This is a genomic window from Blastococcus sp. CT_GayMR16, from assembly GCF_004570875.1.
Lineage (GTDB): Bacteria > Actinomycetota > Actinomycetes > Mycobacteriales > Geodermatophilaceae > Blastococcus_B.
Map to the genome: position 1 here is coordinate 57,047 of NZ_SPQK01000017.1, position 52,916 is coordinate 109,962.

Consider the following 52,916-nt stretch of genomic DNA (forward strand, 5'->3'; position numbering starts at 1 on the left):
TCCACGTCAAGCTGATCAGCGAGCGGGGCTCGGGGCTGCTGCTCGGCGCCCAGGTCGTGGGGGGACCGGGCAGCGGCAAGCGGATCGACGTGTTCGCGACCGCCATCTGGGCGGGGATGACGGCCGAGGAGCTGTCGGGGTCCGACCTGTCCTACGCCCCGCCGTTCTCGCCCACCTACGACCCGGTCGTCGTCGCTGCCCGGGTGGCGAGCCGCGTCGAGCACGGCTGACCCGCGTGCCAGGCACGGAGCCGGCCCCCACCGAGACCGAGGTCCGGCAGGCCGACTGGTACGGCGAGGATCTCTCCGGTCAGGAGCACACCCGGGTGGGATTCGTCGGCGTGGACCTCACCGAGGCCACCGACGAGGGCGCTGTCTTCACCGAGTGCACGTTCCGCGACTGCCGGTTCAACCTCTCGCAGCACACCGACGCCGCGTTCCTGAACTGCACCTTCACCGGCTGCTCGTTCTTCGACGCCACCTTCACCGACTGCAAGTTCGTCGGCTCGATGTTCGACCGGTGCACCTTCGACCTGATGACGGTCGAGCGGGGCGACTGGTCGTTCGTCGGACTCCGGGGGGCCGACCTGACGCGGGCCACGCTCACCGGCGCCCGGATGCGGGAGGCCGATCTGACCGGTGTGCGCGGCTCGGGCGCCACCCTGCGGGGCCTGGACCTCTCCGCCTCCTGGTTCCACGACGCCGACCTGAGCGGCGCCGACCTGCGCGGTTCGGACCTCTCGGCGGTGGACCCCCGCAACGTCGACCTCGCCGGCGCGCAGGTCGACGTCACTCAGGCGGTCGTGCTGGTGACCACCCTGGGGCTGCGCGTCCGCCCCGACGCCCCGCCGTGAGTGCCCCGGCGCGATACTGACGACGAGCACGGCAGATTTCCAACCGAGGAGCCCCGCATGCCCATCGCGACCCCCGAGGTCTACGCCGACATGATCCGCCGGGCCAAGGAGGGCGGGTTCGCCTACCCGGCGATCAACTGCACCTCCTCGGAGACGGTGAATGCCGCGCTGCGCGGATTCGCCGACGCCGGGAGCGACGGGATCATCCAGTTCTCCACCGGCGGCGCAGAGTTCGCCTCCGGCACGAAGGTCAAGGACATGGTGACCGGCGCGGTCGCGCTGGCGGAGTTCGCGCACGTCGTCGCCGAGAAGTACCCGGTCAACGTCGCGCTGCACACCGACCACTGTCCGAAGGACAAGCTCGACAGCTACGTCCGCCCGCTGATCGCGCTGTCGCAGGACCGCGTGAACGCCGGTCAGGAGCCGCTGTTCCAGTCGCACATGTGGGACGGCTCGGCGATCGACCTCGAGGAGAACCTGCAGATCGCCGAGGAGCTGCTGGCGAAGACCGCGGCGGCCAAGATCGTGCTCGAGGTCGAGATCGGTGTCGTCGGCGGCGAGGAGGACGGCGTCGCGCACGACATCAACGAGAAGCTCTACACCGCCGAGGGTGACTTCGTGGCCACCGCCCGCGCCCTCGGACTGGGGGAGCGCGGCGTCTACCTGCTCGCCGCGACCTTCGGGAACGTGCACGGCGTCTACAAGCCGGGCAACGTCAAGCTGCGCCCGGAGATCCTGAAGCAGGGTCAGGACGTCGTCGCGAAGGAGCTCGGGACGACCGACGACAAGCCGTTCAACCTGGTGTTCCACGGCGGCTCGGGTTCGTCGCAGGCGGAGATCCGCGAGGCGCTGTCCTATGGCGTCGTGAAGATGAACGTCGACACCGACACCCAGTACGCGTTCACCCGTCCGGTCGCCGGCCACATGTTCGGCAACTACGACGGCGTCCTGAAGGTCGACGGCGAGGTCGGCAACAAGAAGGCCTACGACCCGCGCAGCTACCTCAAGGCCGCCGAGACGGGCATGGCCGCCCGCGTCGTCGAGGCGTGCGAGGACCTGCTGTCGGCCGGTCAGTCGACGGCCGGCTGATGACGCACTCCCACGGCAACCTGCTGGGCGAGCCGCCGGCCACCCTGCTCCCGCCGAACCCGGAGGCCGACGCGGAACTCGCGGCCGGGAACCCGCCGGCCGAGGTCGCGGCGCACCACCCGACCGTCAGTGCGGCGTGGGCGGCGCTGGCTGAGGAGGCCCTGAACCGTCCCGAGCGTGGGCTGAGCGACACCATCGAGGGCTACGCCTACGCCCGCACCGGCTACCACCGCGGACTGGACTCGCTGCGCCGCAACGGCTGGAAGGGCTTCGGTCCGGTGCCGTGGTCGCACGAGCCCAACCGGGGCTTCCTCCGGTGCGTCACCGAGCTGGCGAAGGCCGCCGAGGCGATCGGCGAGACCGACGAGCAGGCACGCTGCATCCAGCTGCTCCGCGACTGTGACCCCTCGCTGGCGCCCTGACATCGAAACCTGTGGGGTGCAGGAAGTGCGGAGGCGCCTGTGATCCGCCGCAGGAAGTCCCGTCGGCCGTGGGGTCGGCGGGATTCTCTGCACCCGATCTACATGTGCTCGTTTCGAACGCCGCCGGGGTGATCATTAACAACGGTGCATGGCGCCGTCCGGGCGCCCGCACGGTTGGAAGTGCCGTCATGGTCACGCTGCTGTGGATCCTTGCCGTAGTCCTGGTGATCGCGGGCATCTTCGCGATCTTCCGCGGACAGATGCTCTGGGGGATCGTGCTCATCATCGTGGGTCTGCTCGTCGGCCCGGGAGGCGTGAGCGTCTTCAACTGAGTGGCCGCCCGGGACGGCGCACCGCTCGCGCGGTGCGCTCCCCCGGGCGGAGCCGTCAGCGCTCGCCCAGCTCCGAGTGCAGGTCCGTCAGTGCCGAGGTCAGGGCGCTGAACTCCTCCCCGCCGGCCATCAGCCGCATCAGGTCCGAGGCGTCGACGTCCTCCCTGGTGAGCTTGCCGGCCACCTGGCCGTGAGCCAGGAGCAGGAAGCGGTCACCCACGAGGTGGGCGTAGCGCGGATTGTTCGTCACGAGCAGTACCGCCAGGCCCTGGCTGCGGGCCGCCACGATCGCCTGCAGCAGCAGCGTCTGCTGCCCGACGGTCAGGGGCGCCGTCGGCTCGTCGACGACCAGCGCGCGGACGCCGAAGTGCCGCGCGCGGGCGATCGCCAGGCTCTGCCGGGCGCCGGCCTGCAGCGTGCTCGCCGGCTGGTCGGGATCGAGCCCGGTCACCCCGACCCGGGCCATCGCCTGGACCGTGATCTCCCGGGCGCGGTCGACGTCGAGCCGCCGCAGCGGCCACACCCCGCGAGTGGGCTCGGCGCCGAGGAAGAAGTTCCGCCAGATCGACAGCAGCGGGGCGACGGCGAGGTCCTGCCAGACGGTGGCGATCCCGGCCGCCCGGGCCTGTTGTGGGGACCGGAAGTGGACCGGCTCCCCGGTCATCAGCAGCTGGCCCTCGTCGTGCCGGCGCAGCCCGGAGAGTACGGCCACGAGCGTGGACTTCCCCGAGCCGTTCTCCCCGAGCACGCAGGTGATCTGGCCGGCCGGCACGGTGGCGCTGACCCGGGACAGCGCGTGCACGCTGCCGTAGCGGACGCTCAGTCGCTGGAGCTCGAGGGCCGGTACGGCGGACTGCTCGACGGGCCCCGTCATGACCGGGGCACCGCCTTCAGGCGGTAGCGCACGACGGCGTTGGCCAGCAATGCCACCAGCAGGAGCACGCCGAGGAACGCCTGGAACCAGGGCGGGTCCCAGCCGGCCAGCGCGATGCCTTGCCGGGCCACGGCGTAGAGCAGCGCCCCGATCGCCGCACCGACGGCCGAGCCGTAGCCGCCGGTGAGCAGGCACCCTCCGATGACGGCCACGACGATGAAGTCCACCGCCGTCGCCAGGCCCGGCGCACCGACCTGCACGCCGTCCAGCCGGACGAGTCCGAGGGTGCCGATCAGCCATCCGGCCGCAGCCGTCAGGCAGAAGAGGGTGAGCGTCGTCCGCCGGACGGGTACGCCCAGTTGCCGCGCGGCCCGGCGGGCACCCCCGCTGGCGAAGACGGCGTTGCCGAACCGGGTGCGCCACAGCGCCCACGAGGCCAGGGCGGTGAGCCCGAGCCACCAGAGCAGCGACACCCGGAAGCGGCCGTCCCCCAGGTGCACCGTCGCGCCGAACACGGCGTCGGCGGCGGCCCAGCCGGGGGCCTCGTCGACGCCGGTCACCCGCACCGACCCGGCGAGTGCCGACACGCCGGCCTGCGACGTCCCCTGGAGAACGAGGAAGGTCGCCAGCGTCACGAGGAAGCTGGGCAGGCCGGTGTTCACCACGAGGAACCCGTTGACCAGGCCCACCAGCAGGGACGCGCCGAAGGAGACCAGCAGGGCCGGCCAGGTGTCCCAGCCGGCCTGCTCGATCAGCAGCGCGGTCACCAGGGAGCTCGCCACGGCCAGGACGCCGATGGAGAGGTCGAACTGGCCGGCGATCAGGAGCAGGGCGACCGCGACGCCGCCGATGCCCAGCAGCGCGGCCGCATCGAGGACGCTGGCCAGGCCGCCCGAGGTGAGCAGTTCGGGCGCCTGCACGCCGAAGACGGCGACGACCACCAGGAGGCCGACCAGGGCGGGCAGGCTCGGCCGGGCCAGTGCCCGCGTCAGCAGCCGGCGGCCGCGCGGCATCTCGGCAGGCGCCGCGCCCAGCGTGGGCAGGCGATCGCTGATCACCGGCAGGGCCCGTGGGGCAGCCCTGACCCGGTCGGGGCGCAGGACGTCGGCAGCGGGGCCTCCTCGACAAGCGGGATGCGGTCCAGTGTCCACGACGCCGCCGGCCCCCCGCAGAGGCCCGCCGCGAGCCGGCGAGGCGTCAGGGCTGGAGCAGCCAGCGCATCCGGTGGTCGGCGTACCAGGTCCAGCGGTTCACCGGACGCGGGTAGGCAACGCCGTCGCGCACGATCCGCGCGGGGTCCGAGGCCACCTGGAGGGCACGGCCGCTGGTCTGCCGGGTGGGCCGTAGCGGCTGCATCATCACGGTCACGCCGATCGTGTCGACCGCCCGCCAGTCCGGGCGCACGTCGATGCGGGTGATCTCGCCGTCGGCGACCTTGATGTCGTCGTGGTGGGCCTGCAGGCCCAGCCGGCGGCTCAGGGCGCGGCGCCCGTCACCGGCGGCCTCGATCCGGCCGTGGTGCAGGAGGACGCCGCCGTGGTCGTCCCGGACCAGCCCGAGCTCACGCTGCTCACCGGTGCCGACGCCGATGTCCCGGGCGAGCGCCACGGAGTCCTTGTCGCCGGTGGGCTCCCACGCGACCGGTACCTGTGCGCTGCGCTCGGCCTTCAACAGCACGGTGAGGACGGCGGCGAGCGCGGGCACCGGACCCCGGACGGCGATCGAATCGGCGGTGGCGGCGTCGGCGACGTCCTCCGGTCGGGGGGCCCTGCCCGGCTCCAGACGGCGGAGATCCAGCTCGACGGAGGCCATGCGGATACCCTGCCATTTGCCAGCCGGGAACCTCCGGTGCCGATCTGTGAGGAGAACCAGGACCCGATGCCGGCTGTCGTGCTGATCGGTGCCCAGTGGGGCGACGAGGGCAAGGGAAAGGCCACCGACTTGCTCGGCGGTCGCGTGCCCTACGTCGTCCGCTACCAGGGCGGCAACAACGCCGGGCACACGGTGATCACGCCGGACGGCGAGAAGTACGCCCTGCACCTCATCCCGTCCGGGATCCTCACCCCCGGGTGCACGCCGGTGATCGGCAACGGGGTGGTCATCGACCCCGAGGTGCTCATCGGCGAGCTCGCGGGCCTCGACGAGCGGGGGGTGGACACCTCGCGCCTGGTGATCTCCTCGGACGCGCACTTGATCATGCCGCACCACCGGGCCCTGGATAAGGTCACCGAGCGGTTCCTGGGCTCGCGCAAGATCGGCACCACCGGCCGTGGCATCGGCCCGGCCTACGGCGACAAGGTCGCCCGTGTGGGCATCCGCGTGCAGGACCTGCTCGACCTGTCGATCCTGCGGCAGAAGCTCGAGGGGACCCTGCAGGAGAAGAACCAGATCCTGGTCAAGGTCTACAACCGCAAGGCGATCGACGTCGACGAGGTCGTCGAGGAGTACGCGGCGTACGCGGAGCAGTTGAAGCACCGCATCGTCGACACCCGGCTGCTGCTCGGCAAGGCTCTGGACGCCGGCGAGTGGGTACTGCTCGAGGGGTCCCAGGGCACGCTGCTCGACGTCGACCACGGCACCTATCCGTTCGTGACGTCGTCGAACCCGACCGCGGGCGGGGCAGCCGTCGGATCGGGCATCGGGCCCACCCGCATCGAGCGCGTCGTCGGCATCCTCAAGGCGTACACGACCCGGGTCGGCTCCGGGCCGTTCCCGACCGAGCTGTTCGACGCCAACGGCGAGTACCTCCGCAAGCAGGGCGGCGAGGTCGGTGTGACCACCGGTCGCGATCGCCGCTGCGGCTGGTTCGACGCCGTCATCGCGCGGTACGCCAGCCGGGTCAACGGGATCACCGACTACTTCCTCACCAAGCTCGACGTCCTGTCCGGCCTGGAGACGGTGCCGATCTGCGTCGCCTACGACGTCGACGGCGTCCGGCACGAGGAGATGCCGATGACGCAGACCGACTTCCACCACGCGACGCCGGTCTACGAAGAGATGCCCGGCTGGTTCGAGGACATCCGGCACTGCCGCACGTTCGACGAGCTGCCGCCCAACGCGCAGGCCTACGTGCGGCGGCTGGAGGAGCTCGCCGGTGCGCGGATCAGCGTGATCGGCGTCGGCCCCGGCCGCGACGAGAACGTGGTCATCAACGATCTGATCGGTTGAGACCTCCGACGGTGCGGGGCGGCCGCGCCTCCTCGACTCAAGCTCGCCCGATGCTCCGTCGCGCAGTTGTTCTCGGGTTGCTCGGCCTGCTCACCGGCTGCACGGCTGTGGTTGACGGCTCGGGATCGTCGGCAGTTGCGACAAGTGCAGCCGGGGAACCCTGGAGCGAAGAGCCGATCGACACCCTGGTCGTGGGTGAGGCGCCCGAATTCCCGACGGCGCTGGACCACTGGGCTCTGCAGGACGCTTGGTCGACCCAGCTCCGGGCATTCGAAGGCGACGAGTGGACGACGGCATCCGGGCCGGACTACGAGTCCTTCCCGGCCACCATGAATGGGTGTGACGAGCAGCGGTTTCTCGTTCGATGGCGCGTGGTCGTGGACGCTGTTGACGTAGAGGCGGCTGCCAGCGACGTCCTGGGCGATGCCTGGAAGCAGGTGTCCGGCAACGAGGGCTGGATGGATCTCGACGGCTGCTATTCGCCAAGCTTCCGCTTGGCAGCAGACACCGTCGACGGGTCGTCGCTGGTGGACGTGGCTGTCGAGGTTCAGCAGTACTGGCCCGCCGTCTGACCCCCCGGACTCACTCCGTGTCCCCAAGGCTGATTTCTACCGCGGCTTTCGAGACCATCAGACCGGGTGCGTGCCTCATTCACACGAGGGTGGCGATCCTCAACTCCGCGACGGCCTGGGCGGCGTGGTCGGGGGAGTCGGTGATCAGGCCGTCGACGCCCAGGGCGAGCAGCTGGCGGGCCTCGCCGAGCGCGTCGCCGAGCCCGCCAGGGGCGTCGCCGCGGCGCAGGCGCTCCGGTAGGAACGCGTTCTCCGCCCGCAGCGTCCAGCAGAACACCGACAGGGCGGCCCGGTGCGCCTCGTCGATGAGCATCGAGGTGCTGCCGGACGGCGTGCCGTCCTTGCCGAGGATGCGGTCGCGGCTGGGTCCGATGGCCTGGGCGTAGGTCGAGATCTCGCGGAGTCCGGACCGGCTCACCATCCGGTCGCCCGTGCCGTGGTCGTCGACCAGCTGGACCATCTCGGGGCCGCTCTCGCCGAGGCGGGCGCGGAGGTCACGCAGGACCGCCGGCTCGAAGGACTGCAGCATCACCGGCCCGGAGGCGTCGGTGGCGTCGAGCCGGCGCAGCTCCGCGGCGACCAGCTCGGCCATCGGCAGGCCGTGCTCGGTGGACCAGTTCGCGTGCTTCAGCTCGGCCAGCACCCGGATCGGCCGGTCGTCGGTGGAGCGGGTGCGGACCAGCGAGATCACCTCGCCGAGCGTGAGGATGCCGAAGTGCCCGTCGTAGGCGCTGTTCAGGGGCCGGAGCTCGGGCATCCGCTCGACGGCGCGCAGCGTGCGCAGCTCGGCGAGCGTGAAGTCCTCGGCGAACCAGCCGGTCCAGACCTGGTCGTCCACCTCCTTGGTGGTGCGACGGTCGGCGTATTCCGCGCGGCCGGCGACGTCCGTCGACAGGCTGAGCTCGTTCTCGTGGCGGACGACGAGGACGCCGTCCCGGCTGACCACCACGTCCGGCTCGATCAGTTCGGCACCGAGGTCGATCGCCAGCTGGTAGCTGGCGGCCGTGTGCTCCGGGCGGTACGCCGGGGCGCCCCGGTGGCCGATGACCACGGGCTGGGCAAGGCGGGTCGCTGGTCGCACGGCCAGCGACTCCATCGCACGCATGTCCCTCACCACACATGAATCGGATGGCCGGACGGCGAACTGAAGCGAACGTGTTGCCAACAATTCGAAAGACACGACGCTGAACTGGGCGCGACCATGCAGCCGTGACTGATCTCTCAGAGCTGGGATGGACGCTCGGCCGCGCCGCCGAGCTGCCCGCCGGATCCGTCCCCGCGCGGGTATCGCGCGTGGACCGGGGCCGCCTGAGCGTCCTGACGGCCGAGGGGGAGAGCCGGGTGCACCCGGCCGCCGCGCTGTACGACGAGTCCGGTCTGTCCGGCCCGGCCGTGGGTGACTGGGTCGCGGTGCGCGGCGAACTCGCGGTCGCCGTCCTCACCCGGACGAGTGCCTTCGTCCGTACCGGTGCCGGCCGGACGTCGGCGGCGCAGGTGATCGCGGCCAACCTGGACACCGTCCTGGTCGTCGACTCGCTGTCCGCGGATGCGCGCCTGCGGCGGGTCGAGCGCTATCTGGCCGTCGCCTGGAGCAGCGGCGCGACGCCGGTCGTCGTCCTCACGAAGGCCGACCTCTGCGACGACGTCGCGGCGGCGGCGGAGCAGGTCCGCGAGGACGCCTTCGGCGTCGATGTGCTGCCGGTCAGCTCGGTCACCGGCGCGGGCCTGGACGCCGTGCGCGACCTCCTCCCACCCGGCCGGACGGGAGCCATGGTGGGCCCGTCGGGCGTCGGGAAGTCGAGCCTGGTGAACGCGCTGGCCGGGGGGACCATCGCCGAGATCGGCGGGATCCGGGCGAGCGACGGCCGCGGCCGGCACACGACGACAGCGCGCGAGCTGCACCTGCTGCCGGGCGGCGGGCTGCTGGTCGACACCCCCGGCATGCGCGAGCTGGCGCTCTACGACGACGGCGAGGGCGTGGACACCGCCTACGCCGACGTCGCGCTGCTGGCGGCCGACTGCCGGTTCCGCGACTGCCAGCACCGCACCGAGCCGGGCTGCGCGGTCGCCTCCGCCATCGACGGCGGCCGGCTGGACCCCGCCCGGTACAGCGCGTGGCGCAAGCTGCAGGCCGAGGCACATCGTCAGCTGCTGCGCGTCGACGCCCGCGCCCGGGCCGCGGAGAAGGCGCGGATGCGCTCGTTCCACCGGGCGATCCGGGAGCAGCCCAACCGGCTGCGGTGACCGTCCCCTAGATTCGGTCTTCGTGCGCGTGCTGGTGATCGGCTCCGGTGCCCGGGAGCACGCCCTGTGCGTGGCTCTCTCCTCCGACCCTGCGGTGAGTGCGCTCGCCTGCGCGCCCGGCAATGCCGGCACCCGCGCGGTCGCCGAACCGCTCGCGGTCGACGCCGCGGACCCCGATGCGGTCGCCCGCGTCGCCGCCGACTGGGGCGCCGAGCTCGTGGTGATCGGCCCCGAGGTGCCGCTGGTCGCCGGTGCCGCCGACGCCGTCCGGGATGCCGGCATCCCCTGCTTCGGGCCGTCGGCCGAGGCCGCCCAGCTCGAGGGCAGCAAGTCCTTCGCCAAGCACGTGATGGCTGCCGCGGGCGTGCCGACCGCGCGGTCGTGGCCGGTCGGCGGTCCGGCGGAGCTGGAGACCGCGCTGGACGAGGCGGGTGCCCCCTACGTCGTGAAGGACGACGGCCTGGCCGCGGGCAAGGGCGTGCTCGTCACCGACGACCGGGCGGCCGCGGTCGCGCACGGCTCCCGGGTGCTCGACGCCGGCGGTGCGGTGCTGGTCGAGGAGTACCTCGACGGGCCCGAGGTGTCGCTGTTCGCCGTCACCGACGGGACGACGGTGCTGCCGCTGTTGCCCGCCCAGGACCACAAGCGCCGGGACGACGGCGACGGCGGCCCCAACACCGGCGGGATGGGTGCCTACGCGCCGCTGCCCTGGGCACCCCCCGGACTGGTCGACGAGGTGCTGGTCACCGTGCTGCAGCCGACCGTCGACGAGATGGCCCGTCGCGGCGAGACGTTCAGCGGCCTGCTCTACGCCGGTCTCGCCCTCACGTCCCGCGGGCTGCGGGTGGTCGAGTTCAACGCGCGCTTCGGCGACCCGGAGACCCAGGTCGTGCTGCCGCTGCTGGAGACGCCGCTGGCCGGCCTGCTGCACGCAGCGGCCACCGGGACGCTCGCCGAGCACCCGCCGCTGCGGTGGCGCGACGGTGCGGCGGTGACCGTCGTCGTCGCGGCGCCCGGCTATCCCGAGGCGCCGCGCACCGGTTCGCCGATCACCGGTGCCGACGGCGAGGGCGTGCTGCACGCCGGTACCGCGTTGTCGGCGGACGGGCATGTGATCTCCGCGGGTGGCCGCGTGCTCGCCGTGACCGGGATCGGTGCCGACCTCGCCGCCGCCCGGCAGCAGGCCTACGAGCGGGTGGCCGCGGTCCGGCTCGCCGACGCGCACTGGCGGACCGACATCGCGCTCGCCGCCGTCGAGGGCCGGATCGTCGTCGGCTAGCCGGCGGTGACCGCCGGCCGGGCCCGCTCGGGGCGCGGTTCCGGCGGTCGCGGACCGTCGTGCCGGCGGCTCAGGTAGGTGCCCGCGACGTTCGCGCACGCCACGATCGGGACGGCGATCAGGGCGCCGAAGATGCCGGCGATGAGCAGGCCGGCGGCGATCGCCAGGACGATGGCCAGCGGATGCACCCGCACCGCCCGGCCCAGCAGCAGCGGCTGCAGGATGTGCCCTTCGACCTGCATGACCAGCACGACGATGGCGAGCGCGATGAGCGCGGTGATCGGTCCCTGGGAGACGAGCGCGACCAGCACCGCCACCGAGCCGGCGAGGAACGAGCCGAGGATCGGGATGAACGCCCCGAGGAACACCAGTGCGGCCAGCGGGATGACCAGCGGCACCCCCAGGATCGCCAGGCCGATGCCGATGCCGATCGCGTCGATCAGCGCGACGGCGGCCGTCGCGCGGACGTAGGAGACGAGCGTGCGCCAGGCGCGACGGGCCGCCTCGTCGATGTAGGCGCGGGAGTCGCCCGGGAAGAGGCCGACCAGCCACAGCCAGATCGAACGCCCGTCCTTGAGGAAGAAGAACAGCGTGAACAGCGCCAGGAAGAACCCGGCGATGACCTCACCGACCGTGGCCGCCGTCGTGAGGGCGCCGGAGGCGATGGAGTCCTGGTTGTCGACCAGGGTCTGCTGGAACTGACCGACCGCGTCCTCGAGCTGGTTCCGCGTGATCGGGAACGTGCGCACGACGAAGCTCTGGACCTGCCCGATGCCCTCGCTGACCTGGCCGGCGAGGTCGGAGAAGCCGGCGGAGAACCGCTCGACGACGAGCGTGATGATCCCGGCGACCACACCGAGGCCGACGATGAGCATCGTGAACGCGGACAGCGACCGTGGCCAGCCGTGCCGGACGAGGTAGGCCGCGCCCGGCTGCAGCAATGCTGCGAGCAGCAGCGCGACGATCACCGGGACGACGACGACCGCGACGTACGCCGCGGCGTAGAGCAGCACGTAGAAGCCGGCGATCACGACGATGAACCGCCACGAGTAGGCCGCCGCCGTCCGCAGCCCGTTCGGGACCCCGGCCTCCGGCGGGCCGTCGCGCCCACTCGTCGTCATCAGCCGGCGGGAGCGCTCCCCGGGCCGGTGCGGGCGACCGCCCTGGGGCGGCCCGCTGACCCCGCCGGACGCGACGGCTCCGTCGACGTCCGGGGCGCCGGGTTCGGGGCTGCCCAGCGGGGGAGTCGTGGCGCCGCCGTCCGGGTCGTCGTCCGGGGGGATCTCGACGAAGTCGATCGGCTCCGGGTCGTCGTCGTGGACGAGGATGGCGCGGTCGTCGTCGCGCTCCGGCCACGCGTGCGGGTCGTGCTCGCGGGCGGCTCGGATGCGTTCCCGCGCCCGTTCGGTGAGGACGCTGGCCCGTCGCAGCATCGTCGATCCTCCCCTCGGGCCCGGGGGCCGTCCATGATCACGCTAGCCCTGCGGGAGGATGTACCTCGTGGTGCGACGAGCTGAGCTGTGTCAGGTGGTACCCGCATGATCGAGCGCTACACGCTCCCGGAGATGGGGCGGGTGTGGAGCGACCAGCACAAGTACGAGTTGTGGTGCCGGGTCGAGACGCTGGTCCTCGAGGCGCACGCCGCCGCCGGGCGCGTGCCCGCCGACGTCGTGGAGCCGGTCCGCAACGCCCCGCCGCCGACCCCCGAGCGGGTCGCTGAGATCGAGGAGACGACGCAGCACGACGTCATCGCCTTCCTCACCGCGTGGGCGGACAACACGACGCCGCGCTCGGCCGCGGCCTACGTGCACCACGGCATGACGTCGTCGGACCTGCTGGACACCGCGCTCGCGGTGCAGCTGACCGATGCCACGGACGTCCTGCTGGCGAAGGCCGACCGGCTGGTCGCCGCGCTCCGGGACCACGGTCTGGCGCACCGGAACACGATCAAGGTGGGCCGCACGCACGGCGTCCACGCCGAGCCCGACGTGTGGGGGCACCGCGTCGCCGACCTCGCCTTCGCGATGGCCCGGTCGCGGGACCGGCTGCGCGAGGCGCGCTCGCGGGTCGGGGTCGTCGCGATCTCCGGCGCCGTCGGCACGTACTCGCTGATCGACCCCTCGGTCGAGGTCTTCGTCGCCGAGAAGCTGGACCTGCGCCCCGCCGACGCCTCCACCCAGGTGGTCATCCGCGACTCGATCAGCGAATGGGTTTCGGCGCTGGCGATCATCGCGACGGTCTGCGAGGCGATCGCGCTCGAGGTGCGGCACGGCCAGCGCACCGAGGTGCGGGAGCTGTCGGAGGCGTTCGGCGCGGGCCAGAAGGGCTCCAGCGCGATGCCGCACAAGAAGAACCCGATCCGCTCCGAGCGGATCGCGGGGCTGGCGCGGGCCGTGCGCGCGGCGATCGTGCCGATCATGGAGGGCATCCCGCTGTGGCACGAGCGCGACATCTCGCACTCCTCGACCGAGCGGGTGTTCCTCCCCGACGCCGCGATCACGACCGACTACCTGCTGAACCTGACCGCCGGGCTGGTGGAGACCCTGGTCGTCGACGCCGACCGGATGCGGACCAACCTCGAGTCCACCGGCGGGCTCATCTACACGTCGTCGGTGCTGTTGGAGCTGGTCGAGGGCGGGCTGTCCCGTGAGGACGCGTACTCGCTCGTGCAGTCCGCGGCGATGGAGACGTGGCAGGCCGGCACCCCGTTCCGGGAGACGCTGCGCGTGAAGGCGGAGGCCTCGGGCGTGCCCCTGGACGAGGTGCGGCTGGACGAGATCTGCCGGCCCGAGCAGTACGTGGCCAACCTCGGGCCGCTGTTCGACCGGCTGGCCGCGCTGACGTGATCGATCTCCCGCTCGTCGCCCGGGGGAAGGTGCGCGAGATCTACGACGCGGGTCCTGACCGGCTGTTGCTGGTGGCGTCGGACCGGATCTCCGCCTACGACCACGTGCTGCCGACGCCGATCCCCGACAAGGGGCGCGTCCTCACCCAGCTCTCGGTGTGGTGGTTCGACCAGCTCACCCCGGTGCTGTCCTCGTTCGGGGCCTCGCACCACCTGATCTCGGCGTCCGACGTGCCGGCCTCGGCCGCGGGACGGGGAATGCTCGTGCGTCGGCTGGAGATGCTGCCGGTCGAGTGCGTGGCCCGCGGCTACCTGTCGGGGTCGGGGACTCATCTGTACGCGAGGACCGGTTCGATCCGGGACGTCGTCCTGCCGGCGGGACTGGTCGAGGGGTCGCGGCTGCCGACGCCGGTGTTCACCCCGTCGACGAAGGCCGAGGTGGGAGAGCACGACGAGGCGATCGACTTCGCCTCCGTGGTCTACGCGGTGGGCGCCGCCCGGGCCGAGGAACTGCGGGACCTGACCCTGGCGCTGTACTCGCGGGCGGCGGAGATCGCGCTCGAGGCCGGGATCATCCTGGCCGACACCAAGTTCGAGTTCGGGCTGGCCGCGGACGGCGGGCTGGTGCTCGGCGACGAGGTGCTCACCCCGGACTCCTCGCGCTTCTGGCCGGCCGCGACCTGGTCGCCGGGCGCCGTCCAGCCGTCCTACGACAAGCAGTACGTGCGCGACTGGCTGACGTCGACCGGCTGGGACCGGGTCTCCCCGCCACCCGAGCTGCCGTCGGACGTCGTCGAGGCGACCCGCGAGCGCTACGTCACCGCCTACGAACAGCTCACCGGCCAGAGCTTTCCGTAGTCCTGCTGCGGCGCCGGGAGGGGTTTTCCCGGCGCATCCGCGCGCGCACACTGCGCCGGTCGGGGGCCACGGAGGGCGCGCGGACGTGAGGAGCGGTGAGTTGAGCGGACGAGGACGCAAGCAGCAGAACCGGGGCAAGTCGCATCGGTCGCAGCCCCCGTCGAAGAAGGGCGCCGGGTCCAGCCGGTCAGCCACGGCGGGCGCCGGGTCGAGTGCCACCTCGACGACCGGGGCCGGCTCGGCGCGGCAGCAGCACCCGGTTCGCGCCACGGCCGGCTCCCGCCCGGAGCGGACGGATCCCGTCGCCGGCGGCCGGTCACGCCCCGCGCCGCGTGCGGCCGCCCCCGGCCGGACGGCGAGCCGGCAGCCGCGGGACGGGCGGCGGCGCAGGCAGCGGCTGACCGTCGTCATCGGGGCTGTGGCACTCGGCGGTGCCGCCATCGGCGGAGTCATCGCCGGCATGGCGGGAGGGGAGACGCCCCCGGCCCAGGAGGCCGGCGAGGCGAGCGGGTCCGCGGTGACGTCGTCCGCCGCTCCGGTGAAGCCGACCGCCTCCGCGTCGCCCTCCGCCGTGCCCGCGATGACGATGAGCTGCCCGACCGGTGGCGGCGCCTCGACGCTCTTCGGGCACGAGATCGCCGTGCCCGAGCCGTACACCGTCACCATCACCTACGGGGACGGCGACGAGTACACCAACGACAGCGACCAGCTCGGTGCAATCTTCTCGCACACGTACACGGAGCCGGGCTCGTACGAGGTCAATGCCGTGCTGACCGATCCGACGGGGACGACGGCGAGCGCCGGCTGCACCTACACCTGGGGTCCCTAGGGGCAGATCTCGCCGGGGGAAGGAAGGGCTCTCCGGCGTCCCGGTACCCTCGGCGGTGTGTCCCGGGTGGTCGTCGATGTGGTCCTCAAGCCGGAGATCTCCGACCCCCAGGGGCAGGCGGTGCTGGGCGCACTGGGGCGCCTCGGTCACGGCAGCATCGCCAGCGTCCGGCAGGGCAAGCACTTCGTGCTCGAGGTCGACGGCACCCCCGACGAGGCGGAGCTGAAGCAGATCGGCGAGACGCTGCTGGCCAACCCCGTCATCGAGGACGTCGAGCTGCACCTCTCCACCGACTGAACGGACGCACTTCCTTGCGCATCGGTGTTCTGACCTTCCCGGGCTCCCTGGACGACGTCGACGCCGCCCGCGCGGTGCGCCTGGCTGGGGGTGAACCGGTCGCCCTGTGGCACGCCGACCACGACCTCAAGGACGTCGACGCCGTGATCCTCCCCGGCGGCTTCTCCTACGGCGACTACCTGCGGGCCGGCGCCATCGCCGCGCGGGCCCCCCTGATGCAGGACGTCGTCGCGCGGGCGAACGACGGCATGCCCGTGCTCGGCATCTGCAACGGCTTCCAGGTGCTCTGCGAGGCCGGACTGCTGCCCGGCGCCCTGACCCGCAACAGCCACCTGCACTTCCGCAACCGCGACCAGGTGCTCACCGTCGAGCGGTCCGACACCGCCTGGACCGGCGACTACGCGACGGGTCAGCGCATCGTGATCCCGGTCAAGAACGGTGAAGGCCGGTACGTGGCGGCCGACGCCGACCTCGACCGCCTCGAGGGCGAGGGCCGCGTGGTGTTCCGCTACACCGACGGCAACCCGAACGGCAGCAGCCGTGACATCGCCGGGGTGACCAGCGAGAACGGCCGGGTCGTCGGCCTCATGCCGCACCCCGAGCACGCGGTCGAGGACCTCACCGGCCCGAGCACCGACGGCCTCGGCTTCTTCACCAGCGTCCTGAAGGCCGCGGTGGCAGCGTGATCGACACGGTGGAGCTCGCGGCGAAGAGCCCGGACGACGAGCAGCCCTGGGCCGAGCTGGGTCTCAAGTCCGACGAGTACGACCGGATCAAGAGCATCCTCGGCCGCCGCCCGACCACGGCCGAGCTCGCCATGTACTCGGTCATGTGGAGCGAGCACTGCTCCTACAAGAGCTCCAAGGTGCACCTCAGGCAGTTCGGCGACCTCCCGCACAGCGACGCCCTGCTGGTCGGCATCGGCGAGAACGCCGGCGTCGTCGACGTCGGCGACGGCTACGCGGTCACGTTCAAGGTCGAGTCGCACAACCACCCGAGCTACGTCGAGCCGTACCAGGGCGCGGCCACGGGCGTCGGCGGCATCGTGCGCGACATCCTCACCATGGGCGCCCGCCCGATCGCGGTCATGGACTCGCTCCGCTTCGGCCGCGCCGATGCCCCCGACACCGCCCGCGTGCTGCCCGGCGTGGTGGCCGGCGTCGGCGGCTACGGCAACTGCCTGGGCCTGCCCAACATCGGCGGGGAACTCCTCTTCGACGACTGCTACGCCGGGAACCCGCTGGTCAACGCGCTGTGCGTCGGCGTCATGCGGCACGAGGATGTCCGCCTGGCCAAGGCCGAGGGCCTCGGCAACAAGGTCATCCTCTTCGGTGCCCGCACCGGCGGAGACGGCATCGGCGGCGTGAGCGTGCTGGCCAGCGAGACCTTCGACGAGCACGGCCCGGCCAAGCGCCCCAGCGTGCAGGTCGGCGACCCGTTCACCGAGAAGCTGCTCATCGAGGCGTGCCTGGAAATCTTCGCGGCCGACCTCGTCACCGGCATTCAGGACCTCGGCGGCGCCGGCCTCTCCTGCGCGACGTCGGAGCTGGCCAGTGCCGGCACCGGCGGCATGCACGTCGACCTCGACACCGTCCCGTTGCGCGACTCGACGCTCACCCCGGCCGAGATCCTGATGAGCGAGTCGCAGGAGCGCATGTGCGCGATCGTCGAGCCGGCCAAGGTCGATGCGTTCCTCGCCGTCTGTCGGAAATGGGACGTCCTCGCCACCGTCATCGGTGAGGTCACCGACGGCGACCGGCTCACCGTCGACTGGCACGGCGAGCGGATCGTCGACGTCCCGCCGCGCACGGTCGCCCACGAGGGCCCGGTCTACGAGCGGCCGATGACCCGCCCGGCCGATCTCGACGCACTCCAGGCCGACGACGCGGCCCGCCTCCCGCGGCCGTCGACCGGCGCGGAGCTCCAGGCGCACTGGCTCGCCGTCGTCAGCAGTCCGGACGGCGCCGACAAGACGTGGGTCACCGAGCAGTACGACCGCTACGTCCGCGGCAACACCGTGCTCGCCCAGCCGGAGGACGCCGGCGTCGTCCGCATCGACGAGCAGAGCCACCGCGGGATCGCGCTCGCCCTCGACGGGAACGCCCGCTACGCCCGCCTCGACCCCTACGCCGGCGCCCAGCTCAACCTCGCCGAGGCCTACCGCAACGTCGCCGTCTCGGGCGCGAAGCCGCTGGCCGTCACCAACTGCCTGAACTTCGGCTCCCCGGAGGAGCCGGAGGTCATGTGGCAGTTCGCCGAGGCCGTGCGTGGCCTGGCCGACGGCTGCCGCGAGCTCGGTCTGCCGGTCACCGGCGGCAACGTCAGCCTCTACAACCAGACCGGCGACGTCCCGATCAACCCGACGCCGGTCATCGGCGTGCTCGGCGTGCACGAGGACGTCCGCCGCCGCATCCCCGGCGGCTGGCGGGCCGACGGCGAGACGGTGCTGCTGCTCGGCGAGACCCGCGCCGAGTTCGGTGGCTCGGCCTGGGCGTCGGTCGTGCACGGTCACCTCGGCGGGAAGCCGCCGGTGGTCGACCTGGCCGCCGAACGGCGACTGGGGGAGTTGCTCGCGGGCCTACCCGGTCTGGTCAGCTCCGCGCACGACCTCGCCGACGGGGGGCTCGCGCAGACCCTCGCGGAGTCGGCGCTGCGCTACGGCGTCGGCGCGCGGCTGCACCTGGACGGCGACCTGTTCACCGCGCTGTTCAGCGAGTCGGCCGCCCGTGCCGTCGTCACGACGGGCGACTCTGACGCCGTCCGGACGGCCGCGGCAGCGGCCGGCGTCCCGGTCACCGAACTGGGGACGACGGGCGGCGACACCCTGACCGTCGACGGCCTGCTCGAGCTCGGCATCACCGAACTCCGGGCCGCCTGGTCGGCCACCCTGCCGGCCCTCTTCGGTGCTCCCGAGATCGCGGTCGGTTCCGTCCCGGCGGGCACCGTTCCGACCAGCTGATGGCTGCGCAGCCGATCCCGGCCGACGAGCTGCGCGCGGTCCTCGAACCCGTCCGGGAATGGCTCGCGGGCCAGGCGGAACAGCCGCCGCGGTCCGTCGTCGGCGCGGCGGTGAAGACCTCAGCCCGATGGCTGGCCCAGCAGGTGCCCGGCCGGTCGGTCGAGCTGCGGATCCCGCCGCACGTCGCCGTCCAGTTCATCGAGGGGCCGCGGCACACGCGCGGTACCCCGCCGAACGTGATCGAGACCGACGCGGCGACCTGGCTCCGGCTGGCATCAGGCCAGGTGACCTGGGCGGACGCCGTGGCCGAGGGCCGGGTGGTGGCCAGCGGAAACCGCGCCGACCTGAGCGGCCACCTGCCGCTGCGCCCGCTGACCCGCTGAGGGGCCTTCATGGCCATGAAGGCCCCTCAGGGTCAGCCGGTGAAGAGCGAGCTCGCCGTCTTCACGGTCTGGTACAGCCCGTAGACCAGTGGGACGCCGACCAGGGTCCACGCGAACGCGATGAGCGCCGCGGGGGTGGAGGACGGCTGTTGCGTGCCGGTGGAGGCAGGAGAGCTCATCGGACGGCGCTCGCTTCCTGAGTGGCGGTGGAGGGGGCGGACTTCGGCTCGTGCCACTTCGAGGCGACCGGCTTCACCAGCAGGTTCGCGACGAAGCCGACGGCCAGCAGGCCGACCATGATGAACAGCGCCGGCCGGTAGTCGCCGGCGACCAGCTCACCTGGGGTGCCCCGGGTGTCGAGCACGGTGTTGACGATCAGCGGCCCGGCCACACCGGCGGCCGACCACGCGGTCAGCAGCCGGCCGTGGATGGCCCCCACCTGGTAGGTGCCGAAGAGGTCACGCAGGTAGGCCGGGATGGTGGCGAACCCGCCGCCGTAGAACGAGATGATGACCGCGGCGAGGAGGACGAAGATCCAGGTCGCCGAGCTGCCGATCGTCGCGAGCAGCACGTACAGGATGAGGCCGACCCCGAGATACACCATGTAGATCGGCTTGCGGCCGATGTAGTCCGACGTGGACGACCACACGAACCGGCCGCCCATGTTGAACAGCGACAGCAGGCCGACGAAGCCCGCGGCGGCGGTCAGTGCGACCTGGGAGGTGTCCCCGTCGCGGAAGAAGTCCTGGATCATCGGACTGGCCTGTTCGAGGATCCCGATGCCGGCTGTGACGTTGCAGAACAGCACGATCCACAGCAGCCAGAACTGCGGTGTCTTGATCGCGTTGCCCGCCGAGACGTTGTCGGTGGTGACCAGCGACTTCTTCTTCACCATCGAGGGGTCGAAACCGTCGGGCCTCCAGCCCTCCGCCGGGACCCGCACGATGAACGCGCCGAACAGCATGAAGACCAGGTAGACCAGGCCGAGGGTCAGGAAGAGCAGGGAGACCGCGCTGCCGCTGGGCACGGTGCCGGCCGTGCCGTCGTAGGCGGGGTCGTAGAGGTCCATCAGCTGGCGCGACAGCGGCGAGGCGATGAGCGCGCCACCACCGAAGCCCATGATGGCCATTCCGGTGGCCAGACCGGGGCGGTCGGGGAACCACTTGATCAGCGTGGAGACCGGCGAGATGTAGCCGATGCCCAGCCCGATGCCGCCGATGACGCCGTAGCCGAGGTAGACCAGCCACAGCTGCTCGGTCGCGATGCCGAGGGAACCGACGAGGAAGCCGCTGGACCAGAAGCAGGCGGCGGTGAACATCGCGGCGCGAGGACCGTTGCGGTCGACCCACGTGCCGAACGCCGCCGCGGAGAGACCCAACATCACGATCGCGATCGAGAAGATGATCCCGATCGCGGTGAGGCTGGTGTCGAAGTGGGCGACCAGAGCGGTCTTGTAGACGCTGGTCGCGTAGGCCTGGCCGATGCACAGGTGGACGGCGAGGGCCGCCGGCGGGATCAGCCAGCGGTTGAACCCGGGCCGGGCGACGATGCGCTCGCGGGCCAGGAAGCTGGGTACTGCCACGGACACCTCCGAGAAGGAACGGTGCGCCCGGCCGGACGCAACCCGGTCGCCCGCTGTGATGTGCGTCGCGACCGGTCGGACGGTACGACGCCGTCCGTATCGCCGCGCGCCGAAGCTGCGATCGAGACCCCCGCGTGATCGGCACCTCCGCGGGGCGGAAGGCGATCCGGCCGGTGGCTGGGCGCCCACATAGGCTCGGACGCATGCCATACGAGGTGAAGGGCGTCGTCGCCCGAAGCAAGGGTGCGCCGGTCACGATCGAGACGATTCTCGTTCCCGACCCCGGGCCCGGCGAGGCGGTCGTCGACGTCCAGGCCTGCGGGGTCTGCCACACCGACCTGCACTACCGCGAGGGCGGCATCAACGACGAGTTCCCCTTCCTGCTCGGCCACGAGGCCGCCGGCGTGGTCTCGGCGGTGGGCGAGGGCGTCACGAACGTGGCGGTCGGCGACTACGTGATCCTCAACTGGCGCGCCGTCTGCGGGCAGTGCCGTGCCTGCGCCAAGGGCAAGCCCTGGTACTGCTTCGCCACCCACAACGCCGCGCAGAAGATGACCCTGGCCGACGGCACCGAGCTGTCCCCGGCGCTGGGCATCGGTGCGTTCGCGGAGAAGACCCTGGTCCACTCCGGGCAGTGCACGAAGGTCGACCCGGCCGCCCCGCCCGCGTCCGCCGGTCTGCTCGGCTGCGGCGTCATGGCCGGCATCGGCGCCGCCATCAACACCGGCGGTGTGGGCCGCGGCGACACGGTGGCCGTCTTCGGCTGCGGCGGGGTCGGCGATGCCGCGATCGCCGGATCCCGGCTGGCCGGCGCCTCGAAGATCATCGCCGTCGACATCGACGACCGGAAGCTCGAGTGGGCCCGCGGCATGGGCGCGACGCACACGGTCAACTCGAAGGAGACCGACGCGGTCGAGGCGATCAGGGCGCTCACCGACGGCTTCGGGGTGGACGTCGCCATCGACGCCGTGGGCCACCCCGCGGTGTACGAGCAGGCCTTCTACGCCCGCGACCTGGCCGGCACGGTCGTGCTCGTCGGCGTCCCGAACCCGACGATGCGGATCGAGCTGCCGCTGATCGAGGTGTTCGGCCGCGGCGGCGCGCTGAAGTCCTCCTGGTACGGCGACTGCCTGCCCAGCCGCGACTTCCCGATGCTCATCGACCTGTACCTGCAGGGCCGGTTCGACCTGGACGCCTTCGTCAGCGAGACCATCGGTCTGGACGACGTCGAGGCGGCGTTCGAGAAGATGCACCACGGCGACGTGCTGCGTTCGGTGGTGGTCTTCTGATGGCCGCGAGAACGACGGGCGAGCGAGCATCGCTCCAGGCTGGGGGCACCTCCCGCTTGCGGGGGACAGCGACCGAGGAGCGGAACGAGTCCGGAGTCGAGCAATGAGCGCGGCCCGAATCGACAAGGCCGTCGTCAGCGGCGTCTTCAGCCTCGACGGCCAGGACTTCGACGTCGACAACAACGTCTGGCTGGTCGGCGACGACGACGAGGTGCTCGTCATCGACGCCCCGCACGACGCCGCCCCGATCGTCGACGCGATCGCCGGACGCCGGGTCACCGCGATCGTGCTCACGCACGGGCACAACGACCACATCACCGCCGCGGTCGCCCTGCGCGAGGCCACCGGTGCCCCGATCTGGTTCAACCCGCAGGACCGGATGCTCTGGGACGTGGTGCATCCCGACGCTGCCCCTGACGAGGACCTGACCGAGGGCACCCGCTTCGACGTCGCGGGGACGACGCTGGTCGCGGTCAGCACCCCGGGTCACTCGCCGGGCAGCACCTGCCTCCACGCCGCCGACCTCGGCACCGTCTTCACCGGCGACACCCTCTTCTGCGGCGGGCCGGGCGCGACCGGCCGCTCCTACAGCGACGAGCCGACGATCCTGGAGTCGATCCGCACCCGGTTGCTCACGCTGCCGGGCGACACCGTCGTCCGGACCGGACACGGCGACGACACGACCATCGCCGCGGAGGTGCCGAACGCCGGCTGAGTCACTGCCCGGCGGTGTCGTCCCCTTCCGGACGTCGCTCCTCGGCCTGCGCGCTCGTGCGCTCGAGGCGCTGGCGGATCGCCGCGACGTTGAGCGCCAGATCTTCGAGCGCTTCGACGGCCCGCGTCCCGAGCGCGAACGTCAGGTTCTCGCGCCGCTCCTCAGCACTCGGCTCGCGGTTGCGCCGCGGGGCCTCGCGCGTCGCGTCCGCCCACGGCCCCTCGTCGTCGCGCGGGTTGTCGAACAGCTGGCGCAGCATGCGCTGCGCCATCTCGAGGAAGTCCCCCGGGTCGGGCCGGTTGGTCGCCATCCCATTCTCCTGTCGCTCGGTGCGAGCACGACGATCGGCACGGAGCGGCCGACGCCGGGTGGGTTCGACGTGAACGCACCGCCCCCCGTCGGAGTTCCGTCCCTGCCGCCCGCGACCTGAGCGTCGCACGCCGGCCGACGTCGCGGGAAACGCCGACGGCCATCGCCGCGACACGCGGCACCGTGACCGGGGACACCCCGTCGGGTAGGGGCGGGTGGCGCGACGCCGGTAGTCTCGGGGGGTGCCCCGCGGTGATGGACGCCTGACGCACGACCTCGATCCCTCGTCTCCCGGACCTCAGGACGCGTGTGGCGTCTTCGGTGTCTGGGCGCCGGGCGAGGAAGTGTCGAAGCTGACCTATTTCGGTCTGTACGCCCTCCAGCACCGCGGTCAGGAGGCGGCCGGGATCGCGGTGTCCGACGGCACCTCCGTCGTCGTCTACAAGGACCTCGGGCTGGTCAGCCAGGTCTTCGACGAGGCGACGCTCGGCAGCCTGCGCGGGTTCCTCGCGGTCGGCCACACCCGGTACTCCACGACCGGCGCCTCCACGTGGGAGAACGCCCAGCCGACGTTCCGCACCACCGAGGCCGGCACCGGCCTGGCGCTGTGCCACAACGGCAACCTCGTCAACACCGGTGAGCTGGCCGCGAAGGCCGCCGACGCCGGCGTCCCCGGGGCGTTCGTCGCCACCAACGACTCCGACCTGGTCACCGCCCTGATCGCGGCCCGCCCGGACCTGTCGGTCGAGGCGGCCGCCATGGAGGTGCTGCCACAGCTACGCGGCGCCTTCAGCTTCACGTTCATGGACGAGGACACCCTCTACGCCGCACGCGACCCGCAGGGTGTCCGCCCGCTGGTGCTCGGCCGGCTGGAGCGCGGCTGGGTCGTCGCCAGCGAGACCGCGGCGCTGGACATCGTGGGCGCCTCCGTCGTCCGCGAGGTCGAGCCGGGCGAGCTCATCGCGATCGACGAGAACGGTCTGCGCAGCCAGCACTTCGCGCCCGCCGACCCCAAGGGCTGCGTCTTCGAGTACGTCTACCTCGCCCGTCCCGACACGACGATCTCCGGCCGCGGCGTGCACGCCGCCCGCGTCGAGATCGGCCGCCGGCTGGCCAAGGAGCACCCGGTCGAGGCCGACCTGGTCATCCCGGTGCCCGAGTCCGGCACCCCCGCCGCGGTGGGCTACGCCGAGGCCTCGGGGATCCCCTACGGGCTGGGCCTGGTCAAGAACTCCTACGTCGGGCGCACGTTCATCCAGCCGAGCCAGACGATCCGGCAGCTGGGCATCCGGCTGAAGCTGAACCCGCTGCGCGACGTCATCCGCGGCAAGCGCCTGGTCGTGGTCGACGACTCGATCGTGCGTGGCAACACCCAGCGCGCGCTGATCCGGATGCTGCGCGAGGCCGGGGCGGTGGAGGTGCACGTCCGGATCGCCTCACCGCCGGTGAAGTGGCCCTGCTTCTACGGGATCGACTTCGCCAGCCGGGCCGAGCTCGTGGCCAACGGGCTGGAGGTCGACGGGGTCCGCGCCTCGATCAACGCCGACTCCCTCGGCTACGTGTCCGAGCACGGACTGATCGCGTCGACCGAGCAGCCGGCCAACCGGCTGTGCACCGCGTGCTTCACCGGCCAGTACCCGATCCCGCTCGGGGAGTCCGAGGTCCTGGGCAAGCACGTGCTGGAGGGGATCGGCCGGACGCCGCTCCCGATGGCCATGCCGACGGAGCGGGCGGTCACCGGCTGGACCGGTCAGCAGGCGGGCAGCGCGAGCGTCCCGGGCGGGGCCGAGGACGCACTCACCCGACCATGACCGAGCAGTTCACGTACGCGGCTTCTGGCGTCGACATCGACGCGGGAGAGCGCGCCGTCACGCTGATGAAGGCCGCCGTCGAGCGCACCAACCGGCCCGAGGTCGTCGGGGGCCTCGGCGGCTTCGCCGGGTTGTTCGCCCTGGACACCACCAAGTACTCCAAGCCCCTGCTGGCGTCCTCGACCGACGGCGTCGGCACGAAGATCGCCCTGGCCCGGCAGCTGGACCGCCACGACACCGTCGGCATCGACCTGGTGGCGATGGTCGTCGACGACCTGGTCGCCTGCGGTGCCGAGCCGCTGTTCCTCCAGGACTACGTCGCCTGCGGCAAGGTCGTTCCCGAGCGGATCGCCGCGATCGTCACCGGCATCGCAGCCGGGTGCACCCTGGCCGGCGCCGCGCTGGTCGGCGGCGAGACCGCCGAGCACGGCGACCTGATGGACGCCGACGAGTACGACCTCGCCGCGACCGCGGTGGGGGTGGTGGAGGCCGACGCCGTCCTGGGCCCGGAGCGGGTCACCGAGGGCGACGTGGTCATCGCCATGGCGTCGTCCGGGTTCCACTCCAACGGCTACTCGCTGGTCCGCCGGGTCGTGAGCGCCGCGGGGCTGGACCTGTTCGCGACGCCGGCCGGGCTGGACCGGCCGCTGGGCGAGGAACTGCTCGAGCCCACCCGCATCTACGCCCGCGACTGCCTGGCCCTGGTCGAGACGCTCGGGGTGGACCGGGTGCACGCCTTCGCCCACATCACCGGCGGCGGACTGGCCGGCAACACCGCGCGGGTGGTCCCCGCCGGCCTGGTTGGCGTGCTCGACCGCAGCACGTGGGCGCTCCCCGCCGCGGTGCGCCTGATGGAGGAGCACGGGGTGCCGCACGAGGAGTCCGAGCGGGCCTTCAACTGCGGTGTCGGCATGATCGCCGCGGTCTCCGCGGACTCGGCCGACGCCGCGCTCGCGCAGCTCGCTTCGGCGGGGGTCCCGGCCTGGGTCGCGGGCAGCATCGGACGCCGCACGGACGAGAACGCGCCCGCCGCGCACCTGGTGGGCACCTACCGCTAGGACGGCGCACGACGGCACCGCTGCCCCTTAGGGACAGCGGTGCCGTCGGTTCAGCGTCGGATCAGGACGGCGGCGTCAACGGGGGCTGGCCGCCCAGTCGTCGTCCGCGTCGTCGTCCGCCCATTTGTCGGCGTACTCGTCGTCGTCGTCATCGTCGTCGGTCGCCCGTGCGGGGGCGGTGTACGACGTCGGTGCACCGGTGAGTTCCTTCTGCAGAGCAGACAGGTCGGTGTTGGGTGAGCTGTACTTGAGCTCACGGGCCACGCGTGTCTGCTTGGCCTTCGCTCGGCCGCGCCCCATCGGCTCGACCCCCTCGCTGCGGAGTGACGGGAAACCAGCCCGTGGGCTGGACGGCCCGCGTGGCGACCCCGACTGAGTGGCAATGTCTCGGACAACCTTACGACACGGATCCGCGACGGGCACACGTCCCTCCCCCGACGGGGCGGCGTGGTGTCAGCGAGGCAGCCGGATGGTGGCCAGCCGGCCCACTGCGCTGACCCGCTCCTCGGCCAGCCGGTCGGCGGCGATGGCGGGGGAGACCCCCTCGTCGTCCGCGGCCCGGAAGACCCGCAGCGCGACGTCGAAGATGCCGCTGGCCTTCGACTGCGCCCGCGGGAAGGAGAACCCGTGCCGCTCGTCCTCGACCTGGATGACGCCGCCGGCGTTCACCAGGTAGTCGGGGGCGTAGAGGATTCCCCGCCGGAGGAGCTGCTCGGCGACCGCGGGGGTGGCCAGCTGGTTGTTGGCGCCGCCGCACACGATGCTGCTGGTCAGCGCGGCCACGGTCTGCTCATCGAGCGCGCCGCCGAGGGCGCAGGGTGCGTAGACGTCGTGCGGCATGGCGAGCAGCTCGGCGGTGTCCGCGGCCGCCTTCACCTGCGGGTAGCGGGCCTGCAGCCGGGCGACCGCGGCCGGGTCGACGTCGGTCACGAGGACATCGGCGCCGTCGTCCACCAGGTGCCCGACCAGCCACGAGCCCACCTTGCCGACGCCGGCGACCGCGACGGTGCGGCCGGACAGGGTGGGGGAGCCCCAGGTGTGCTGGGCGGCGGCGCGCATGCCCTGGAAGACGCCGTAGGCGGTCAGGACCGAGGAGTCGCCGCAGCCGCCGTAGGCCTCCGACCGGCCGTGGGCGAACCGGGTCTCCCGGGCCACGACGTCGAGGTCGGCGTTGTAGGTGCCGACGTCGCAGGCGGTGAGGTAGCGCCCGCCCAGGGCCTCGACGAACCGGCCGTAGGCGCGCAGCAGGGCCTCGGTCTTGTCGGTGTTCGGATCGCCGATGATCACGGCCTTGCCGCCGCCGAGATCCAGTCCGGCGAGGCTGTTCTTGTACGTCATCGCGCGCGACAGCCGCAGGGCGTCGGCGACGGCCGCGTCCTCGCTCGCGTACGGGTAGAACCGGGTGCCGCCGAGGGCCGGGCCGAGCGCCGTCGAATGGACGGCGACGATGGCCCGCAGCCCCGATTGCGCGTCGCGACAGAACACGACCTGCTCGTGATCAGAGCTGAGGATTTCCACGTCCCGAGCCTAGAACGCTGCCAAGATGTCGCCCGTCCGGTGGGCGCGTGGCGGGTCCAGCCGCGGCCGTGCTGCCCTGCGGGCATGATCCGGGTCGAACACCCAAGCGGAACGCGGTGCTGCGCCCGCGAGCACAGGAGGACTCTCGATGGCCGGACCCAAGCGACTGCTGGCACTCGCCGTGGCCACGCCGCTCTTCCTGGCGGCTGCCTGCACGACCGACAGCAGCTCGGACGGCGGCGACTCCGGCAACGGCAGCAGCGGCAGCAGCGGTGACCTCAGCTTCGCCGTGATCACCCACGGCTCGGCCGGCGACGCGTTCTGGGACGTCGTGCAGAACGGGGCCGAGCAGGCCGGGGAGGACCTCGGCATCTCCGTCGACTACCAGAGCGACGGCGATCCGCAGCGGCAGGCGCAGCTCATCGACGCGGCGGTCAACCAGGGCGTCGACGGCATCGTCGTCTCGATGGCCAACCCCGACGCCTTGCAGGACTCCGTCGAGGCCGCCGTCGACGCCGGTATCCCGGTCGTGACGATCAACTCCGGAGGGGACCGGTCCGCGGAGTTCGGGGCCATCGGCCACGTCGGCCAGGACGAGGCGATCGCGGGCCAGGGTGCCGGCCAGGAGCTCGCGGCCGAGGGCGCCACGAAGGTGCTCTGCGTCGTGCACGAGGCCGGCAACATCGGCCTGGAGCAGCGCTGTTCCGGGGCGTCGGAGGGCCTCGGCACCGACGTGACCTCGCTGCAGGTCGACATCAACGACCTCCAGGGCGCGCAGTCGACGATCGCCTCGCAGCTGCAGAGCGACCCGGCCATCGACGCCGTCCTCACGCTGAACTCCGCCGTCGCCGCGGTGGCGGTCACCGCGGCCGAGGACGCCGGCTCCGATGCCCGCGTGGCCACCTTCGACCTCAACCAGGACGTCATCAGCGGCATCCAGGACGGGTCGATCGCCTTCGCCGTCGACCAGCAGCAGTACGAGCAGGGCTACCTGCCGATCGTGATGCTCCAGCTGTACGCGAAGAACCTGAACACCGTCGGCGGCGGTCAGCCGGTCCTCACGGGCCCGGGGATCGTCGACTCCGACAACGTCGACGAGATCGCCGACCTGGCCTCGGCCGGTACGCGCTGAGCGTCACGGGCACCGGCGCGCAGGCCGGTACGGAGGAGCGGGCGGCCGACGAGCGGCTGACGGCGCGGGGTCCCCTGCGCCGGCTGCTCGTCACCCCCGAGCTGGGCGCCCTGGTCGGCGCGGTCGTCGTCTTCGCGTTCTTCGCCGTCCAGTCGCCGGTCTTCCGCTCCGCGCGGGGCATCGCCAACTGGATGGACCCGGCCTCGACGCTGGGGATCATGGCGGTCGCCGTGGCGCTGCTGATGATCGGCGGCCACTTCGACCTGTCAGCCGGTGTGCTCACCGGGACGACGGCGCTGACGGTCGGCATCGTCGCCGTCGAGTTCCGGCAGAACCTCTGGGTCGCCATCGGGGTGTCGCTGCTGATCGCCCTGGCCGTCGGCTTCTTCAACGGCTGGCTGGTGACCCGCACCGGCCTGCCGAGCTTCATCATCACGCTGGGCACGTTCCTCATGCTCCAGGGCCTGAACGTGGGCCTCACCAAGCTCTTCACGAACACGGTCACCGTCGGCGGCATCGACGACGTCCCCGGGTACGCCGCCGCGGAGTGGATCTTCGCCTCCCGGCTGAGCATCGCGGGCACCGAGTTCCGCGTCGCCATCCTGTGGTGGCTGCTGTTCACCGCGCTGGCCACCTGGGTCCTGCTGCGCACCCGGTTCGGCAACTGGGTGTTCGCCACCGGGGGCGACGAGGTGGCCGCCCGCAACGTCGGCGTCCCGGCCCGCCGGACGACGATCACCCTGTTCATGACGACGGCGGCGGCGGCCTGGTTCGTCGGCACCACGCTCGCGGTGCGGCTGACGTCCGTTCAGGCCAACACCGGCGTCGGCCAGGAGCTCATCTACATCGTGGCCGCCGTCATCGGGGGCTGCCTGCTCACCGGCGGGTTCGGCTCGGCGATCGGGGCGTCGCTGGGTGCGCTCATCTTCGGCATGACCCAGCTCGGCATCCCGTACCTGCACTGGGACGCCGACTGGTTCTACTTCTTCCTCGGCGCCATGCTGCTGCTCGCCGTTTTGGCCAACCGGCTGGTCCGCCGCTACGCCGAGGCGGCCCGGCGATGACCGGCGGGGGAGCGGTAGCACCACTGTTGGATCTCCGGGACGTCGGCAAGGACTACGGCACCGTGGTCGCCCTCGACGGCATCACCACGACCGTGCGGGCGGGCGAGGTCACCTGCGTGCTCGGCGACAACGGGGCGGGCAAGTCGACCCTGATCAAGATCCTCGCCGGGGTGCACCAGCCGACGCGCGGCGAGGTGCTGCTCGACGGGACGCCGATCAGGTTCGGCGCGCCCCGCGAGGCGCTCGACGCCGGCATCGCGACCGTCTACCAGGACCTCGCGATGATCCCGTTGATGGCGATCTGGCGGAACTTCTTCCTGGGCGCCGAGCCGACCCGCGGCCGGGGTCCCTTCCGCCGCTTCGACGCCGGGCAGGCCCGGCAGGTGACCCGCGGAGCCCTCGCCGAGATGGGCATCGACATCCGTGATCCCGACCAGCCGGTCGGCACGCTGTCGGGTGGCGAGCGGCAGTCGGTGGCGATCGCCCGGGCGGTGCACTTCGGCGCTCGGGTGCTGATCCTCGACGAGCCGACATCGGCGCTCGGCGTCAAGCAGGCCGGGGTCGTGCTCCGCTACGTCGCGCAGGCCCGTGACCGCGGGGTGGGCGTCGTGCTCATCACGCACAACCCGCACCACGCCTATCCGGTGGGCGACCGCTTCCTGGTCCTCAACCGGGGGCGCAGCCTGGGCAGTTTCGCCAAGGCAGACGTCAGCCGCGACGAGCTGACCCGCCTGATGGCCGGTGGCGCCGAGCTCGACCAGCTCGCGCACGAGCTCGAACGCCCCACCGCCTGACCGACCGAGGTCCCTCGCACGGGGGATCGGTGTCCAAGCGTGTCGGCGCGAATGTCGACATGTCTCTGCGTAGGGGAATGGTCACCTTACGAATCCAGAATGGTGTGTCGGCTGTGCCGCGTGTTGCCTTTGTGACTGGCGGTGACAGTGCGACGGTTCCGGGGCTTCATCCACCGCAGCGCAACCTCTTCCCCAGGGAGCGAGCACATGTCCGATCGCCGTCCTTCCGGACCGGCGACACCGCGCCGCCCCGGTTCCCGCCGGCCGGCCGCGGGCCGCCCGTTCCGCACCGTGCGGTCCGTGCTGGTCGGTGTCCTGACCGGTGCGATCCTCGTGGCCTCCGCGATCCCCGCCTCCGCAGCCCCTGCGCCGCCGCCGAACCCCACGGACACCCAGATCGGTGCCGCTCGTTCCGAGCAGGACGCCGCGGCCGCCGAGGTGGGCCGCATCGCCGGGCTGGTCGCCACCGCCGAGGCCGAGCTCGAGCGGGTCGGCGTCCTGGCCGAGGCCGCGGGCACCGCGTACATGCTCGCCGAGGAGGCGCTGCTGCAGGCGCAGGAGCGGGCCGCCCAGACGGCCGCCGAACTGCAGGCCGCCGCGGCTGCCGTCGGCGCCGCAGAGGCGCGGATCGCCACGTTCTCCCACGACAGCTACATAAACGGTCCGGCGCTGAGCGCGACGGCTGCGCTGCTGGACTCCAGCGGCCCGGGCGAGCTGATCCAGCGTGCAGCGCTGCTCTCCTACGTCGCCGACAACCAGATCGACGTCCTGGGAGCGCTCGAGGTGGCCAAGGTCGCGCAGGCGAACGCCGACTCCTCCGCCCGCGCGGCCCGTGACGAGATGGCCGTCGCCGAGGAGGCCGCCCAGGCGGCCAAGGAGCGGGCCGACGGCCAGCTGGCGGTACAGCAGGGCGCCTACGAGCAGGTCGCTTCCCAGAAGGCCGCCTACGACCAGCAGCTGCAGGCCGCCCAGATCCACCTGCTGGAGCTGCAGGGTGCCCGCAATGCCTACGACCAGTGGGTCGCCCAGCGGGCCGCGGAGGAGGCGGCGGCACGGGCCGCCGCCGAGAAGGCCGCCCGGGACGCGGCGAACGCTCGGAACAACGCCGCCAGCGGTGGCGGTGGCGGAGGAGGCGGTGGTGGCGGAGGCGGCGACTACGTCCAGCCCGCGTACGGCCGCGTCTCCAGCTGCTACGGGGCCCGGTGGGGCGTCACCCACTACGGCGTCGACATCGCCGCACCGGTCGGTACTCCCATCTACGCCGCGACGTCCGGGGTGGTGAAGCGGGCCGGGGCCGCCACCGGGTTCGGCCTGGCGGTCTACATCCTCGGGGACGACGGCGCGGTCACCGTCTACGGCCACATCAACGACTACTTCGTCACCGCCGGCGAGCGCGTCTCCGCCGGTGAGCAGATCGCCGAGGTAGGCAACCGCGGACAGTCGACCGGACCGCACCTGCACTTCGAGGTGCACACCGGCGGTCAGCTCTACAGCAACCAGATCAACCCCGTGCCGTGGCTCAACAACCGCGGCGTGTACATCGGGGGCTGCGGCGGCTGAGAGGCCCCCTGCAGGGACCCCGCGCGAGCTCTAGGGGGCAGGGGGTCCTTTTTCAGCTGGTCGGCGCGGCCGATCCGCTGGGGGTTTCGAGGCCGCACTCGGTCGCGAGGTAGGTCTGCACGTTCGTCGCCGAGGTCGACAGCGAGCCGATGATCTCGGTCGTGCGCTGCTGCAGTGCGCTGGCCGACGCCGGGTCGTTGACGTTCACCTCTGCGAAGGCCTGGGCGAACTGCTCGATGCCGTCGGCGAGTGCGGTCCAGTCCGAGGAGATCTCGCTCGGCGGATCGATGGCGCGCACCTTGTCGGCCGCCTCCTGCAGCGCCGGCGCCAGGGCCGCGGGGTCGCTGCCCTGACCGCTGAAGGCGGGTTCGACGTCGTTGAGCGCGTCCGCGGCCTGGGTGCAGAACTCCGAGGCCGCCGCGTCCGCGGTGGTCTCGGAGGCGCTGGAGCTGGTCGCGCTGGAGGCCGACGACTGGTTGTCGTCGTCGCCGGAGCCACCGCAGGCGGTGAGCAGGACGACGGCGGCGGCCACGGAGAGCCCGTTACGGCAGACGGTGAGGGATCGACGCATGCCCCGAGGTTAGTGGTGGATGCGCGAGGGCGAATCGGCACGGCTACCGTGCCGGTCGTGACAGCGCCCGTCGACCCGCGCGCCACCTGGGGCCTCCCGGCGCCGGGGCAGATGGCGCGGACGGTCGAGCTCGACCCGCTGGTCACCCGCGTCCTCGCCCCGAACCCCTCGCCCATGAGCCTCGACGGGACGAACACCTACGTCGTCGGCGCACCCGGCAGCGGCCGGGCCGTCGTGGTCGATCCGGGCCCGGACGACGCGGCGCACCTGGCCGCCGTCGAGGCGGCCCTGGCCGCGCGGGGTGCGCAGTGCGTGGCCGTGCTGGTCACCCATCACCACGAGGACCACGCCGAGGCGGCCCTGCCCTGGGGCGCCCACTTCGGCGCCGAGGTGGCCGCCGGCAGGGCGGTCGTGGCGGGACCCCGGGGGCGGGTGCTGGAACCCGGCGAACGGCTGAACCTGGCCGGCACCACGATCGGCGTCGTCCCGACCCCCGGTCACACGAAGGACCACCTGGCCTTCCGGCTGGAGTCGGGCGCGGTGCTGGTCGGCGACCACGTGCTCGGCCGCGGCACCTCGGTCGTGACGTATCCGGAGGGCGACGTGCTCGCCTATCTCGAGTCGCTGCGCCGGGTGCACGACCTCGGCCCCGCCGCGCTCTACTGCGGGCACGGGCCCGAGCTGACCGAGGACCCCGGCGCGGTCCTGGACTTCTACCTCGCCCACCGCGCCTACCGCGAGCACCAGCTGCTGGAGGTGCTCGGCCAGGGGCCGGCCACCGTCGACGAGCTGGTCGCGACCGTGTACGCCGCGTACCCGCAGCAGGTGTGGCCGGCGGCGGCGCAGTCGACCCGGGCCACCCTCGACAAGCTGCGCGCCGAGGGCCGGGTCGAGGGGACCGAGCCGGTGCGCCTGGCATGACCGAGGTGCCGGTCGTCCGCAGCGCGGACAGCGAGCGCGACCAGCGGCGTGCCGCGGCAGCACTGGCCGCCCACGGGCTACGGCCCGGCGACCGGCTGCTGGTCTCGGCCGCGGCGTCGCCGGCGCTGCTCGCGGCGGTCCTCGGCGCCTTGCGCACCGGGATCGTCCCGGTCGTGCTCGACCCCGGGCTGCCGGCGGCGGAACGGTCGGCACTGGCCGAGGACGCCCAGCCCGCACTCGACCTCGCCGACGACCCGGGGCAGCTGCTGGGGGACGCCGAGGCCGATCTCGCCGATGTGCCCCTCGCCCGCCCGATGCACTACACGTCCGGGACGACGGGCCGCCGCAAGGGCGTGTGGTCCGGCGTCCTGGGCGAGGACGACGCCCGGCAGCTCGCCGCCGAGGAGATCGGGCTCTGGGGCTTCGAGCCGGCCGACCGGCACCTGGTGCTCTCCCCGCTGCACCACAGCGCGCCGCTGCGGTTCGCGATCCACACGCTGCTCGCCGGGGGCGAGGTGCTGCTGCCCGGGCCCTTCGACGCCGCCCGCGCGGCGCCGACGATCACCGAGCTGCGCCCCACGACGACGTTCTGCGTGCCGACCCATCTGCAGCGGTTGCTCGCGCAAGGCCCCGACTGGTCCTCCTTCCGCCGCCTCGTGCACGCCGGTGCGCCGTGCCCCGAACCGCTCAAGCGGGCGGTTCTGGAGGCGCTGCCCGACGGCAGCGTCTGGGAGTTCTACGGCTCCACGGAGGCGCAGTTCACCGTCTGCTCGCCCGACGACTGGCTCGCGCACCCCGGCAGCGTGGGGCGGGCGCGGCCGGGACGGCGGCTGGAGACCGACGAGCGCGGCCAGCTGTGGTGCGCGGTGCCGCGCTGGGCCCGGTTCGAGTACTGGCAGGCCCCCGAGAAGACCGCGGCCGCCTGGCGGGGCGACCTCGTGACGGTCGGCGACCTGGGCCGGGTGGACGACGACGGCGTCGTGTGGCTCGACGGGCGGCGGGAGGACCTGGTCATCTCCGGCGGCGTGAACGTGTATCCCGCCGAGGTCGAGGCCGTCCTCGACGCGCACCCCGACGTCGTGGAGAGCGCCGTGTTCGGGATCCCGGACGAGGACTGGGGGCAGCGCGTGGTCGCCGCCTACGTCGGCACCGCCGGGACGGCCGACCTGGGCGCGTGGGCGCGCGAGCGGCTCGGCGCGGCCAAGCGGCCCAAGAGCCTGCACCGTCTGGACGACCTGCCGCGCACCTCCACCGGCAAGGTGCGTCGCCTCGATCTCCCCGAGGTCCTCGGTCTCGACGGTGCCTGACGCCGAGTGGGACGTCGTGGTCGTGGGGGCCGGGACGTCGGGTTGCGTTCTTGCCGCGCGTCTGGCCGACACCGGGCGCCGGGTCCTGCTGCTGGAGGCGGGGGAGGACCACGCCCGGTCCGCGGACTTCCCGCCCGACTTGGGGGACGCCGCCACCATGCGGGCCGCGGTGCCCGGCCACCCGGCGAACTGGGACCTCACGGGCACGCTCACGGGGGAGCGGACCGTCCCCGTGCCCCGCGGCCGGGTGGTGGGCGGCTCCAGCGCGCTCAACGCGGGCTCGTTCATCCGGGCTCCGCGGGTGGACCTCGACGGCTGGGCCGCCGACGGCAACCACCTGTGGTCCTACGACGCCGTCCTCCCCGCCTTCCGACGGCTGGAGGCCGATCGGGAATTCGGCGACCGGCCGGAGCACGGCGCGGACGGCCCGATCCCTGTCACCCGGGTCCGGAGCGGGTCTCCGCTCGCCGACGCGTTCGCCGCCGCCGCCCACGAGCTCGGCCATCCCGCCGAGCCGGACAAGAACAGCGGCGACTCGCCCCCGGGCTACGGGCCGGTGCCGCTCAACGTGGTCGACGGCGTGCGGGTCAACACCGCGATGGCCTACCTCTCCCCGCGCCGGGAGCTGGCGGCGCTCACCGTCCGGGGCGGAGTGACGGTCCGCCGGGTGGTCCTCGAAGGCAGCCGCGCGGTTGGCGTCGAGACCGCCGCGGGCGTCGTGCGGGCGGCGGAGGTCGTCCTGTGCGCCGGCGCCGTGGGCTCGCCGCACCTGCTCCTGCTCTCGGGGATCGGGCCGGCCGGCGATCTCCGCCGGGCCGGGATCGAGGTCGTCGCCGACGTCCCCGGTGTGGGCGCGGAGTTCACCGACCACCCGAACGTCTACGTCGGCTACCGCCCCGCCGTGCCCCTGCCACCGGCCGTGCTGCCCCTGTCCGGCGTCCTGCACGCGACGGCGTCGGGATCGGCGCTGCCCGGCGACCTGGAGATCCTGCCGTGGCTGACCCCGTTCGGCCGGATCACCGGCGGCACGGACGACGGCGAACTCGTCGTCGGGGTCGGGCTGCAGCGCGAGGACAGCCGGGGCCGGCTAGGCCTGGACGACGACGACCCGTCACGGCAGCCCCGGCTGGCCTACCGCTACCTGACCGAGGAGTCCGACCGGCGACGGCTCCGTGAGGGCGTGCGGCTGGCGGCCGGGCTGCTGCGGACGGACTCCCTCGCGCCCCTGGTGGCGGGGCGCACGGACCTCCCGGACGACGTGCTGGACGGCGACCGCGCCCTCGACGACTGGATCCGCGCGCACCTGACCACCGCGATCCACCTGGCCGGGACGGCGCGGATGGGGCCCGACTCCGACCCGGGAGCGGTCGTGGACCAGCGGCTGCGCGTGCGCGGGGTCAGCGGTCTTCGCGTCGTGGACACGTCGGTGCTGCCGCGGGTCCCCTCGCGTGGGCCGGCCGCGACGGCCGTGATGCTGGGCGAGCGCGCTGCCGAGCTCATGGCGTGAGGTCAGTCGTCGAAGGGGAAACCCTGGAACGGGGCGTCCTCGGAGGGGAAGTCCTCGACCGGGACCTCCTCGACCGGCACTTGCTGGGGTCCCCGTTCGACGGGTGGGGGAGGTGGCGGGCGCGGCGGCGCGAGCTCGAGACCCGCGGGCGGGAACGGCACGGCTTCCTGCGCGCTGAGGATCGGCAGCATGGCGTCGTGCCAGATCGGCGCGGCGCCCCGCCCGCCGTAGGCGCCCACGTCCTGGTTCTGCTTCGGGTTGAGCACCATGACGCTCGCGGCGTACTGCGGGGTGTAGCCGACGAAGGCGACGGAATACCGGTCCTGGCTGGTGCCCGTCTTGCCCGCGATCTGGTGCCCCGGGATAGCCGCCCGGGTGCCGGTGCCGATCGCGGACGCGGTGTCGCCGACCAGGATCTGGTTGAGCGTCGTTGCGACGGCCGAGGGCACCGCCTCGGGGGTGCAGATGTCGCCGGTGTTGAGGGGCGCCCCGTCGGCGCCGAGCAGCGGGGCGCCGGTCCGGTCGAGCACGGCGGTGACCGGCACCGGGTCGCACTGCGTGCCGTTGGCCGCGAGTGTCGAGTACGCGCTGGCCAGGGCCAGGGGACTGGTCGCCTCCGCCCCGAGCGTGAACGAGCCGCGCCGGTCGGCGATGACCTGGTCGGCCACCGGGTCGATCGAGAAGAACCCCATCCGCTGGGCCATGCGCACCGGGCCCTCGACGCTGCCGAGCTGGTCCTCGAGGGCGACGAAGTAGGTGTTCGACGACCGGACCAGCGCCTCGACCATGGTGAGCGTCGGCGGGTAGCGCCCCGCGTTCTGGACGACGTAGGGCGCCCCGACCGTGCCGCCGTTCTGCTTGTAGACCCGGGAGACGTAGGGATCGCCGGTGGTGATCGTGTTCCACGGCGGGACCCCCTGTTCCAGGGCCGAGGCCGCGACGAACACCTTGTAGGTGGAGCCCGCGCCCTGGCTCGCCACGACGTTCAGCGCGACGGACTCCTGCGCCGGGTCGTTGACGTCGAAGCCGAACCGTCGGTTGACGCTCATCGCGAGCACGTGGCCCGTACCGGGTTCGACCGCGGTGAACATGCCGGCCAGCGGATCACCCATCTCCAGGTAGTTGAGCACCGCCTGGTCCGCCGAGGCCTGCAGGTCCGGCCGCAGCGTGGTCTTGATCGTCAGGCCACCGTTCTCGAGCACGTCGAGCGGGATGCCGAGGGTCTGGGTCAGGTGCCGCTGCACGTAGTCGCAGAAGAACGCGCCCTGGACGGCGCTGACGCAGCCGTTCGGCGGGGGGAGGGCCGGCACGACGGCCACGGGTGTGGGCGAGATCGCGGCGACGTCCTCCGCGGGCACGTGTCCGAGCCTGTGCATGCGCGCCAGCACCTGGTTGCGCCGCTCGCGGGCCCGTTCGGGATCGGTCAGGGGGTCGTCGTTGGAGGGTGTCTGCACCAGACCGGCGAGCATCGCCGCCTGCGGCAGCGTGAGGTCGACGGCGTTGACGCTGAAGTAGCGCTGGGCCGCGGCTTGGATCCCGTAGGCGCCCTGGCCGAAGTACACGAGGTTGAGGTAGCGGGTGAGGATCTCCGACTTCGAGTACTGCTGCTCCATGGCGAGCGCCAGCCGGGCCTCGCGGAGCTTGCGGCCGATGCTGGACTCCGTCGCCGCCACGCGCTCCTCGTAGGTGGTGGCCGCCTGCAGCAGGGTCTGCTTGACCAGCTGCTGCGTGATGGTGGAGCCGCCCTCCATCACCTCGCCGGCGACGACGTTGCGCACCAGCGCCCGCGCGGTGCCCTCGACGTCGAGGCCGTGGTGCTCGTAGAACCGCGAGTCCTCGATGTCGATGATCGCCTGCTTCATCACCTCCGAGATCTGCTCCGCGGCGACCGGCGTCCGGTTGAAGCGGTAGAACCAGGTGATCAGCGACCCGTCAGCGGCCAGGACGACGGAGTTGCCCGGCGGGGTCTCGTCGCTGAGGACGCCGGGCAGCGGTGAGAGCAGGTTCGCCGAGGAGCTCGCGACGAGCCCCGGGCCGACGATCCACGGCACGAGCAGGGCGGCCGTCAGCGCGCCGGCCAGAGGCACGGCGACGAGGAACAGGGCACCGAAAGCGCGCAGGCGCGGGTGCGGACGACGTCGGGACATCGGCCACCTCGCTCCCGGACCCCTGCGCCGGGTGCTCCCATGAACCGGACGGCGCGGTTCCGAGGATGGCGCTCAGCGTGGCGGAGGAACAGCAGATCGTGCGCGGCCGAATGGCGGTCGAGTGCCGCTGACCCGGAGTGCGTGCTCGGCGTCGCTTCGTGAGCGCGGCACGACCGGGCCGTCCCGGCGACGCCTCGAGGCAGCCGCCGGGACGCCGGGGTCAGGAGGTCAGCGGACCGCGGGGATCTCGCTGGTGCTGGTCGTCGACAGCGGCGACCAGGCATCAGGATGCGGCCGGCCGGCGTCGGCGGTCCACGCCGAGCTGCGGGAGGTGGCCGACGTGCCCCGGGCCGGAGCCTGCGGGCGGGCACTCAGGCTGACGATCAGGGCGAGCAGCACGAGCAGTCCGACCAGGACCCCGCCGATGACCAGAAGCGTCGAGAGCATGTACTGAACGTAAGCGTGGGAACGTTCCGTGTCACCGGATGGCAGCGGGCAGATCTCACCGAAGATTCGCCTCCGGTTGGCAGACTTTTCCCCGTTGACCGATCGCGCCGGACCCGCTACTCCCGGCCGGGTAACCGGCTGCCTGAGCTGCGGCGTAGCCCAGGAGGCGGCGGGTAGGACGCGGTCGTGACAGATGTTGCCCGGGGCGCCGGTCGGCTCGTCGCCGTGCCGCTCGGGGCCCTGGCGCGGTGGCGACACGGCCGGCCCATGCACCCACGCGGTGCGGTGTTCGACGGCATCCTCGAGCGGACCGGCAGCGCGCCGCCCTGGGAGGTCCCCTGGCTCGATGCGACGGCACGCGACGCCGTCGTCGTCCGGATGTCGCGGGGTGCCGGCCTGCCTGCTCCGCTGCCGGACGTGCTGGGCCTGGCCGTCCGGCTGCCGGGGGAGGGCGGTCCGGTCGACCTGCTGCTCACGACGACCGGCCGCGGGGCGCTGACCCGGCTGGTCCCGTTCCCCCGCCGGGCCGCAGCGGTCGTCTACTCCTCGATCATGGGCTACCGCTCCGACGCCGGGGTGATCCGCCTCGCCGCCCTCCCGGACGGCGAGGGCGTCCCGTCGGACCCGGGGCCGCTGGCCGACACCGTCGCCCGCGACGGCCTGCGGTTCACGCTCGCGGCGTCCCGCGGCCTCGGCCCCTGGCGACCGTTCGCCCGGCTCGTCCTTCCCGCGGCCCGGGAGGACTGCGACCACGACATCCGCTTCGACGCCGTCCTGAATCCGCCGCCCGGACTGGTCCCGGACGGACCGATGGCCCGCTTCCGGGCGCCCGCCTACGCGACCGCCCGGGTGCAGGGTCGCGGGCAGTAGGTCCAGCGGGCGAGTTCAGCGGGCGGCGACCGCGGCCAGCCCGGCGTCCAGCGCCGCCCACGGGTCCGTCGTCGCGCCGGCCGCCCGCTCCCGGCGGTCCTCGTCCTCGCCCAGGGCGGCCCGAACGCCGTCGGCCAGTTGCGCCACCAGGGGCTGCAGCATGGGCCATACGGCGACCCCGATCGACCGGCGGACGGCGGTGGCCGTCCCGGACAGCCGGGCGGCGGCGGGGGCGTCCCCGGTGAGCAGCGACAGTCCCGCGAGCCCGTCGAGGCAGTAGGCGAGCCCCTCCTGGTCGCCCAGCTCGCGGTGCAGTGCGGCCGCGCCGGCGAGCCGGTCGCGGGCGGAGCCGACGTCCCCGGCGAGCAGGGCGTCGAGCCCGAGCTGGTCGAGCAGCGTCGCGGTGAGGTGGTCGTCGCCGAGCTCCCGGGCGAGGTCCAGCGCCTCCTCGTGCGCCCGGACGGCGGCGGCGAGGTCGCCGGCCAGCAGCGCGGCGTCCCCGTGGGGCACGAGCACGAAGGCCACCGACCAGGTGTCGCCGCTGCGCCGGAGCGCCGCGACCGACTCCTCGAGCAGGGCGGGCAGCGTGGGGTCCTCCGGCGACAAGGTCATCGCCAGGCCCACCAGCCCGTGGCCGAGCAGCCAGGGGTCGTCGCGCTGCCGGGCACCGGCCACGACGTCGGCGAGCAGGGGAGCCGCCTCCGCGGCCCGGCCGAGGGCGATCCGCATCGTCCCGCGCGCCCACAGCAGCAGGCCGGCGGCGTCCTCCGGCAGGTCCGCCGCCGACGGCAGCTCGGCGGTGGCGTCGGCGATCGCGGCCATCTGGGTAAGGAGCCCGCGGGCCCACCACCAGCGGGCGAGCGGCGCGGAGATGGCGACGGCGAGCTCCGCCCGGTCTGTGGCGACCGCCCAGCGGACCGCCTCCTGCAGGTCCATCGCCTCCGCGTCCAGGCGGGCCTGCCAGAGCCGGCGGTCGGGTCCCGACAGGCCGATCCCCGCGGCAGCGCTGACCGTGGCCAGATGCCGCGCCCACCGCTCGCGGGTCGCGGTCTCCTCCCCGCGCTCGCGCAGCCGTTCGCCGGCGAACGTGCGGACGACGTCGAGCATGCGGAAGCGCGGCTCGCCCTCCCCGGAGTCCGTGGGGGTCACCAGGCTGTGGCCGACCAGCGCGGAGAGGACCTCGGGGACGTCGAGGTCACCGTCGACGGCACCGACGGCCTCGGCCGTGTCCAGGGTGGCCCCGCCCGCACACACCGACAGGCGCGCCAGCAGGGTGCGCTCGGGCTCGTCGAGCAGGTCGTGGCTCCACGCCACGGTGGCCCGGAGCGTCCGCTGCCGGTCGGGCACGTCGATGCCCGGACCGCCCAGGTCCAGGGCGCCGTCGAGGCGGCGGAGCAGGACGCGTGGCGGCAGCGTCCGGACGCGGGCCGCCACCAGCTCCACGGCCAGTGGCAGGCCCTCGAGCCGCCGGACGACCTCGGCCACGGCGTCGCTGCCGGCGTCGTCGAGCTCGAACGCGGGGTCGGCCTGACGGGCCCGTTCGACGAAGAGCCGCACCGCGGGGGACCCGGCCACCGCCGCCGCCCCGCCCGCGCGGGCCGGCACCGCGAGCGGGCCGAGCGGGACGTCGTGCTCACCGCGCAGCCGCAGCAGGCTCCGGCTCGTGACCAGCAGCTGGGTCCGGGGGCAATGGGCGAGCAGTCGCGCGAGCCCCGGTGCGGCGGCGAGCACCTGTTCGACGTTGTCGAGCAGGAGCAGGACCCGGCGTCCGGCGAGCCGGTCGGCCACCAGGTCGAGCACGGCCCTGCGGCCCTCCACCGAGACGCCGACGGCCGCGGCGACCGCGCCGGGCACGTCCGCCGGGTCGCTCACCGCCTGCAGGTCCACGAACCACACCGCGTCCCGCTCGACCGACAGCTCCTGCGCCGCGGCCAGGGCGAGGCGGGTCTTGCCGATACCGCCCGGCCCGCTCACCGTCACCAGCCGGACGGCGGGATCGCGCAGCAGGCCGGTGACCAGCGCGAGCTCCTCCAGCCGGTCGACGAGCGGGGTCGGCGGCGTCGGCAGCCACCCCGCGGCCAGCCCGGGCAGGGCCGGGACCGGTGTCGCGGCGAACCGCTCGGTCAGCAGGACCGCCAGGTCGTCGGCCACCCGCTCGGCCAGCTCGCCCGGGTCGTCGTAGGGGGTGGTCGACGAGCCGCTCTCCGCCTGGATCCGGACGATGAGCTCGTCGAGCCGCGGCTCGCGCCCGGGGGCGGTCCGACGGACGTAGAGCAGGCGCGGCTTGCCGGAGGACAGCTCGTACTCGTCCTCCAGGCCGGAGATCGGCATCTCCGGGCCGATCCAGCCGTACCGCTCCCCGTAGATGCCCACGAAGACGTCGCTCTGCTCGAGATAGGCGCGGTAGAGCTCCCGCGGCGGATGCGCCCGCGAGCCCAGCTCGAACATCACCGGCGTGAGCCGGAGCCCGGTGATCGCCGCCCGGACGGCGGCCCGCTCCGCGGCCAGCTCCTCGAGCGTGGAGGAGACGAAGACCCGGAGCCGGCGGTCGGGGGTCGGGATGTCGCGGACCGCCTCGGGGACCCGCGGATCGGCACCGGCCACGGACCCTCCTGCCGTCGAACGCCGCGGCGACGCACTGCGCCGGGCGTCGGACGCGGAGTCTAGGGACGTCCGGCCGGGCCGGAAAGGCGATGACAGCCGGGCGGGGCGGTGGCACGCTTGCGCCGCTCGACAACCGTGCACGGGGGCCCGATCTGCGCGTGAGGTCCTCGTGAACCCTGCTCCGTCCACCCTTCTCGCCCCCACCGAGGTGCGGCAGGTGTTGCCGGCGATGCGGGTGCTCCTCGGCGCCTTCGCCGTCCTCACCGCCCTGGCGACCGGCTCGCTCTTCGTCCTTGCCGAGACGACCGAGGAGACGTTCGCCTGGACCATCCAGCCGCCGTTGACCGCTGCCTTCCTCGGAGCCGGCTACGCGGCGGGATTCGTGCTCGTCGTGCTGTCGATGCGGGTCCGCAGGTGGGCCGACGTGCGGGTGCCGGTCCTGACCATCTTCGGATTCGTCGTCCTGACGCTCGTGGCGACGTTGGCGCACATCGAGAAGCTGCACTTCGACGACGACTTCAGCGCGCTGGGTTCGCTGTCGAAGGGCGCGGCCTGGTTCTGGCTCGCGGTCTACGTCGTCCTGCCGCTGGCGATGCTCGTGCTGCTGGTCCTGCAGGAACGGGCGCCCGGCGGCGATCCACCGGCCCGGCATCCGGTGCCGCGGGTGCTGCGCGTGGCGCTCGGCGTCGAGTCGGCGGTCCTCCTGGCGGGGGGGGCGGCGCTGTACGCCGTCCCGACGACCGCGACCACGCTCTGGCCCTGGGCGCTGACGCCGTTCACGGCGCGGGTCACCGCGGCCTGGCTGCTCGCCTTCGGCCTGGCCACGGCGCTCGCCGCGTTCGCCGGCGACCTGCACCGGCTGCGGACGGCGACGATCGCCTACACGCTCTTCGGCGTGCTGGTGCTCGCCGCGGTGCTGCGGTTCCTCGGCACGGTCGACTGGGGCCGGCCGGTGGCCTGGCTGTTCCTCGGCATGACCGTCGCGGTCGTCCTCACCGGGGCCGCGGGCTGGCGCGCCGCACCCGCGGGACCGGACCGTGACTGACGGGCAGCGGGCGGCGCTCGTCGTCCTCACCCGGGACGACGACGTGCGCGCCACCCTGAGCTCGGAGCTGCAGCGGCGCTACGGCCCCGACTACGCCGTCGTCGCCTTCGACCAGCCGGACGCGGCCACCGCCGAACTGCTGCGACGGGAGCTGCCCGTGGCTGCCCTGTTCGGTGGACTGGGCGGCGAGGACCCGGACGGGCTGACCGCCCTGCGCGGACTGCACCGCGACCATCCGGGCGCGATGGCGGTCGCGGTGGTGCGCTGGGGCAACTTCGACACCGCCCGGCCGATCTTCGAGGCCCTCACCCTGGGGCAGCTCGACCGGTGGCTCTACGTGCCGGAGGTGGTCGGCGACGAGGAGTTCCACCGGGCCGTCACCGAGATCCTCGACGAGTGGACGAACCGGCAGGGAGGCGGGTTCGAGGCCGTGCGGATGATCGGTGATCGGTGGTCCGAGCGCGCCCAGCACCTGCGCGACACCTTCGGCCGCAACCGCATCCCGCTCGGCTTCTACGACGCCGACTCGGCCGAAGGGAAGGCCCTGCTCGAGGGACTGAACCTGGACGCGCCCCGCCTGCCCGTCGTCCAGCTGCGGTTCCGGCCCGAGCGGCCGGTGCTGCAGGACCCCAGCGACCTCGACATCGCCGACGCGTTCGGCCTGCTCACCCCGCTGGACGCCGCCGAGGTCTACGACGTGGTGGTGGTCGGTTCGGGTCCCGCCGGCCTCGGGGCCAGCGTGTACGCGGCCTCGGAGGGGCTGAACACGCTCGTGCTGGAGCCGGAGGCGGTGGGCGGGCAGGCGGGCACCAGCTCGCTGATCCGCAACTACCCGGGCTTCCCGACCGGCATCAGCGGCAACCGGCTGACCTTCAACGCCTACCAGCAGGCCTGGGCGTTCGGCAGCACCTTCCACTTCATGCGCTCGGGGCAGGGGATCACGACCGAGGACGGCGTGCTGCGGCTGGCCCTGAGCGACGGCGCCTCGGTCGCCACCCGCACCGTCGTCGTCGCGACCGGCGCGACCTGGCGCCGCCTCGACGTCCCCGAACTGGACGCGTTCACCGGCCGGGGCGTGTTCTACGGCGCCGCGGTCACCGAGGCCCCGGTGATGCGCGGGCGGCACGTCTTCGTGATCGGCGGCGGCAACTCTGCCGGCCAGGCCGCCGTCTACCTGTCCCGCTACGCCGACAAGGTGTCGGTCCTCATCCGCCGGGCGGCGCTGGCGGACACGATGTCGGACTACCTGATCCGCGAGCTGCAGGCCCTGCCGAACGTCGACATCCGACCCCGCGTCCAGGTGGTGGGCGGCACCGGCAGCGACTTCCTGGAGACGGTCACGGTGCGCGACCTCGACACCGGGGCCGAGACGGTCGACTCGGCCGTGCTGTTCGTCCTGATCGGCAGCGAACCCCGAACCGACTGGCTGGGCGGCTCGCTCGCCCGCGACCGGTGGGGCTTCCTGCTGACCGGGGCGCAGCTCCTGGACGACGCCGCCTCGCCCGCCTGGCCGCTGGAGCGTCCGCCCGCGCTGCTGGAGACCAGCACGCCCGGGGTGTTCGCCGCCGGTGACGTGCGGGCCGGTTCGGTGAAGCGGGTCGCGTCCGCGGTGGGCGAGGGAGCGCTCGCCGTCACGCTCGTGCACGCCCACCTAGCCACGCTCGCCCGGGCGCCGGCCTGAGCGGCGGGGGCGACTCGCCCGGTCACCCGATGGGGTCCCGGGCTGGTTCACCGTCGGAGGGAAGGGGTATGACGGACCTGTTCGGCTCGAATCCTCCTGGCCGTTCGTCGACCGTCCGAGGAGCCGACTCCCCGCGTGACAGCAGACCCCCCGCCACCCTGGCCGCCCGAGCGACGGGGCGGCCCGATCCGGGTGGCGACGATCCCGCACACCGGTCCCTACGTGGACGCCGTCCTGCCGGCCGCCGCCGTCCGGGTGGGGGCCGCCGCCGAGCCCTCCCCGTGGCTCGATGTGGCGCACCTGGATGCGCACGCCGGTGAGATCGACGTGCTGCACCTGCACGCCGGTGACGCCGCCGTCGCCGCGGTCGCCGGTCAGTGCTGGGCGGAGACGGCGCGGCGGCTCGGCCTGCCGCTCGTGGTGACCGTCCACCGGGTCCCGCCGTCAGGCAGGAGCGCCCGGAGCCCGGTCGAGGCCCGGTACGAGGCCCACCTGGAGGCGGTCCTCGCGACGGCGGAGGTGGTGCTCACCCTGACGCCGGGCGCCGCGGACGAGATCGCCGACCGGTACGGCCGCACGGCCATCGTCGTGTCCCATCCCGCTGCTGCTGTCCCGGATCCCGCTCTGGGGTCCGAGCGCGGACTCGTCGGCCTGCGCCTCGGACCGCCCACGGCGGGGGTTCCCGACGCGTGGGGGCTCGCACGGGCGGCGCTCTCCGGCGCGGTCTCCGGCGGCGGGCGGTTGCGGGTGCTCGCCGAGGACGAGCGGCACGTCGGCCGCGCCGTCCTGGAGCTGGCGGCCCGCGGTGAGCTGGAGGTCGTCGTCCACCCTGCGTCCGAGCGGGCCGCGCAGCTGCAGGAGCTGCACGTCGCCGTCCTCCCCGAACCGCCGGGGACGCACTCCCGCGACGTCGAGATCTGCCGCGACGTCGGCACCCTCGTCGTCGCCCCCACCTCCGGGTGGAGCGCCCAGCAGTGGTCGGAGGTGGTGTCCTACGGAACCGACGCGAGCGGCTGGCTCGACGCGCTCTCGCTCACCGGTGCCGTGGCGGCGGCGCTGACGCGGCCGATGCCGCGCCCGGCGGACCGGACCTGGCGGGCCGAGCAGCGGACCGCCGTCCAGGACGTGCACGCCGCCGTCTACCGACAGGTGGCCGCCGACCGTCTCTCTGCCGCACGACAGACCTGACCGGGCGGGAACCCAGTCGGAGGCGGCGCGGCCTCGTGCTCACGCGGTCCGCGACTGCCGACCGGCCAGCTCCGCGCGCCCGTCGTCCATGTCCAGGCCGCTTACCGCGGTGATCAGCTCCTCGAGAGCAGAGTCGGGATCGAGTGGATCCCTGCCGCGGCGGCCAGCTCGGTGTCCCCTTGTGCGACGAATCCTGTCGCCGGGGAAACAGCGAGACCTGCGCGGCTCTTCCAGAGCCGAGACGTCGTGCGGTGGGCAGGGGCGGGGTCGAACCGCCGACCTCTCGCTTTTCAGGCGAGCGCTCGTACCGACTGAGCTACCTGCCCCGGCCGGTGACGAGCACCGGGCGGCGACCCTGACGGGACTCGAACCCGCGACCTCCGCCGTGACAGGGCGGCGCGCTAACCAACTGCGCTACAGGGCCTTGCTGTGGTGCGTGCTGTGGTGCGTGCTGTGGTGCGTGCTGTGGTGCATCGTGCGTGCCCCCAACGGGGTTCGAACCCGTGCTACCGCCTTGAAAGGGCGGCGTCCTGGACCACTAGACGATGGGGGCTCGTAGTTCGCCGGGGGCGGGAGAAACAATACATGCCCCCGTGGCGTAGCCCGGCCCGGGGGCCGGAGGCTGCGAAGCTACGTCCTGTGAGGAACCGCCCGCGCACCGTCGCCCCCCTGTTGCTGAGCCTGCTCACCGTGCCTGTCGTCCTGGCCGGGTGCGGTGGCGGGGACGCCGACGAGCAGTCGTCCTCGGCCACGGTCACGTCGGCGGAGCCCTCGGCCGCGGCGGAGACCTTCGCCGAAGGCGCGACGGCCGAGGACGGCGCGACCGACGCCCCGCCCTTCCCCGGTGACGCCGAGCCCGACAGCGCGGACCCGTCGGCCGGGACGGCGGTGACGGTGAGCGACATCCGGATCGGCCGCCACGACGGCTTCGACCGTGTGGTGTTCGAGGTGGGCGGCACCGGCACGCCGGGCTGGGACGTCCGATACGTGGACGAGGCCTCCTCGCAGGGCAGTGGCGACTCGGTGGACGTGGCCGGCGACGCGGTGCTCCAGGTGAGCCTGACCGGTGCCGGCTACCCCTACGAGACGGGGGTCGAGGAATTCTCCTCGGCCGGGCCCCTGACGGGAGCGGGCACGGAGGTCGTCACCGAGGCGGTCTTCGACGCCACCTATGAGGGCAGCACCGTCACGTTCGTCGGCACCACCGAGCGCGCCCCGTTCCGGGTCTACCTCCTGGAGAACCCCACGCGCGTCGTGGTCGAGATCGCCTCCTGAGCTCTCAACTGAGCGAGGCGGTCAGTTCGACCGCGTCGTCGGTCACGCTGGTGCAGGTGACCGACAGCGGGCCGGCGCCGATGCTCTCGCCCTCGGCGCAGGAGACGCTGGCGCCACCGACACCGAGCGTGGCGCGGCCGTCCTGCGTGCCGGCGAACTCGAGTGTCGTACCGAAGATCTCGGCCTTCGCGCCCTCGCCGGAGAGCGTGGCCGTGCACGAACTCGTCGAGCAGGACACGTTGTTCGAGGTGAACGAGCAGCCGGCCAGCGGGACCAGGGCGAGTGCTCCGGCGAGCGCGCCGGTGGCGATCCGGGCGCGGGCGTTCGGCGTCGAGGACATGGCCCGAGCCTAGGGCGGAACGCTCAGCCCGTCGGGGACGACGGTGCGCTGGATGGTCACCTCGGTCTCCCCGAGCCCGCCGAGCGTGATCTCGTCGTAGGCGCGCAGCGCGCCGGTGTCGGGATCCAGGTAGAGAACGGTGCAGGTCAGCGGCTCGGGGTACTCGCCCTCGAGGCCCCGGAGCCCCGCGCCGCCGGTCGAGCCCTCCACCATGAGCAGCGAGCCGTCCTCGAGCTCGGACACGCTGCGGTCGTGCGTGTGCCCGGCGAGGATCAGCGGGACGACGCCGTCGAGGGGCGGTGCCTGCTTCGGATCGTGGACCAGCGCGATCGCGGGCGTCTCCGGCTGCTCCTCGGCGACCTCGGCGAGCGTGATGCCGGTCTGGACCAGCACCTCGTCGCCGGTGTCGTCGTCCCCGGTGGTCTTGTCCGGGGTGAACCGGGGGTCGGCGACGCCGACGATCGTGAGGCCGCCCACGGTGGTGGCGGTGCCGGCCAGCACGGTGGCGTTGGGCTGCGCGGCGATCAGCCCCGCCGTCGCCGCGGAGTCGTGGTTGCCGCGGATGTAGACGTAGGGGACGCCGAGCTGCCCGACGGAGCCGATCAGCTGGTTCTCCGGCGCGCTGCCCCAGTCGGTGATGTCGCCGGTGTCGAGGACGCCGTCGACCTGGAACTGGTCGACGACCTGGCGCATCAGGTCGAACCCGGCCGGGTTGAGGTGCAGGTCGGACACGTGCAGGAGCGCCACGGTCTCATCCGTCCCCCCGGGAGCCGGCAGCGCGGAGATCGTGGAGTACAGCGTGCCGACGTTGGCGACCAGGTCCTCCAGGGAGGCGCGGTAGGCGTCGAAGCGGGCGACGATGTCCTCGGCGCTGCCGATCAGGCTGTTGGCGTTGACCAGCAGCCCGGTGTACGTCGGCTGCGAGAGCGCCTCGGGGCGCCAGGTGGCCGCGCCCAGCCCCGCCGTCCCGAGCAGCAGCACGGTGGTGACGCCGGCGGCGATGAGCGGTTCCCGGCGGCGGCGCAGCACGACCAGCGAGGTGAGGGCGGCTCCGGCGATCGCGACGAGGGCGGTGGTCCAGGCCAGGCGCACCACCGCGCCGCGCAGGTCGTCGCTCACCTGGTTGACGACGCCGGCCAGCCGCACCGGATCGCTGGCGAGCGCACGGGCGCGCTCCTGGTCGACCCGCTGGAGCCCGATGTCCAGGCGCAGCGGGCCGTCGTAGACGTCCACCTGCAGGTCGCCCAGGGGCGGGACGGCGACGGTGGCGCCACCGTCGAGGGCGGGACGGAAGGCGAGGGTTGCATCGAACGGCCCGATCGGGGCCGAGATCCGGCCGAACAGCAGCACGGCTATGACGGCGCCGATCAGGGCGACGCCCACGCGGAGCGACCAGCGACCGGCGACCCGGGCGCGGTGCCGCCACGGGGAGGGCGGAGCGTCGGGCGGAGCCGGGCTCGGCTCGGTGCCGGGGGTTCCGGCCTCGCTCGGCTCGCTCACCCCCGCAACGCTATCGAGCGGGGGAGAGCTCCGTCGGCCGGAAGATCCACCGCAGCGCCACGAACCGCATGATGCCGATCGCGGCCGTGATGGCGGCGACCAGGGAGATCTGCAGGATCACGTGCGCCGAACCGGCAGAGGAGTTCAGCCAGCCCAGCGCGGCGCTCGTCGCGAGCAGCCCGACGAGGGCGACGCCGCCGGCCTCGAGCTGGGCGTTGAGCCAGTTCACCCGCTCCTCCGCGCGGAAGGTGAGCCGGCGGTGCATCTCGTTGGCGAGGATCGAGGAGGCCACCGTCGCGATCAGGTGGGCCGGGAGGTAGCCCAGGGCGCCGAGGCTGATGAAGAGGAGGCCGTAAACGGCGGTCGAGGAGCCGCCCACGAGGACGAACCGGCCGAACTGCGCGATGATGTCGTCCCGGCGCAGGCGGGCCTGGAACAGGGCCACCCCACGGCGCAGGTGCCGCGCGTGCGAGACGTCGCCGAAGAACTCGGCGGCGGCAGGCCGGTAGCGCAGCAGGGACGGGCAGGTCACGCGGCTTTCCTCTCTCCGTGGTGCGAGCTGGGTCAAGGCTCCTCCTAGGGCCTAACCCTTGTCACCAGAGAAAATGCCCGGTCACCCTGACAGTTCTGGTGTCCTTGATCACCATCGGCCGGTAATGGGCGTTCCTGAAGCGCGTCGGTGCCGTGACCCGGGGGTAGGGGTGCGGTCATGACCCTCATGGCGATCCTCGACCGGGTGGCCGACGCCACCGCGTTCGACAAGGTCATCGAGCCCGCCCGACGTGCCGTCCTGGGGGCGTTGCGGCCGCAGGCGGTCAAGGATTTCCTGCACGGCACGTGGCTGGGGCATCCGCTGCACCCGGTGCTCGTGCACGTGCCGGTCGGCGCCTGGGTGTCGGCCGGGTTGCTGGACCTCATCCCGCCGTTGCGGCCGGCCGCGACGGTGCTCATCGGTGCGGGCGTCGCGGGTGCCGTGCCGGCGTCCCTGACCGGCGCGGCCGACTGGTCGGCGGCGGACGTCGGCGTCCGGCGGCTGGGGGCGTTGCACGCCGCCGCCAACACCGCCGCGCTGGGGCTGTACGTCGGCTCCCTGGTGGCGCGGAGCCGGGGCCGCGGTGCGCTGGGGCGCGGGCTCGCCTATGCCGGGCTCAGCGTCGCCAGCGGGTCCGCGGCGATCGGGGGGCACATGTCCTACGCGCTGTCGACGGCCGTCTCGCACTCGGCGACCGCGGCGCGGGCACTCACGGGCGAGTGGATCGACCTCGGGCCGCTCGACGACCTGCCCGAGGGGCGTCCGGTCCTGCGCACGGGCAAGGGCCGCAGTGTCGCCGTCCCGCTCGCCGCCGTCCGGCGGGGCGCACGGGTGGATGTCTTCGTCGCCGCCTGCGCGCACCTGTCGGGACCGCTCGACGAGGGAACGGTCGAGGACGTGCGGGGCGCGCAGTGCCTGGTCTGCCCGCGTCACGGATCCGCGTTCGATCTGGACACCGGGCAGCCGCGACGCGGTCCGTCGGCGAACGCCCAGGAGAAGCTCGAGGTCCGCATGGAAGCGGGCCGCGTGATGGCCCGGCCGCCGTCGCGGAACCGGTGAGGCCGTCGGCGTCCTAGGCTGCGGCGCCATGAGGCGCACGGCGGTCGCCCTGGCGGCGCTGCTCACTGCTGCGTGCGGGACGACGTCGTCGCCGGCTGCGGAGACGCCGTCGTCGGCCTCGGCGTCCGCCGTGCCGACCGTGCCCGGGATCGAGGCCGAGATCGTGCGGCTGCGCACCGACGAGGCCATCGGGGGCCAGGTGCAGGTGCGGCTCACCGACACCGGGGACACCCCGTTCACCGTGACGTCCGTGGCGCTGCGTTCTCCCGGCTTCGCTCCCGAGCCGCCGACGTCGATCACCGCCGAGTACGCGCCGGGGCGGGTGATCGACCTGCCGGTGCCGTACGGCGGCGCGGTCTGCGACGCACCCCCCGTGCCGGCGGTCGCGGAGGTGACGGTCGGACGCCCGAACGGCGCGGTCGAGCAGCTGGAGGTGCCGGCGGCGGGGGAGGTGCTGAAGCTCATCCACGCCGAGGAGTGCGCGGTGCTCGGGGTCACCGCCGTGGTGGGCATCGCGATCACCGACCTGCACGAGGAGGGGGACACCCTGGTCGGGGCGCTCACCCTGACCCGGCGGAAGGGCACCGAGCCGGTCGTCGCGTCGCGGCTCGAGCGCAGTGTGCTGCTCCAGGCGAACGCGCCCGGCCTGCCCCTGGAGCTTGGCGGTGACGAGCAGGTGGCCAGCGCCGCCGTGACGTTCGTGCCGGCCAACTGCGAGCCGCACGTGCTGTCGGAGACCAAGAAGCCGTTCGTGTTCCCGCTGTCGGTCACGGTGGGCAGCGGGGACGAGGTGCCGGTCGACCTGCCGATCGAGGAGCCGGTGCGCGACCAGCTGACCGCGCTCGTGCAGCGGGTCTGCGTGCCGGCCTGACCGCACATAGAAGCCGGCCCGGCCGCCCCGGGGGGAACGGGTCAGCCGGGCCGGGGTCGCAACCCGCGGGCACTCGCGCGCCGGCGGACGATTCCGCGGCCGGGTGGCAGGGCGACGTTGCCCCGCCCCCCGACCGGAGCGGTGATGACGGTACGTAATCGGCGACTCCCCGCGGCATCCCCTGAACGGGTGGAAAATCCCGCACTCGGTGACTGAACGCACACCCCTCGGGGTTCGGTTCCCGTGCTGATCGGGCACCGCCCCGGGAGTGTTCTTCCTCTTCTCGAGCCGACTGGGCTGCCTCGGCTCCCTGCTTGTCTCCGCGGTCCTGACCCTGCTGTTGCTCCTCGTGTTCGACGTCCTGTGACGTCGGGGCGTGCAGGTCGTCGCGGAGCCTGACCAGCGGGGCCTTCAGCGAGCCTTCTTGGCCGCCTTCTTCGCGGCCTTGTCCCCTGCCTTGTCCGCGTCCTTCTTCGCCGCCTGCTTCGCCTTCTTGCCGCCCTTGCCCGCGTCCCTGGTGACGGCAGACTTCTTCTCAGACTTCTTCTTGGGAGCGGCGCCCTTCGGCGGTGCGGACGGCACTGCTGCGGTCACCGCCGCGCTGCCGCCGTTCAGCGCCAGCCGCGACCGGAACCCGGCGCCGGGGCGGAAGACCGGGGCCACCGATGCGGCCAGCTGGATCGTCGCTCCGGTCTGCGGGTTGCGGCCGGTGCGCGGCGCACGCTCACGCCGGTCGAAGGTGCCGAACCCGAACAGGGACACCCGTTCCCCGCGCGCGACGCTGCTCTCGATCTCCTCGAGCACGCCGTTGACCGCCGCGGTGGCGATTGAGCGGTCCCCGCCGAGTCGTTCGGTCAGCTTGGAGACGAGGTCGGACTTGTTCACGGCGGTGTCTCCTGGGGTCGGGGTCGCGAGGGTCCACCTAAGCCCCCCGCGCCGACCAGGCACAACACGGACGCTCCCGCGCGCACGCTCGACGGTGGCTCCGCCCGGATGGGACGGCCTCCCGACCTCGCACGGGGCGCGTCCGCGGTCTGGGAGACTCGGCGCGCCGGGCCTCTAGCTCAACTGGCAGAGCAGCGGACTTTTAATCCGCGGGTTGCGAGTTCGATCCTCGCGGGGCCCACACAGCGTCACCGCCGTTCGTCGGATCGGGGGATGGCGCCACCCATTCGCGTGGCAGCAGCTCGGCCGGCTCGACCCCGAGCGTCCTGG

General features: G+C 73.1%; 52 protein-coding genes and 4 tRNA genes (1 of these 56 cut by a window edge). 35 read left to right on the forward strand and 21 right to left on the reverse strand.

The annotated features are described in order from the left end of the window. The 5 genes from E4P38_RS16925 to E4P38_RS23005 all read left to right on the forward strand — a co-directional run. Positions 1-230 carry the final stretch of an FAD-dependent oxidoreductase gene (locus E4P38_RS16925; protein ID WP_135133119.1) on the forward strand. Its footprint begins 1,123 nt before the window's first position, so the window shows 230 of its 1,353 coding nt (coding positions 1,124-1,353); its start codon lies beyond the left edge, outside the window; it ends in the stop codon at positions 228-230. Between the two features lie 5 nt (positions 231-235). Next, the gene (locus E4P38_RS16930) at positions 236-853 is read left to right on the forward strand and encodes a pentapeptide repeat-containing protein (protein WP_209309157.1); all 618 of its coding nucleotides are present in this window, start codon (positions 236-238) and stop codon (positions 851-853) included. A gap of 57 nt (positions 854-910) precedes the next feature. Next, entirely contained in the window at positions 911-1,942 is a 1,032-nt protein-coding gene (gene fbaA / locus E4P38_RS16935) for a class II fructose-bisphosphate aldolase (protein ID WP_135133120.1), read from the forward strand. Further along, complete coding sequence (locus E4P38_RS16940) at positions 1,942-2,364, forward strand: DUF3151 domain-containing protein (protein WP_135133121.1); 423 nt, start codon at positions 1,942-1,944, stop codon at positions 2,362-2,364. Before fbaA ends, E4P38_RS16940 begins: the two co-directional genes overlap by 1 nt. A gap of 188 nt (positions 2,365-2,552) precedes the next feature. Further along, positions 2,553-2,696 carry a GPGG-motif small membrane protein gene (locus tag E4P38_RS23005; protein WP_167760606.1) on the forward strand — a complete coding sequence of 48 codons (144 nt, stop codon included), beginning with the start codon at positions 2,553-2,555 and terminating at the stop codon, positions 2,694-2,696. A gap of 55 nt (positions 2,697-2,751) precedes the next feature. On the opposite strand, the gene E4P38_RS16945 is transcribed toward E4P38_RS23005, so the two are convergent. From E4P38_RS16945 to E4P38_RS16955, 3 genes are all read right to left on the reverse strand, one after another. Then, on the reverse strand, positions 2,752-3,570 hold the full coding sequence (locus E4P38_RS16945) for an ATP-binding cassette domain-containing protein (RefSeq protein WP_135133122.1): 819 nt from the start codon (positions 3,568-3,570) through the stop codon (positions 2,752-2,754). Next, positions 3,567-4,628 (reverse strand): ABC transporter permease, encoded by a 1,062-nt coding sequence (locus tag E4P38_RS16950; protein ID WP_245161095.1) that lies wholly within the window; start codon positions 4,626-4,628, stop codon positions 3,567-3,569. The genes E4P38_RS16945 and E4P38_RS16950 overlap by 4 nt, the downstream gene beginning before the upstream one ends. Positions 4,629-4,767: 139 nt before the next feature. Beyond that, on the reverse strand, positions 4,768-5,382 hold the full coding sequence (locus E4P38_RS16955) for a hypothetical protein (RefSeq protein ID WP_135133123.1): 615 nt from the start codon (positions 5,380-5,382) through the stop codon (positions 4,768-4,770). A 66-nt stretch (positions 5,383-5,448) separates the two neighbouring features. On the opposite strand from E4P38_RS16955, the gene E4P38_RS16960 reads away from it, so the two are divergent. Both E4P38_RS16960 and E4P38_RS16965 read left to right on the forward strand, forming a co-directional pair. Further along, positions 5,449-6,738, forward strand: a complete 1,290-nt coding sequence (locus E4P38_RS16960) for an adenylosuccinate synthase (RefSeq protein WP_135133124.1) — start codon at positions 5,449-5,451, stop codon at positions 6,736-6,738. A 50-nt stretch (positions 6,739-6,788) separates the two neighbouring features. Further along, a complete protein-coding gene (locus E4P38_RS16965) occupies positions 6,789-7,310 on the forward strand; it encodes a hypothetical protein (RefSeq protein ID WP_135133125.1) in 522 nt (173 codons plus the stop codon). Positions 7,311-7,389: 79 nt separating this feature from the next. On the opposite strand, the gene E4P38_RS16970 is transcribed toward E4P38_RS16965, so the two are convergent. After that, a complete protein-coding gene (locus tag E4P38_RS16970) occupies positions 7,390-8,415 on the reverse strand; it encodes a glycerophosphodiester phosphodiesterase family protein (RefSeq protein ID WP_135133126.1) in 1,026 nt (341 codons plus the stop codon). A gap of 104 nt (positions 8,416-8,519) precedes the next feature. Here E4P38_RS16970 and rsgA point away from each other — a divergent pair, with 104 nt between their 5' ends. Together rsgA and purD are read left to right on the forward strand one after the other, a co-directional pair. After that, positions 8,520-9,554, forward strand: a complete 1,035-nt coding sequence (rsgA, locus tag E4P38_RS16975; RefSeq protein WP_135133127.1) for a ribosome small subunit-dependent GTPase A — start codon at positions 8,520-8,522, stop codon at positions 9,552-9,554. A gap of 22 nt (positions 9,555-9,576) precedes the next feature. Next, a complete protein-coding gene (purD, locus tag E4P38_RS16980) occupies positions 9,577-10,833 on the forward strand; it encodes a phosphoribosylamine--glycine ligase (RefSeq protein WP_135133128.1) in 1,257 nt (418 codons plus the stop codon). On the opposite strand, the gene E4P38_RS16985 is transcribed toward purD, so the two are convergent. Next, on the reverse strand, positions 10,830-12,266 hold the full coding sequence (locus tag E4P38_RS16985; RefSeq protein WP_135133129.1) for an AI-2E family transporter: 1,437 nt from the start codon (positions 12,264-12,266) through the stop codon (positions 10,830-10,832). The genes purD and E4P38_RS16985 overlap by 4 nt on opposite strands. Positions 12,267-12,371: 105 nt before the next feature. On the opposite strand from E4P38_RS16985, the gene purB reads away from it, so the two are divergent. From purB to E4P38_RS17020, 7 genes are all read left to right on the forward strand, one after another. Further along, entirely contained in the window at positions 12,372-13,679 is a 1,308-nt protein-coding gene (purB, locus tag E4P38_RS16990; RefSeq protein WP_135133130.1) for an adenylosuccinate lyase, read from the forward strand. After that, a complete protein-coding gene (locus tag E4P38_RS16995; RefSeq protein WP_135133177.1) occupies positions 13,679-14,536 on the forward strand; it encodes a phosphoribosylaminoimidazolesuccinocarboxamide synthase in 858 nt (285 codons plus the stop codon). The genes purB and E4P38_RS16995 overlap by 1 nt, the downstream gene beginning before the upstream one ends. Before the next feature lie 100 nt (positions 14,537-14,636). Then, positions 14,637-15,365 carry a PKD domain-containing protein gene (locus tag E4P38_RS17000; protein ID WP_135133131.1) on the forward strand — a complete coding sequence of 243 codons (729 nt, stop codon included), beginning with the start codon at positions 14,637-14,639 and terminating at the stop codon, positions 15,363-15,365. Between the two features lie 57 nt (positions 15,366-15,422). Beyond that, positions 15,423-15,662, forward strand: a complete 240-nt coding sequence (purS, locus tag E4P38_RS17005) for a phosphoribosylformylglycinamidine synthase subunit PurS (RefSeq protein WP_135133132.1) — start codon at positions 15,423-15,425, stop codon at positions 15,660-15,662. 14 nt (positions 15,663-15,676) lie between these two features. After that, complete coding sequence (gene purQ / locus E4P38_RS17010) at positions 15,677-16,348, forward strand: phosphoribosylformylglycinamidine synthase subunit PurQ (RefSeq protein ID WP_209309158.1); 672 nt, start codon at positions 15,677-15,679, stop codon at positions 16,346-16,348. Next, positions 16,345-18,621: a phosphoribosylformylglycinamidine synthase subunit PurL gene (gene purL / locus E4P38_RS17015; RefSeq protein ID WP_135133134.1), complete on the forward strand. Its 2,277-nt coding sequence runs from the start codon at positions 16,345-16,347 to the stop codon at positions 18,619-18,621. The genes purQ and purL overlap by 4 nt, the downstream gene beginning before the upstream one ends. Then, complete coding sequence (locus tag E4P38_RS17020) at positions 18,621-19,004, forward strand: sterol carrier family protein (RefSeq protein WP_135133135.1); 384 nt, start codon at positions 18,621-18,623, stop codon at positions 19,002-19,004. The genes purL and E4P38_RS17020 overlap by 1 nt, the downstream gene beginning before the upstream one ends. 32 nt (positions 19,005-19,036) lie before the next feature. Here E4P38_RS17020 and E4P38_RS23010 read toward each other — a convergent pair whose 3' ends face one another. Then, positions 19,037-19,183, reverse strand: a complete 147-nt coding sequence (locus E4P38_RS23010) for a hypothetical protein (protein WP_167760608.1) — start codon at positions 19,181-19,183, stop codon at positions 19,037-19,039. Next, complete coding sequence (locus E4P38_RS17025; RefSeq protein WP_135133136.1) at positions 19,180-20,586, reverse strand: OFA family MFS transporter; 1,407 nt, start codon at positions 20,584-20,586, stop codon at positions 19,180-19,182. The genes E4P38_RS23010 and E4P38_RS17025 overlap by 4 nt, the downstream gene beginning before the upstream one ends. Positions 20,587-20,789: 203 nt before the next feature. Here E4P38_RS17025 and E4P38_RS17030 point away from each other — a divergent pair, with 203 nt between their 5' ends. Together E4P38_RS17030 and E4P38_RS17035 are read left to right on the forward strand one after the other, a co-directional pair. Beyond that, positions 20,790-21,875, forward strand: a complete 1,086-nt coding sequence (locus E4P38_RS17030) for an S-(hydroxymethyl)mycothiol dehydrogenase (protein ID WP_135133137.1) — start codon at positions 20,790-20,792, stop codon at positions 21,873-21,875. A 103-nt stretch (positions 21,876-21,978) separates the two neighbouring features. Further along, positions 21,979-22,590: an MBL fold metallo-hydrolase gene (locus E4P38_RS17035; RefSeq protein WP_135133138.1), complete on the forward strand. Its 612-nt coding sequence runs from the start codon at positions 21,979-21,981 to the stop codon at positions 22,588-22,590. 1 nt (position 22,591) lies between these two features. Here the strand turns inward: E4P38_RS17035 and E4P38_RS17040 are convergent, their stop codons facing one another. Then, positions 22,592-22,900 carry a hypothetical protein gene (locus E4P38_RS17040; protein ID WP_135133139.1) on the reverse strand — a complete coding sequence of 103 codons (309 nt, stop codon included), beginning with the start codon at positions 22,898-22,900 and terminating at the stop codon, positions 22,592-22,594. A 241-nt stretch (positions 22,901-23,141) separates the two neighbouring features. On the opposite strand from E4P38_RS17040, the gene purF reads away from it, so the two are divergent. Both purF and purM read left to right on the forward strand, forming a co-directional pair. After that, complete coding sequence (purF, locus tag E4P38_RS17045) at positions 23,142-24,710, forward strand: amidophosphoribosyltransferase (RefSeq protein WP_135133140.1); 1,569 nt, start codon at positions 23,142-23,144, stop codon at positions 24,708-24,710. Continuing rightward, positions 24,707-25,768 (forward strand): phosphoribosylformylglycinamidine cyclo-ligase, encoded by a 1,062-nt coding sequence (gene purM / locus E4P38_RS17050; protein ID WP_135133141.1) that lies wholly within the window; start codon positions 24,707-24,709, stop codon positions 25,766-25,768. The genes purF and purM overlap by 4 nt, the downstream gene beginning before the upstream one ends. 75 nt (positions 25,769-25,843) lie before the next feature. Here purM and E4P38_RS17055 read toward each other — a convergent pair whose 3' ends face one another. Together E4P38_RS17055 and E4P38_RS17060 are read right to left on the reverse strand one after the other, a co-directional pair. Then, entirely contained in the window at positions 25,844-26,068 is a 225-nt protein-coding gene (locus E4P38_RS17055) for a DUF3073 domain-containing protein (RefSeq protein ID WP_135133142.1), read from the reverse strand. A 153-nt stretch (positions 26,069-26,221) separates the two neighbouring features. Then, the gene (locus E4P38_RS17060; RefSeq protein ID WP_135133143.1) at positions 26,222-27,286 is read right to left on the reverse strand and encodes a Glu/Leu/Phe/Val dehydrogenase dimerization domain-containing protein; all 1,065 of its coding nucleotides are present in this window, start codon (positions 27,284-27,286) and stop codon (positions 26,222-26,224) included. Between the two features lie 148 nt (positions 27,287-27,434). Between E4P38_RS17060 and E4P38_RS17065 the strand changes: the two genes are divergently transcribed. The 4 genes from E4P38_RS17065 (at position 27,435) to E4P38_RS17080 (ending at position 31,836) form a co-directional block, all read left to right on the forward strand. Beyond that, positions 27,435-28,418 (forward strand): sugar ABC transporter substrate-binding protein, encoded by a 984-nt coding sequence (locus E4P38_RS17065; RefSeq protein ID WP_135133144.1) that lies wholly within the window; start codon positions 27,435-27,437, stop codon positions 28,416-28,418. A 179-nt stretch (positions 28,419-28,597) separates the two neighbouring features. Continuing rightward, positions 28,598-29,482 carry an ABC transporter permease gene (locus tag E4P38_RS17070; protein WP_280791093.1) on the forward strand — a complete coding sequence of 295 codons (885 nt, stop codon included), beginning with the start codon at positions 28,598-28,600 and terminating at the stop codon, positions 29,480-29,482. Between the two features lie 26 nt (positions 29,483-29,508). Then, positions 29,509-30,276, forward strand: coding sequence for an ATP-binding cassette domain-containing protein (locus E4P38_RS17075; RefSeq protein ID WP_245161098.1), 768 nt, complete (start codon positions 29,509-29,511; stop codon positions 30,274-30,276). Positions 30,277-30,576: 300 nt separating this feature from the next. Continuing rightward, positions 30,577-31,836 (forward strand): M23 family metallopeptidase, encoded by a 1,260-nt coding sequence (locus E4P38_RS17080; RefSeq protein WP_245161099.1) that lies wholly within the window; start codon positions 30,577-30,579, stop codon positions 31,834-31,836. 52 nt (positions 31,837-31,888) lie between these two features. On the opposite strand, the gene E4P38_RS17085 is transcribed toward E4P38_RS17080, so the two are convergent. Continuing rightward, positions 31,889-32,407, reverse strand: coding sequence for a hypothetical protein (locus E4P38_RS17085; protein WP_135133148.1), 519 nt, complete (start codon positions 32,405-32,407; stop codon positions 31,889-31,891). A gap of 57 nt (positions 32,408-32,464) precedes the next feature. Between E4P38_RS17085 and E4P38_RS17090 the strand changes: the two genes are divergently transcribed. Genes E4P38_RS17090 through mftG form a run of 3 tightly spaced genes read left to right on the forward strand, consistent with a single transcriptional unit; the run spans position 32,465 to position 36,142 of the window. Continuing rightward, positions 32,465-33,328, forward strand: coding sequence for an MBL fold metallo-hydrolase (locus E4P38_RS17090; protein ID WP_135133149.1), 864 nt, complete (start codon positions 32,465-32,467; stop codon positions 33,326-33,328). Then, the gene (locus tag E4P38_RS17095; RefSeq protein WP_135133150.1) at positions 33,325-34,635 is read left to right on the forward strand and encodes an AMP-binding protein; all 1,311 of its coding nucleotides are present in this window, start codon (positions 33,325-33,327) and stop codon (positions 34,633-34,635) included. The genes E4P38_RS17090 and E4P38_RS17095 overlap by 4 nt, the downstream gene beginning before the upstream one ends. Next, entirely contained in the window at positions 34,628-36,142 is a 1,515-nt protein-coding gene (gene mftG / locus E4P38_RS17100; protein WP_135133151.1) for a mycofactocin system GMC family oxidoreductase MftG, read from the forward strand. The genes E4P38_RS17095 and mftG overlap by 8 nt, the downstream gene beginning before the upstream one ends. A 2-nt stretch (positions 36,143-36,144) precedes the next feature. Here the strand turns inward: mftG and E4P38_RS17105 are convergent, their stop codons facing one another. Beyond that, a complete protein-coding gene (locus E4P38_RS17105) occupies positions 36,145-38,289 on the reverse strand; it encodes a transglycosylase domain-containing protein (protein WP_135133152.1) in 2,145 nt (714 codons plus the stop codon). Between the two features lie 228 nt (positions 38,290-38,517). Beyond that, complete coding sequence (locus E4P38_RS17110) at positions 38,518-38,736, reverse strand: hypothetical protein (protein ID WP_135133153.1); 219 nt, start codon at positions 38,734-38,736, stop codon at positions 38,518-38,520. Positions 38,737-38,922: 186 nt separating this feature from the next. On the opposite strand from E4P38_RS17110, the gene E4P38_RS17115 reads away from it, so the two are divergent. Beyond that, on the forward strand, positions 38,923-39,606 hold the full coding sequence (locus E4P38_RS17115) for a phosphodiesterase (protein WP_135133154.1): 684 nt from the start codon (positions 38,923-38,925) through the stop codon (positions 39,604-39,606). Between the two features lie 15 nt (positions 39,607-39,621). On the opposite strand, the gene E4P38_RS23895 is transcribed toward E4P38_RS17115, so the two are convergent. After that, positions 39,622-42,210, reverse strand: a complete 2,589-nt coding sequence (locus tag E4P38_RS23895; protein WP_167760609.1) for a DUF4062 domain-containing protein — start codon at positions 42,208-42,210, stop codon at positions 39,622-39,624. A 169-nt stretch (positions 42,211-42,379) separates the two neighbouring features. Between E4P38_RS23895 and E4P38_RS17125 the strand changes: the two genes are divergently transcribed. The 3 genes from E4P38_RS17125 (at position 42,380) to E4P38_RS17135 (ending at position 46,124) form a co-directional block, all read left to right on the forward strand. Beyond that, positions 42,380-43,255, forward strand: coding sequence for a hypothetical protein (locus E4P38_RS17125; protein WP_167760610.1), 876 nt, complete (start codon positions 42,380-42,382; stop codon positions 43,253-43,255). After that, positions 43,248-44,936, forward strand: a complete 1,689-nt coding sequence (locus E4P38_RS17130; RefSeq protein ID WP_135133157.1) for an FAD-dependent oxidoreductase — start codon at positions 43,248-43,250, stop codon at positions 44,934-44,936. Before E4P38_RS17125 ends, E4P38_RS17130 begins: the two co-directional genes overlap by 8 nt. Positions 44,937-45,071: 135 nt before the next feature. Beyond that, a complete protein-coding gene (locus E4P38_RS17135; RefSeq protein WP_245161100.1) occupies positions 45,072-46,124 on the forward strand; it encodes a glycosyltransferase in 1,053 nt (350 codons plus the stop codon). 252 nt (positions 46,125-46,376) lie between these two features. On the opposite strand, the gene E4P38_RS17140 is transcribed toward E4P38_RS17135, so the two are convergent. The 3 genes from E4P38_RS17140 to E4P38_RS17150 form a co-directional block, all read right to left on the reverse strand. Further along, positions 46,377-46,450 (reverse strand) — tRNA-Phe (locus E4P38_RS17140). 24 nt (positions 46,451-46,474) lie between these two features. Further along, positions 46,475-46,548, reverse strand: a tRNA-Asp gene (locus E4P38_RS17145). A 56-nt stretch (positions 46,549-46,604) separates the two neighbouring features. Then, a tRNA-Glu gene (locus tag E4P38_RS17150) sits at positions 46,605-46,677 on the reverse strand. Positions 46,678-46,763: 86 nt separating this feature from the next. Between E4P38_RS17150 and E4P38_RS17155 the strand changes: the two genes are divergently transcribed. Continuing rightward, complete coding sequence (locus E4P38_RS17155; protein ID WP_135133158.1) at positions 46,764-47,399, forward strand: hypothetical protein; 636 nt, start codon at positions 46,764-46,766, stop codon at positions 47,397-47,399. A gap of 4 nt (positions 47,400-47,403) precedes the next feature. On the opposite strand, the gene E4P38_RS17160 is transcribed toward E4P38_RS17155, so the two are convergent. The 3 genes from E4P38_RS17160 to E4P38_RS17170 are packed head-to-tail and all read right to left on the reverse strand — an operon-like array spanning position 47,404 to position 49,771. Further along, positions 47,404-47,739, reverse strand: coding sequence for a hypothetical protein (locus tag E4P38_RS17160; protein ID WP_135133159.1), 336 nt, complete (start codon positions 47,737-47,739; stop codon positions 47,404-47,406). 9 nt (positions 47,740-47,748) lie between these two features. Continuing rightward, complete coding sequence (locus tag E4P38_RS17165; protein WP_135133160.1) at positions 47,749-49,239, reverse strand: metallophosphoesterase; 1,491 nt, start codon at positions 49,237-49,239, stop codon at positions 47,749-47,751. A 10-nt stretch (positions 49,240-49,249) separates the two neighbouring features. Further along, positions 49,250-49,771, reverse strand: coding sequence for a GtrA family protein (locus tag E4P38_RS17170; RefSeq protein WP_245161101.1), 522 nt, complete (start codon positions 49,769-49,771; stop codon positions 49,250-49,252). A gap of 177 nt (positions 49,772-49,948) precedes the next feature. Here E4P38_RS17170 and E4P38_RS17175 point away from each other — a divergent pair, with 177 nt between their 5' ends. Further along, entirely contained in the window at positions 49,949-50,830 is an 882-nt protein-coding gene (locus E4P38_RS17175) for a Rieske (2Fe-2S) protein (RefSeq protein WP_135133161.1), read from the forward strand. A 28-nt stretch (positions 50,831-50,858) separates the two neighbouring features. Next, a complete protein-coding gene (locus tag E4P38_RS17180; protein WP_135133162.1) occupies positions 50,859-51,701 on the forward strand; it encodes a hypothetical protein in 843 nt (280 codons plus the stop codon). 411 nt (positions 51,702-52,112) lie between these two features. Here E4P38_RS17180 and E4P38_RS23900 read toward each other — a convergent pair whose 3' ends face one another. Beyond that, positions 52,113-52,586 carry an HU family DNA-binding protein gene (locus E4P38_RS23900; protein WP_167760611.1) on the reverse strand — a complete coding sequence of 158 codons (474 nt, stop codon included), beginning with the start codon at positions 52,584-52,586 and terminating at the stop codon, positions 52,113-52,115. A gap of 168 nt (positions 52,587-52,754) precedes the next feature. Between E4P38_RS23900 and E4P38_RS17190 the strand changes: the two genes are divergently transcribed. After that, positions 52,755-52,827, forward strand: a tRNA-Lys gene (locus E4P38_RS17190). Positions 52,828-52,916: the final 89 nt, after the last annotated feature.

Bases quoted from the DNA above. Each gene is read 5' to 3' on its own strand.
- fbaA (WP_135133120.1), top strand. From the start codon at position 911: ATGCCCATCGCGACCCCCGAGGTCTACGCCGACATGATCCGCCGGGCC.
- E4P38_RS16940 (WP_135133121.1), top strand. From the start codon at position 1,942: ATGACGCACTCCCACGGCAACCTGCTGGGCGAGCCGCCGGCCACCCTG.
- E4P38_RS23005 (WP_167760606.1), top strand. From the start codon at position 2,553: ATGGTCACGCTGCTGTGGATCCTTGCCGTAGTCCTGGTGATCGCGGGC.
- E4P38_RS16945 (WP_135133122.1), bottom strand. From the start codon at position 3,570: ATGACGGGGCCCGTCGAGCAGTCCGCCGTACCGGCCCTCGAGCTCCAG.
- E4P38_RS16955 (WP_135133123.1), bottom strand. From the start codon at position 5,382: ATGGCCTCCGTCGAGCTGGATCTCCGCCGTCTGGAGCCGGGCAGGGCC.
- E4P38_RS16960 (WP_135133124.1), top strand. From the start codon at position 5,449: ATGCCGGCTGTCGTGCTGATCGGTGCCCAGTGGGGCGACGAGGGCAAG.
- E4P38_RS16965 (WP_135133125.1), top strand. From the start codon at position 6,789: ATGCTCCGTCGCGCAGTTGTTCTCGGGTTGCTCGGCCTGCTCACCGGC.
- E4P38_RS16970 (WP_135133126.1), bottom strand. From the start codon at position 8,415: ATGCGTGCGATGGAGTCGCTGGCCGTGCGACCAGCGACCCGCCTTGCC.
- E4P38_RS16985 (WP_135133129.1), bottom strand. From the start codon at position 12,266: ATGCTGCGACGGGCCAGCGTCCTCACCGAACGGGCGCGGGAACGCATC.
- purB (WP_135133130.1), top strand. From the start codon at position 12,372: ATGATCGAGCGCTACACGCTCCCGGAGATGGGGCGGGTGTGGAGCGAC.
- E4P38_RS17020 (WP_135133135.1), top strand. From the start codon at position 18,621: ATGGCTGCGCAGCCGATCCCGGCCGACGAGCTGCGCGCGGTCCTCGAA.
- E4P38_RS23010 (WP_167760608.1), bottom strand. From the start codon at position 19,183: ATGAGCTCTCCTGCCTCCACCGGCACGCAACAGCCGTCCTCCACCCCC.
- E4P38_RS17030 (WP_135133137.1), top strand. From the start codon at position 20,790: ATGCCATACGAGGTGAAGGGCGTCGTCGCCCGAAGCAAGGGTGCGCCG.
- E4P38_RS17035 (WP_135133138.1), top strand. From the start codon at position 21,979: ATGAGCGCGGCCCGAATCGACAAGGCCGTCGTCAGCGGCGTCTTCAGC.
- E4P38_RS17040 (WP_135133139.1), bottom strand. From the start codon at position 22,900: ATGGCGACCAACCGGCCCGACCCGGGGGACTTCCTCGAGATGGCGCAG.
- purM (WP_135133141.1), top strand. From the start codon at position 24,707: ATGACCGAGCAGTTCACGTACGCGGCTTCTGGCGTCGACATCGACGCG.
- E4P38_RS17055 (WP_135133142.1), bottom strand. From the start codon at position 26,068: ATGGGGCGCGGCCGAGCGAAGGCCAAGCAGACACGCGTGGCCCGTGAG.
- E4P38_RS17065 (WP_135133144.1), top strand. From the start codon at position 27,435: ATGGCCGGACCCAAGCGACTGCTGGCACTCGCCGTGGCCACGCCGCTC.
- E4P38_RS17085 (WP_135133148.1), bottom strand. From the start codon at position 32,407: ATGCGTCGATCCCTCACCGTCTGCCGTAACGGGCTCTCCGTGGCCGCC.
- E4P38_RS17095 (WP_135133150.1), top strand. From the start codon at position 33,325: ATGACCGAGGTGCCGGTCGTCCGCAGCGCGGACAGCGAGCGCGACCAG.
- E4P38_RS17105 (WP_135133152.1), bottom strand. From the start codon at position 38,289: ATGTCCCGACGTCGTCCGCACCCGCGCCTGCGCGCTTTCGGTGCCCTG.
- E4P38_RS17110 (WP_135133153.1), bottom strand. From the start codon at position 38,736: ATGCTCTCGACGCTTCTGGTCATCGGCGGGGTCCTGGTCGGACTGCTC.
- E4P38_RS17160 (WP_135133159.1), bottom strand. From the start codon at position 47,739: ATGTCCTCGACGCCGAACGCCCGCGCCCGGATCGCCACCGGCGCGCTC.
- E4P38_RS17175 (WP_135133161.1), top strand. From the start codon at position 49,949: ATGACCCTCATGGCGATCCTCGACCGGGTGGCCGACGCCACCGCGTTC.
- E4P38_RS17180 (WP_135133162.1), top strand. From the start codon at position 50,859: ATGAGGCGCACGGCGGTCGCCCTGGCGGCGCTGCTCACTGCTGCGTGC.